This window comes from Micromonospora sp. NPDC048947, assembly GCF_040649495.1.
Taxonomy (GTDB): domain Bacteria; phylum Actinomycetota; class Actinomycetes; order Mycobacteriales; family Micromonosporaceae; genus Micromonospora; species Micromonospora alfalfae.
The window spans coordinates 41,774-95,426 of record NZ_JBEZFO010000010.1 but is presented as its reverse complement, the minus strand read 5'-3'; the positions used below and the strand labels follow the sequence as shown (position 1 = coordinate 95,426).

The 53,653-nt window shown below is 71.1% G+C and carries 64 protein-coding genes (1 of these 64 only partly in view); 31 read left to right on the top strand and 33 right to left on the bottom strand.

Annotated features, from left to right (window positions below):
- The 3 genes from AB0B98_RS16540 to AB0B98_RS16530 form a co-directional block, all read right to left on the bottom strand.
- A protein-coding gene (locus tag AB0B98_RS16540; protein WP_357363464.1) for an aminoglycoside phosphotransferase family protein crosses the window boundary here: on the bottom strand, positions 1-533 show its 5' portion. Its footprint begins 253 nt before the window's first position; only the first 533 of its 786 coding nucleotides appear in the window; it begins with the start codon at positions 531-533; its stop codon lies beyond the left edge, outside the window.
- 308 nt (positions 534-841) lie between these two features.
- Positions 842-1,366, bottom strand: coding sequence for a hypothetical protein (locus AB0B98_RS16535; protein ID WP_357363462.1), 525 nt, complete (start codon positions 1,364-1,366; stop codon positions 842-844).
- Between the two features lie 13 nt (positions 1,367-1,379).
- Entirely contained in the window at positions 1,380-1,841 is a 462-nt protein-coding gene (locus AB0B98_RS16530; RefSeq protein ID WP_357282556.1) for an HNH endonuclease, read from the bottom strand.
- 124 nt (positions 1,842-1,965) lie between these two features.
- On the opposite strand from AB0B98_RS16530, the gene AB0B98_RS16525 reads away from it, so the two are divergent.
- On the top strand, positions 1,966-2,358 hold the full coding sequence (locus AB0B98_RS16525) for a hypothetical protein (protein WP_357363460.1): 393 nt from the start codon (positions 1,966-1,968) through the stop codon (positions 2,356-2,358).
- Between the two features lie 75 nt (positions 2,359-2,433).
- Here AB0B98_RS16525 and AB0B98_RS16520 read toward each other — a convergent pair whose 3' ends face one another.
- From AB0B98_RS16520 to AB0B98_RS16505, 4 genes are all read right to left on the bottom strand, one after another.
- Positions 2,434-2,994 carry a dihydrofolate reductase family protein gene (locus AB0B98_RS16520; RefSeq protein ID WP_357363458.1) on the bottom strand — a complete coding sequence of 187 codons (561 nt, stop codon included), beginning with the start codon at positions 2,992-2,994 and terminating at the stop codon, positions 2,434-2,436.
- A gap of 4 nt (positions 2,995-2,998) precedes the next feature.
- Positions 2,999-3,487 carry an SRPBCC domain-containing protein gene (locus tag AB0B98_RS16515; RefSeq protein WP_357363456.1) on the bottom strand — a complete coding sequence of 163 codons (489 nt, stop codon included), beginning with the start codon at positions 3,485-3,487 and terminating at the stop codon, positions 2,999-3,001.
- Positions 3,487-3,897 (bottom strand): metalloregulator ArsR/SmtB family transcription factor, encoded by a 411-nt coding sequence (locus AB0B98_RS16510; protein ID WP_357363454.1) that lies wholly within the window; start codon positions 3,895-3,897, stop codon positions 3,487-3,489. The genes AB0B98_RS16515 and AB0B98_RS16510 overlap by 1 nt, the downstream gene beginning before the upstream one ends.
- A 225-nt stretch (positions 3,898-4,122) precedes the next feature.
- The gene (locus AB0B98_RS16505; protein ID WP_357363452.1) at positions 4,123-5,052 is read right to left on the bottom strand and encodes a LysR family transcriptional regulator; all 930 of its coding nucleotides are present in this window, start codon (positions 5,050-5,052) and stop codon (positions 4,123-4,125) included.
- Between the two features lie 128 nt (positions 5,053-5,180).
- Here AB0B98_RS16505 and AB0B98_RS16500 point away from each other — a divergent pair, with 128 nt between their 5' ends.
- Together AB0B98_RS16500 and AB0B98_RS16495 are read left to right on the top strand one after the other, a co-directional pair.
- Complete coding sequence (locus AB0B98_RS16500) at positions 5,181-6,434, top strand: MFS transporter (protein WP_357363450.1); 1,254 nt, start codon at positions 5,181-5,183, stop codon at positions 6,432-6,434.
- The gene (locus AB0B98_RS16495) at positions 6,434-7,018 is read left to right on the top strand and encodes a GNAT family N-acetyltransferase (RefSeq protein WP_357363448.1); all 585 of its coding nucleotides are present in this window, start codon (positions 6,434-6,436) and stop codon (positions 7,016-7,018) included. Before AB0B98_RS16500 ends, AB0B98_RS16495 begins: the two co-directional genes overlap by 1 nt.
- Positions 7,019-7,090: 72 nt before the next feature.
- On the opposite strand, the gene AB0B98_RS16490 is transcribed toward AB0B98_RS16495, so the two are convergent.
- On the bottom strand, positions 7,091-7,831 hold the full coding sequence (locus AB0B98_RS16490) for an SDR family oxidoreductase (protein WP_357363446.1): 741 nt from the start codon (positions 7,829-7,831) through the stop codon (positions 7,091-7,093).
- 126 nt (positions 7,832-7,957) lie between these two features.
- Here AB0B98_RS16490 and AB0B98_RS16485 point away from each other — a divergent pair, with 126 nt between their 5' ends.
- Positions 7,958-8,440, top strand: a complete 483-nt coding sequence (locus AB0B98_RS16485; protein ID WP_357363444.1) for an Rrf2 family transcriptional regulator — start codon at positions 7,958-7,960, stop codon at positions 8,438-8,440.
- Between the two features lie 33 nt (positions 8,441-8,473).
- Here AB0B98_RS16485 and AB0B98_RS16480 read toward each other — a convergent pair whose 3' ends face one another.
- Complete coding sequence (locus AB0B98_RS16480; RefSeq protein ID WP_357363443.1) at positions 8,474-10,027, bottom strand: glycosyltransferase family 39 protein; 1,554 nt, start codon at positions 10,025-10,027, stop codon at positions 8,474-8,476.
- A 123-nt stretch (positions 10,028-10,150) separates the two neighbouring features.
- Here AB0B98_RS16480 and AB0B98_RS16475 point away from each other — a divergent pair, with 123 nt between their 5' ends.
- From AB0B98_RS16475 to AB0B98_RS16460, 4 genes are all read left to right on the top strand, one after another.
- Entirely contained in the window at positions 10,151-11,182 is a 1,032-nt protein-coding gene (locus AB0B98_RS16475) for an aldo/keto reductase (protein WP_357363441.1), read from the top strand.
- A complete protein-coding gene (locus tag AB0B98_RS16470; protein ID WP_238669838.1) occupies positions 11,179-11,685 on the top strand; it encodes a DinB family protein in 507 nt (168 codons plus the stop codon). Before AB0B98_RS16475 ends, AB0B98_RS16470 begins: the two co-directional genes overlap by 4 nt.
- A 323-nt stretch (positions 11,686-12,008) precedes the next feature.
- Positions 12,009-12,695 carry a Type 1 glutamine amidotransferase-like domain-containing protein gene (locus AB0B98_RS16465; protein ID WP_357363439.1) on the top strand — a complete coding sequence of 229 codons (687 nt, stop codon included), beginning with the start codon at positions 12,009-12,011 and terminating at the stop codon, positions 12,693-12,695.
- Positions 12,696-12,764: 69 nt separating this feature from the next.
- Complete coding sequence (locus AB0B98_RS16460) at positions 12,765-13,361, top strand: GNAT family N-acetyltransferase (protein ID WP_357363437.1); 597 nt, start codon at positions 12,765-12,767, stop codon at positions 13,359-13,361.
- Here AB0B98_RS16460 and AB0B98_RS16455 read toward each other — a convergent pair.
- The 4 genes from AB0B98_RS16455 to AB0B98_RS16440 form a co-directional block, all read right to left on the bottom strand.
- On the bottom strand, positions 13,355-14,248 hold the full coding sequence (locus AB0B98_RS16455) for a hypothetical protein (protein WP_357363435.1): 894 nt from the start codon (positions 14,246-14,248) through the stop codon (positions 13,355-13,357). The two genes, AB0B98_RS16460 and AB0B98_RS16455, sit on opposite strands and share 7 nt — an antisense overlap.
- Positions 14,235-15,530 carry a hypothetical protein gene (locus AB0B98_RS16450; RefSeq protein WP_357363433.1) on the bottom strand — a complete coding sequence of 432 codons (1,296 nt, stop codon included), beginning with the start codon at positions 15,528-15,530 and terminating at the stop codon, positions 14,235-14,237. Before AB0B98_RS16450 ends, AB0B98_RS16455 begins: the two co-directional genes overlap by 14 nt.
- A 105-nt stretch (positions 15,531-15,635) precedes the next feature.
- Entirely contained in the window at positions 15,636-15,881 is a 246-nt protein-coding gene (locus AB0B98_RS16445) for a flavin reductase (protein ID WP_357282513.1), read from the bottom strand.
- On the bottom strand, positions 15,881-16,159 hold the full coding sequence (locus AB0B98_RS16440; protein WP_357282510.1) for a hypothetical protein: 279 nt from the start codon (positions 16,157-16,159) through the stop codon (positions 15,881-15,883). Before AB0B98_RS16440 ends, AB0B98_RS16445 begins: the two co-directional genes overlap by 1 nt.
- Positions 16,160-16,277: 118 nt before the next feature.
- Between AB0B98_RS16440 and AB0B98_RS16435 the strand changes: the two genes are divergently transcribed.
- Both AB0B98_RS16435 and AB0B98_RS16430 read left to right on the top strand, forming a co-directional pair.
- A complete protein-coding gene (locus AB0B98_RS16435; RefSeq protein ID WP_357363431.1) occupies positions 16,278-17,045 on the top strand; it encodes a DUF5753 domain-containing protein in 768 nt (255 codons plus the stop codon).
- Entirely contained in the window at positions 17,036-17,227 is a 192-nt protein-coding gene (locus AB0B98_RS16430) for a DUF397 domain-containing protein (RefSeq protein ID WP_357282505.1), read from the top strand. Before AB0B98_RS16435 ends, AB0B98_RS16430 begins: the two co-directional genes overlap by 10 nt.
- A 94-nt stretch (positions 17,228-17,321) precedes the next feature.
- Here the strand turns inward: AB0B98_RS16430 and AB0B98_RS16425 are convergent, their stop codons facing one another.
- Positions 17,322-18,554, bottom strand: coding sequence for an MFS transporter (locus tag AB0B98_RS16425; RefSeq protein WP_357363429.1), 1,233 nt, complete (start codon positions 18,552-18,554; stop codon positions 17,322-17,324).
- Between the two features lie 68 nt (positions 18,555-18,622).
- On the opposite strand from AB0B98_RS16425, the gene AB0B98_RS16420 reads away from it, so the two are divergent.
- The 7 genes from AB0B98_RS16420 (at position 18,623) to AB0B98_RS16390 (ending at position 22,928) form a co-directional block, all read left to right on the top strand.
- The gene (locus AB0B98_RS16420) at positions 18,623-19,138 is read left to right on the top strand and encodes a MarR family transcriptional regulator (protein WP_222431320.1); all 516 of its coding nucleotides are present in this window, start codon (positions 18,623-18,625) and stop codon (positions 19,136-19,138) included.
- A gap of 55 nt (positions 19,139-19,193) precedes the next feature.
- On the top strand, positions 19,194-19,709 hold the full coding sequence (locus AB0B98_RS16415) for a DUF2087 domain-containing protein (protein WP_357363427.1): 516 nt from the start codon (positions 19,194-19,196) through the stop codon (positions 19,707-19,709).
- Positions 19,710-19,760: 51 nt separating this feature from the next.
- Positions 19,761-20,237 carry a MarR family transcriptional regulator gene (locus tag AB0B98_RS16410; protein ID WP_238669826.1) on the top strand — a complete coding sequence of 159 codons (477 nt, stop codon included), beginning with the start codon at positions 19,761-19,763 and terminating at the stop codon, positions 20,235-20,237.
- 76 nt (positions 20,238-20,313) lie between these two features.
- Positions 20,314-20,727, top strand: a complete 414-nt coding sequence (locus tag AB0B98_RS16405) for a DUF6069 family protein (protein ID WP_357363425.1) — start codon at positions 20,314-20,316, stop codon at positions 20,725-20,727.
- Between the two features lie 108 nt (positions 20,728-20,835).
- On the top strand, positions 20,836-21,330 hold the full coding sequence (locus tag AB0B98_RS16400) for a GNAT family N-acetyltransferase (protein WP_357363423.1): 495 nt from the start codon (positions 20,836-20,838) through the stop codon (positions 21,328-21,330).
- 102 nt (positions 21,331-21,432) lie between these two features.
- Positions 21,433-21,858, top strand: coding sequence for an Hsp20/alpha crystallin family protein (locus AB0B98_RS16395; RefSeq protein WP_238669874.1), 426 nt, complete (start codon positions 21,433-21,435; stop codon positions 21,856-21,858).
- A 71-nt stretch (positions 21,859-21,929) separates the two neighbouring features.
- Positions 21,930-22,928: a tyrosine-type recombinase/integrase gene (locus AB0B98_RS16390; RefSeq protein ID WP_357363421.1), complete on the top strand. Its 999-nt coding sequence runs from the start codon at positions 21,930-21,932 to the stop codon at positions 22,926-22,928.
- Between the two features lie 71 nt (positions 22,929-22,999).
- Here the strand turns inward: AB0B98_RS16390 and AB0B98_RS16385 are convergent, their stop codons facing one another.
- On the bottom strand, positions 23,000-23,371 hold the full coding sequence (locus tag AB0B98_RS16385; RefSeq protein ID WP_145788419.1) for a VOC family protein: 372 nt from the start codon (positions 23,369-23,371) through the stop codon (positions 23,000-23,002).
- A gap of 87 nt (positions 23,372-23,458) precedes the next feature.
- Here AB0B98_RS16385 and AB0B98_RS16380 point away from each other — a divergent pair, with 87 nt between their 5' ends.
- A complete protein-coding gene (locus AB0B98_RS16380) occupies positions 23,459-24,304 on the top strand; it encodes an LLM class flavin-dependent oxidoreductase (protein ID WP_357363418.1) in 846 nt (281 codons plus the stop codon).
- Between the two features lie 27 nt (positions 24,305-24,331).
- On the opposite strand, the gene AB0B98_RS16375 is transcribed toward AB0B98_RS16380, so the two are convergent.
- On the bottom strand, positions 24,332-26,035 hold the full coding sequence (locus tag AB0B98_RS16375) for an acyl-CoA dehydrogenase family protein (protein WP_357363416.1): 1,704 nt from the start codon (positions 26,033-26,035) through the stop codon (positions 24,332-24,334).
- Between the two features lie 194 nt (positions 26,036-26,229).
- On the opposite strand from AB0B98_RS16375, the gene AB0B98_RS16370 reads away from it, so the two are divergent.
- The 3 genes from AB0B98_RS16370 to AB0B98_RS16360 are packed head-to-tail and all read left to right on the top strand — an operon-like array spanning position 26,230 to position 29,031.
- Positions 26,230-26,640 carry a hypothetical protein gene (locus AB0B98_RS16370; RefSeq protein WP_238669873.1) on the top strand — a complete coding sequence of 137 codons (411 nt, stop codon included), beginning with the start codon at positions 26,230-26,232 and terminating at the stop codon, positions 26,638-26,640.
- Entirely contained in the window at positions 26,627-27,820 is a 1,194-nt protein-coding gene (locus tag AB0B98_RS16365; protein WP_357363414.1) for a low temperature requirement protein A, read from the top strand. Before AB0B98_RS16370 ends, AB0B98_RS16365 begins: the two co-directional genes overlap by 14 nt.
- Before the next feature lie 59 nt (positions 27,821-27,879).
- Positions 27,880-29,031 (top strand): low temperature requirement protein A, encoded by a 1,152-nt coding sequence (locus AB0B98_RS16360; protein ID WP_357363412.1) that lies wholly within the window; start codon positions 27,880-27,882, stop codon positions 29,029-29,031.
- Here AB0B98_RS16360 and AB0B98_RS16355 read toward each other — a convergent pair.
- From AB0B98_RS16355 to AB0B98_RS16325, 7 genes are all read right to left on the bottom strand, one after another.
- Positions 28,998-29,606, bottom strand: coding sequence for a thymidine kinase (locus AB0B98_RS16355; RefSeq protein ID WP_238660175.1), 609 nt, complete (start codon positions 29,604-29,606; stop codon positions 28,998-29,000). The two genes, AB0B98_RS16360 and AB0B98_RS16355, sit on opposite strands and share 34 nt — an antisense overlap.
- A 164-nt stretch (positions 29,607-29,770) precedes the next feature.
- Positions 29,771-31,165: an MFS transporter gene (locus AB0B98_RS16350; protein WP_357363410.1), complete on the bottom strand. Its 1,395-nt coding sequence runs from the start codon at positions 31,163-31,165 to the stop codon at positions 29,771-29,773.
- A 17-nt stretch (positions 31,166-31,182) separates the two neighbouring features.
- Positions 31,183-31,950 (bottom strand): glycerophosphodiester phosphodiesterase, encoded by a 768-nt coding sequence (locus tag AB0B98_RS16345; RefSeq protein WP_357363409.1) that lies wholly within the window; start codon positions 31,948-31,950, stop codon positions 31,183-31,185.
- 169 nt (positions 31,951-32,119) lie between these two features.
- Positions 32,120-32,695, bottom strand: coding sequence for a hypothetical protein (locus AB0B98_RS16340; RefSeq protein WP_357363407.1), 576 nt, complete (start codon positions 32,693-32,695; stop codon positions 32,120-32,122).
- 60 nt (positions 32,696-32,755) lie between these two features.
- Positions 32,756-33,715 (bottom strand): SDR family NAD(P)-dependent oxidoreductase, encoded by a 960-nt coding sequence (locus AB0B98_RS16335; protein WP_357363405.1) that lies wholly within the window; start codon positions 33,713-33,715, stop codon positions 32,756-32,758.
- 48 nt (positions 33,716-33,763) lie between these two features.
- Positions 33,764-34,339 (bottom strand): TetR/AcrR family transcriptional regulator, encoded by a 576-nt coding sequence (locus AB0B98_RS16330; RefSeq protein ID WP_357363403.1) that lies wholly within the window; start codon positions 34,337-34,339, stop codon positions 33,764-33,766.
- Positions 34,340-34,393: 54 nt separating this feature from the next.
- Positions 34,394-35,167: a lysophospholipid acyltransferase family protein gene (locus tag AB0B98_RS16325; RefSeq protein WP_357363401.1), complete on the bottom strand. Its 774-nt coding sequence runs from the start codon at positions 35,165-35,167 to the stop codon at positions 34,394-34,396.
- A 162-nt stretch (positions 35,168-35,329) separates the two neighbouring features.
- On the opposite strand from AB0B98_RS16325, the gene AB0B98_RS16320 reads away from it, so the two are divergent.
- The 4 genes from AB0B98_RS16320 (at position 35,330) to AB0B98_RS16305 (ending at position 40,064) form a co-directional block, all read left to right on the top strand.
- On the top strand, positions 35,330-36,742 hold the full coding sequence (locus AB0B98_RS16320) for a cytochrome ubiquinol oxidase subunit I (protein WP_238669810.1): 1,413 nt from the start codon (positions 35,330-35,332) through the stop codon (positions 36,740-36,742).
- Between the two features lie 15 nt (positions 36,743-36,757).
- The gene (gene cydB, locus AB0B98_RS16315) at positions 36,758-37,756 is read left to right on the top strand and encodes a cytochrome d ubiquinol oxidase subunit II (RefSeq protein ID WP_357363399.1); all 999 of its coding nucleotides are present in this window, start codon (positions 36,758-36,760) and stop codon (positions 37,754-37,756) included.
- 42 nt (positions 37,757-37,798) lie between these two features.
- Positions 37,799-38,626 (top strand): arginase family protein, encoded by an 828-nt coding sequence (locus AB0B98_RS16310; RefSeq protein WP_357363397.1) that lies wholly within the window; start codon positions 37,799-37,801, stop codon positions 38,624-38,626.
- A gap of 244 nt (positions 38,627-38,870) precedes the next feature.
- Positions 38,871-40,064, top strand: a complete 1,194-nt coding sequence (locus AB0B98_RS16305) for a GNAT family N-acetyltransferase (RefSeq protein WP_357363395.1) — start codon at positions 38,871-38,873, stop codon at positions 40,062-40,064.
- Positions 40,065-40,200: 136 nt separating this feature from the next.
- Here AB0B98_RS16305 and AB0B98_RS16300 read toward each other — a convergent pair whose 3' ends face one another.
- Positions 40,201-40,647, bottom strand: a complete 447-nt coding sequence (locus tag AB0B98_RS16300; protein ID WP_357363394.1) for a hypothetical protein — start codon at positions 40,645-40,647, stop codon at positions 40,201-40,203.
- A gap of 97 nt (positions 40,648-40,744) precedes the next feature.
- On the opposite strand from AB0B98_RS16300, the gene AB0B98_RS16295 reads away from it, so the two are divergent.
- The gene (locus AB0B98_RS16295; RefSeq protein WP_357363392.1) at positions 40,745-41,197 is read left to right on the top strand and encodes a MarR family winged helix-turn-helix transcriptional regulator; all 453 of its coding nucleotides are present in this window, start codon (positions 40,745-40,747) and stop codon (positions 41,195-41,197) included.
- A gap of 6 nt (positions 41,198-41,203) precedes the next feature.
- On the opposite strand, the gene AB0B98_RS16290 is transcribed toward AB0B98_RS16295, so the two are convergent.
- The 3 genes from AB0B98_RS16290 to AB0B98_RS16280 all read right to left on the bottom strand — a co-directional run bounded on the left by AB0B98_RS16290 (position 41,204) and on the right by AB0B98_RS16280 (position 43,311).
- On the bottom strand, positions 41,204-41,887 hold the full coding sequence (locus AB0B98_RS16290) for a hypothetical protein (protein WP_238669805.1): 684 nt from the start codon (positions 41,885-41,887) through the stop codon (positions 41,204-41,206).
- A gap of 83 nt (positions 41,888-41,970) precedes the next feature.
- On the bottom strand, positions 41,971-42,432 hold the full coding sequence (locus AB0B98_RS16285) for a peroxiredoxin (RefSeq protein ID WP_357363389.1): 462 nt from the start codon (positions 42,430-42,432) through the stop codon (positions 41,971-41,973).
- A 45-nt stretch (positions 42,433-42,477) separates the two neighbouring features.
- Complete coding sequence (locus AB0B98_RS16280) at positions 42,478-43,311, bottom strand: patatin-like phospholipase family protein (RefSeq protein WP_357363387.1); 834 nt, start codon at positions 43,309-43,311, stop codon at positions 42,478-42,480.
- 90 nt (positions 43,312-43,401) lie between these two features.
- Between AB0B98_RS16280 and AB0B98_RS16275 the strand changes: the two genes are divergently transcribed.
- Entirely contained in the window at positions 43,402-44,130 is a 729-nt protein-coding gene (locus AB0B98_RS16275) for an SDR family oxidoreductase (protein ID WP_357363385.1), read from the top strand.
- A gap of 41 nt (positions 44,131-44,171) precedes the next feature.
- Here the strand turns inward: AB0B98_RS16275 and AB0B98_RS16270 are convergent, their stop codons facing one another.
- From AB0B98_RS16270 to zwf, 3 genes are all read right to left on the bottom strand, one after another.
- Entirely contained in the window at positions 44,172-44,297 is a 126-nt protein-coding gene (locus tag AB0B98_RS16270) for a hypothetical protein (protein ID WP_256442137.1), read from the bottom strand.
- Entirely contained in the window at positions 44,294-45,730 is a 1,437-nt protein-coding gene (locus AB0B98_RS16265; RefSeq protein ID WP_238669802.1) for an OFA family MFS transporter, read from the bottom strand. Before AB0B98_RS16265 ends, AB0B98_RS16270 begins: the two co-directional genes overlap by 4 nt.
- A gap of 238 nt (positions 45,731-45,968) precedes the next feature.
- Entirely contained in the window at positions 45,969-47,348 is a 1,380-nt protein-coding gene (gene zwf, locus AB0B98_RS16260) for a glucose-6-phosphate dehydrogenase (protein WP_357363383.1), read from the bottom strand.
- A gap of 213 nt (positions 47,349-47,561) precedes the next feature.
- Between zwf and AB0B98_RS16255 the strand changes: the two genes are divergently transcribed.
- From AB0B98_RS16255 to AB0B98_RS16245, 3 genes are all read left to right on the top strand, one after another.
- Complete coding sequence (locus AB0B98_RS16255; RefSeq protein ID WP_357363381.1) at positions 47,562-48,917, top strand: beta-N-acetylhexosaminidase; 1,356 nt, start codon at positions 47,562-47,564, stop codon at positions 48,915-48,917.
- A complete protein-coding gene (locus AB0B98_RS16250; RefSeq protein WP_357363379.1) occupies positions 48,914-49,630 on the top strand; it encodes an alpha/beta hydrolase in 717 nt (238 codons plus the stop codon). Before AB0B98_RS16255 ends, AB0B98_RS16250 begins: the two co-directional genes overlap by 4 nt.
- A 165-nt stretch (positions 49,631-49,795) precedes the next feature.
- Entirely contained in the window at positions 49,796-50,317 is a 522-nt protein-coding gene (locus AB0B98_RS16245) for a hypothetical protein (RefSeq protein WP_357363377.1), read from the top strand.
- Between the two features lie 121 nt (positions 50,318-50,438).
- Here the strand turns inward: AB0B98_RS16245 and AB0B98_RS16240 are convergent, their stop codons facing one another.
- Entirely contained in the window at positions 50,439-51,200 is a 762-nt protein-coding gene (locus AB0B98_RS16240) for a hypothetical protein (RefSeq protein ID WP_357363375.1), read from the bottom strand.
- Entirely contained in the window at positions 51,197-51,748 is a 552-nt protein-coding gene (locus AB0B98_RS16235; protein WP_357363373.1) for an AAA family ATPase, read from the bottom strand. Before AB0B98_RS16235 ends, AB0B98_RS16240 begins: the two co-directional genes overlap by 4 nt.
- A 58-nt stretch (positions 51,749-51,806) precedes the next feature.
- Here AB0B98_RS16235 and AB0B98_RS16230 point away from each other — a divergent pair, with 58 nt between their 5' ends.
- The gene (locus AB0B98_RS16230; RefSeq protein ID WP_357363371.1) at positions 51,807-52,802 is read left to right on the top strand and encodes a tyrosine-type recombinase/integrase; all 996 of its coding nucleotides are present in this window, start codon (positions 51,807-51,809) and stop codon (positions 52,800-52,802) included.
- 6 nt (positions 52,803-52,808) lie between these two features.
- On the opposite strand, the gene AB0B98_RS16225 is transcribed toward AB0B98_RS16230, so the two are convergent.
- Complete coding sequence (locus tag AB0B98_RS16225; protein ID WP_357363369.1) at positions 52,809-53,498, bottom strand: fasciclin domain-containing protein; 690 nt, start codon at positions 53,496-53,498, stop codon at positions 52,809-52,811.
- Positions 53,499-53,653: the final 155 nt, after the last annotated feature.

Below are 53,653 nucleotides of genomic sequence, written 5' to 3'. Positions count from 1 at the left end.
TTGTCGGGATGGGCCAGCGGCACCAGCCGGTAGGCAAGGTAGGCAAGATCCCACGACCGGGGACCGGGCGAGGCCGTGTCCCAGTCGATGACTCCGGTGAGCCGCCGGTCGGTGAAGACCATGTTGTACGGCGCGAAGTCGTTGTGACAGATGACCTCAGCCGGTTGCCGTACCGGGAACTGCCAAACTCCGCCGACGCTGTCGAAGCTGGCGCTGGCCTGGTGAAGTTGTGCGAGGTGGACACCCGCATCGGTGAGGACGCCATCGCTCCAGATCCACTCCGGCAACGGGTACTGCGGCACGATGCCCGGCAGGTACGAGACGCTGTCTCGTCCTTGTTCATCCGTCCCGAGCGGTTGCGGAGCCCAGGTGACGCCACGCTCACGCAGATGTCGTAGCAGGCGTTGAACCGTCGAGCTCCATGCTCCGGCACCGCGCCGAACAGTGGCACCGACACGTGTTGCGCCCCCCATGTTGCCGCCGGGCAGCGCTTCCTCCTGCTCGCCGACCGCGTTCGCGCTGTGGTCATTCATGCCGACATCCTCAGCGTGTGGGTCCGGCAAAGCCACCACGTTCCCGAGGCGGGCTGGCGCGGGGGACCGAGGCCAGCGGAAACCGAATACTGGATTGTTGTTAACGATAATCCGATAATTACCTGGGACAAAGGGGACGATACGTACACGCACCATAATGACAGTTATGCTGCGTAAAGAATGAGGATGGTGTAGGTGGCCAAACGTGCCGCCCGTCGTGTCCCTACGGGACTTGATGGGTCACTTCAGTTGGCCACCCACAGAGGGTTGGCTCAATCGGGTCTCCGCATCGCCCTGCTCCTGATGCTTCAGACCGGGTTGCCATACCCGCCGGGTAGGACGCCGCAGTGTCGGCAGGCCCTTCCCGGCTGGGGGTTCTCGTCGCCGCAGACCAGGCATCGTCCGGCCGGGTCGCCCCCTGCGGCGTACGCATCGAGCACCCGCTCCACCACGATGGAGAGCTCCTCGGTGGGATGCTTCTGCGGATCGGGGCAGTAGGCGATGTCGTGGTGACCCCACGAGTCCCACGGATGCGGCGTCGTGGGGACTCGTCGGCCCTCCTGCTTCTGCAGTCGCCGCTGGGCCGCGAAGGCGACTGCCCTTGCCAGCACCAGAACGCGGGCTGTCTCGAGTTCACCGAGGGCCCGGACCAGCGACGGGGGATCGACCTCGATGTCGCCGGGGATGCGGTGCCGGGTCGCCAGGTGGTGCCAGGTGGCGTGGAAGCCGTACGGCGCGAAGTGGTAGAGACAGTCACGGAGATGCGACCGGCGCCGTCGAGGGCTGAGGCTGTCGTCACGCACCCGGCTGGCGGTCGCGGGGAAACTGGTCATCTCAGCACGATCGCTACGAGCGGCCGTACGCGGCGCGGGCCTGGGCTACCTCGGCGGCTTCGCGTTCACGCCAGCGGCGCTGGGCCTCCCGGTTGCAACTGCGACAGACCCGGCGGTACCGGCCGGTGGCCGGGTCGAGTTCGCGGTCGTGGCCGTTGCGGCACTGTGCCAACTGGTTGCGGCTGCGGCAGGCCTCGGCCCGGCTGAGCTGGCGCAGATGTGTCGGCTCGATGCAGTCGGCGACGCCGCAGGTCTGGTCGACGTCGAGGGCGGGGTCGTACCCGCCGACGAGGACGACGTACGCGGCGATGTGTGCCCACGCGCGACCGGCGACCTTCTGGTGCACCCCGCGTCGCCGGCCGTAACCTTCGATGACCAGGCAGCCGTTCTCGGTGCGGTGTGAGCGCTCCAGCAGGTGGGCGCGCAGCGACTCCTCGGTGTGGTAGCGGGACAGACCCTTCACGGCCGAGAGCACGGTGTCACCGTACCCACGTCGCGCAGCCTCGTCGAACGACGGCGGACACGCCGACGCGCCTGCTCGGCGAATGGTCGCGCTCCGGCCGTGCTGTCCGCACCCGAAGCTGCCGTAGCCTCGCCTGGTGGGTCTGCTGTTGGTGCTACGCGCTCCGCTGCCACGTCCGAAGAGCCTCCGTCGCGCGACCCGCGCGCAGCGGCGGGAACGCAAGCGCGCCGACGCCGACGAGTGGGCAGCGGCGCAGGAGCGCGGTTTGCTGCTCGACGTGCCGGTGGAGGAGTTGCTGCCGCTGCTGAACGCGGCCGGCGGTAACCGACTTCCGGTGTTGGGTCAGCTCCACCCGTGGTCGGACGGCGTACTCGTTCATGAGGATCTGCCGCAGCTCGCCGCTGACGTCGACCGCCTCGGGGCGGCGGCGGCCGACGACGCGGAACGTGGGCTGGTGGCGGCGCTGAAGGCGTTGTTGGCGCGGTGGCGTGACGAGCCCGGCCTGATGCTGCACTGGTACGGAGACTGACGGAGATGCGAAAGGTCGCACAGAACGAGCTGGCGTCACCGACATCCGTCGGGGTCGGTGACGCCGACGACCGTCTCAGGTGCGGATGCGGTAGTGCAGGGACGCCACACCGTTACTGAGTCGGCGGTTGCTCAGTAGTTCCAGCCCAACCCGGGTGGCGCTGGGCAGACCGGGCTTGCCTCCGCCGACGAGGATGGGGTGGATCAGCAGGTGGCACTCGTCGATCAGTCCGGCCTGGAATGCCTGCGCCGCGAGGTGCGCGCCGCCGATGGTGAGGTCACTGGTGGCCGATGCTTTCATGGCGCGTACCGAAGCGGGGTTGAAGCTCGTTTCGAGCCGGGTCCTGGCGGTCGAGGTCGCGTCCAGCGTGGTGGAGTAGACGACCTTGTCCGCTGTCTGCCAGACGTCGGCGAAGTCGGCGGTGAGCTTCGACTGTTCGGCCAGGGCGGGGTTGGTTTCCCAGAGGGACATCGCCTCGTACAGGCGTCGGCCGTAGAGGTAGGTGCCGATGGGCCGGAGCAGGTCGGTCATGAACGCGAGGTATTCGTCGTCGGGTGGGGTCCAGTCGAATCTGCCGTCTTCGTCCTCGATGTAACCGTCGAGGGACACGTTGGTCACATAGATCAGCTTGGCCATGGCGCTACACCTCGACATCGACGGCGACGGGATGGGCATTCCGCAGTGTGGCGTCCAGTTTGGAGAAGGCCTCGTCCCAGCCCTGGTTGGCGGGGCCAGCCACCCGCCCCGGGAGCCACTGACGGATCTCGAGGCGCGTTCGTCCATCGGCCTCGTCGTGGAACTCGACCCGCATCCGTGTCTCGTGCGGCTCAATGCCCTCCGGCAGCTGCCCGGTGACGTGCGCGACGCCGTCGAGCAGTTCGCCGTCCACGACATCGGTGAGGTCGATGCGGACCTCGACTCGAAGGCCGGGTTGGGTTGGGAAGACCTCGGTCCAGCGCTGGTGGCCGCCGGGCCGGATGTCGAACTCCATCTCGTCGCGGGGCAGTGAGTTGCCGATCGGTCCCCACCATGCGGCCAGGTGGTCGGGGTCGGTGAAGGCGCGGTAGACCAGCTCGCGTGGCGCGTCCACCACGCGTGAGATGACGATTGGCGGTTTGTCGCTGTCCATCAATTCTCCTTGTCGTGAGCCTTGCTCGGGGATTCCCGCTCGGGAAACGCCGGGCCGTGGGCCGTTCGGTCCGTTGGGCGGCCGGCTGCCTGCACGGCCGCGAGGTGGGCGTCGAGGCGGGTGAGGGACGTGTCCCAGAACCGCCGGTAGCGCTCGATCCACTCGGCCGCTTCGCGCAGCGGGGCGGCCTCGATGCGACTCATCCGCAACTTCCCCGACCGGGTGCGTGAGATGAGCCCGGCGCGCTCAAGCGCCTTGAGGTGCCGCGACACCGCCGGCATCGAGATCGGGAGGGGCGCGGTGAGCTCGGTGACCGTGGCGTCGCGGTCGGCCAGCTCGGCGAGGATCGCCCGTCGAGTCGGGTCGGCGAGGGCGGAGAACACCGCGCTGAGTTGATCGCTGCCTGACACCAGAGCCTCCAGTCACTTAACCAACACGTTAAATGTAGTGCCGGATGGACGCGTGTCAACACGCCGAGACATCGGGCGCGGACCATCGCGAGTACGGCGCATCGACCTGGCGCCCGGCGTCCGGTGGCGGTCATGGGGTGGCGGCGAAGGTCACCGAGCTGGTCCGGGTCAAGCCGGCGGGCCCGGCGTAGACCACCGGGTAGTCGCCGCCTACGCGCTTGCGCGCTAACCCCAGGGCGGCAGCCAGACCTCGATCTCGGGCGCCTGCACTCGCCGGGAGGCGAGGTAGTCGCGTAGTGCCCGCAGCCCGGGATGCGGGTTGTCGTCGCGCCAGATGAGTGACATGGGGTAGACCGGCGCCGGGTCGCGCACCGGTACGCGGCGCAGGTCGTAGCTGTCCGGCCACAGGTACCTGGTGCGTTCCCCGGCGAGGGTCGCCAGCTCCGCGGAGTCGGCGATCTCGGCCAGCAGGGCCTCGTTGCCGAAGACCGGCCCGACCAGATCGATGGTGAGACCGAAGGCGGCGGCCAGTTCGTCGTAGTAGGCGGCCCATTCGGTGCCGGGGGCCATGCCGGGCATCCAGATGCGGTGCTCGGCGAGTTGTGTGGGCGTGACGGTGCGGGCGTTGGCGAGCGCGTGGCGGGGGCCGACGAGCAATTCGTGGTGTTCGTCGATCACCCGCGTGGTTCTGATCGCGGCAGGAAGGTGACGCGCGGCGACGGTGACGGCATGGAAGGTGGCGTCGACAGTCCCCGCCTCGACGGCGGCCATCGCGGCGTGGACGTCGGCGTCGAGGGTGACGACGTCCAGCTCGATGCGGGGATGGGCGCGGTGGAAGTCCTGCAACAGCACCGCTGGTGCGATCCGTCGGCTGTGCACGTCGACGCGCAGTGCCCGCCGGTTGGGGCGTACGGAGGCGTCGGCGCGCGCCTCGGCTCGCAGCAGTTCACGGGCGTGCGGCAGGAAGGTCTGGCCGTCGACTGTGAGGTGGGTGCCGCGCGCCGTGCGGGTGAACAGCCGTACCCCGAGGTCTTTCTCCAGAGCGGCGATGCGCTTGGAGACGGCCTGCTGGGTGATCGACAGTGTCACGGCGGCGTCCTGGAACTGGCCGGCGTCGACGGCGGCGACGAAGGTGCGGACGGCGTCGAGATTCACCTGACAAACCCTACTGACACAACCTTCGGTTGTGCGGCACCGCTCATCCGGTTGTTTGATCCATGGTCGCCCGCCTTGCTTTGATCCTGACGGTCAACGCTGAGTTGTCGGGAGCGGGAGGGGTGGGCTTGTCCACGAGACGATCCCTGGGGCGGCGGTTCGGCTGGTTGTGGGCGTCGTACGCGGTCAGCGCCTACGGTTCCGGGCTGGGCTTCGGGGCGTTGACGTTGATCGCCGTTCTGGTGTTGCAGGCCAGCCCCGCCCAGGTCTCGGTGTTGGCCGCGCTGGGGCCGGCGGTGGGCGCGCTGCTCGCGTTGCCACTCGGGCCGTGGGTGGAGTTCCACCGCAAGCGGCGGGTGATGATCGCGATGGACCTGGCCCGGTTCGCGGTCCTGCTGACGATCCCCGTCGCGTACGCGCTGGGCCGGCTCAGCTTCGGGCAGTTGCTTGTCGTCTCGGCCGTGGTCGCCACCGCCAAGATCGCCTTCAACGCGGCCAGCGGCGCCTTCCTCAAGGCCCTCGTGCGGCCGGACGACCTGCTGACGGCGAACGCGCGGTTCGAGTCGACGACCTGGAGCTCGATCGCGCTCGGGCCACCCCTGGGCGGCGCGGCGGTCGGCTTGTTCGGGCCGGTGGTCACCGTCGTGGCCGATGCGCTCAGTTATCTGCTCTCCGCGCTGGGCCTCACCGCCATTCGCGACCCCGAAGACCGCCCCCGGCGCACCGGCGCAGGCCGGGTACGGGCCGGTGAGCTGCTCGACGGCTGGCGGCATCTGCTGACCCACCCCGGTCTGCGGGCGCTCTACCTCAACCAGTTGCTGGTCGCTGGGCTGATCATGGCAACCGAGCCGCTGCTGGCCGTGCTCCTGCTCGGCGAGTTGGGCTTTCCGCCGTGGCAGTACGGCCTCGCCTTCGCCGTGCCCTGCGTCGGTGGCCTCATCGGGTCCCGCCTGGCCCGTCGGGTGGTGGCACGCTACGGCCACCATCGGATCATCCGCACCGTGGGCACGCTGCGCGCGCTCTGGCTGATCGGCCTCGCCTTCGTCCAGCCCGGCGTCGTCGGTCTCGCCACTGTTATCACCGTCGAGTTCGCGATCATCATCAGCATGAGTCTCTACAACCCGGTGCTCGCCACCTACCGCCTTCAACAGACTCCGAGGGATCGCATCGTCCGTACCCTGTCGGCCTGGTCGATCGGCAGCAGCGCGACCATCGCGTCCCTCAGCGCGCTCGGTGGGCTGCTCGCGCAGGCCACCAGCGCCCGCACGGCGATCGCGGTCGCCGGGCTGGTGATCCTCGCGAGCCCGCTGCTGCTGCCCCGCCGTCCGGACGCCGATCGGCCTGCACCGCAGCGCTCCGCGCGGGTCTCTACGATCGCGTGATGTTCCAGCCGACCTACCCGATCCGCACCGCACGGCTCGTCCTGCGCCCGGTCACGGTCGACGACCTCGACGACGTGTACGCGTTTCAGCACCGACCCGACGTGGTGCGCTGGATGCTCGGGGCGGGGCCGCGTACCCGTGAACAGTCCCTGGCGTCGGTGCTCGCCATGGCGGGCGAGGACGCGTGGCGCGCGGAGGGTGACTGCCTGACGGTGGCCGCGGTCACCGACGCCGGGGTGATCGGACTCGTGGAGCTGGTGTGGCGCAGCCAGCTCGACCGTACCGCCGAACTCGGGTTCGTCTTCCACCCCGACCACGGCGGTCGCGGGTTGGCCACGGAGTCCGCCACAGCGTTGCTGGCCTGGGGGTTTACCGAGTTCGGGCTGCACCGGGTCTACGGCCGGTGCCACGCCCGCAACGCCGCGTCGGCCCGGATGATGGCGCGACTCGGCATGCGGCAGGAGGCCCACCATGTCGAGAGTTACCTGTTCCGGGGGGAGTGGGCCGACCGGCTCGTCTTCGCGATCCTCGCGCACGAGTGGCGGGCCGCGACCGGCACGTCACAGGGTGGGATACGCCGGTAACCGGCCTTGCCCCGTACCCGCGCGTCGCGGCGGCGGTCGATCGCCGCCGCGAGACGCGGGGTGTGTGCCTGCTCAGGCCTGGCGGCCGAGCCACTCCCGGTAGGCGGTGGGCGCGATGACGGCGTCGTCGCCTGCGATGAGGACATCGCCGGACATGGCGGCGAACATGCCGGCGGTGTTGTCGGTGGTGACGGTGCGCTGGTCACCGCGGGCGGCGAGCGTGATCCGCCCCAGCTCGTCGAGGGCGAAGACGTCGGGCCCGGCGACGTTGCGGATGCCCTGCAGCGGCGCGCCCATGCTGACCTCGGCGACGGCCTGCGCCACGTCGGCGGCGGCCATCGGCTGCACCGGGGTGCTGGGCAGACGGACTGTGGTGTCGTCAGCCGTCCAGGACAGGATCGACTCCACGAACTCGAAGAACTGGGTGGCGCGGACGATCGAGTACGGAATCGGACCGGCCGTGAGGATCTCCTCCTGGAGGCTCTTGGCGCGGTAGTAGTCCAGGTCGGGCACCTGGTCGACGCCGACGATGGAGAGGATCACCGCGTGGCCGACGCCGGCGTGAGCGGCGGCGGCCAGCAGGTTGTCCATGGTCGTCTGGAAGAAGGCGGGCGAGGCCTCGTCGAAGGTCGGCGAGTTCGTCAGGTTGACGACGACCTGGGCGCCGGCGAGCCCGTCGGACAGGCCCTGCCCGGTGAGCAGGTCCACCCCGGTGGACGGCGAGAGCGGCACCGCCTCGTGCCCCGCGGCCTTCAGGATCTTGACGACCTGCGACCCGATGAGGCCGGTCCCGCCCAGTACGGCGATCTTCATGCCTGTGCACCTTCCCGTGGGTGTGTGGTCCGACCGCTGAGGTTCAGCCGATACTCGGACCTCTCTTGTCCGAGAACTATACTCGGACACAACGAGTCCGAGTAACGGGGTGACTAGGGTGACGTCATGAGGATGTCCGGCGGGGTCGAGTGGGCGCTGCACTGCTGCGTGGTGCTCACCGCCAGCCACACGCCCGTTCCGGCGGCCAAGCTCGCGGAACTGCACGACGTCTCCAGCAGCTACCTCGCCAAGCAGCTCCAGGCGCTCGCCCGCGCCGGCCTGATCCACTCGGTGCAGGGCAAGTCGGGCGGCTACGTACTGACCCGCGCGCCGGAGAGCATCACACTGCTCGACGTGGTCCGGGCCGTCGACGGACCCGGCCCGACCTTCGTCTGCACCGAGATCCGCCAGCGCGGCCCGTTCGCGACGCCGGCCGACGCCTGCGCCACGCCGTGTCCGGTGGCCCGCGCCATGTGGGCGGCCGAGGACGCGTGGCGCCAGGCGCTCGCCGCGGTCACGATCGCCGATCTCGCCCGCGACGTCGACGCCACCTCCGGCCCCGAGGCCCTGGTCGGCATCCAGGCCTGGCTTACCGGCGGGGCCAGCTGACACTGGCTGACCAGCCAAGCCGGTGGTGCGCTGTCAGCCGGTGTGGCGTACCTCGGTGTCCCAGATCTGGGCCCACGGACGCCGCAGCCCCCGGCACACGTGGATCGGGCCGCCGTTCTCGTCGTTCTCCACCTCGACCCGCTGGTCCACCCGCCCAGCGAGGGCGCACTGCTCGAACCAGGTGTCGAGCTGGTCGGGGCGCTCCCAGCCGACGGCGATGACCACGTCCGCGTCGGCGGGCGGCCGACCGAAGTCGACCATGCTGTTGTGCCCGGAGTACGCCCGCGGCAGACCACGGGCCGGCCCGTAGCGGGCCACAGCGCCGGCCTCGCCGTAGTTGCCGGTGAGAACGACCGCCCGCGAACGTTCCTGCGGCGGCAGTCCCCGATGGACGGCGGCGAGGGAATCGGCGAACTCCGGCCAACCGATCGTCTCGCCGGCGTCGTAGTTGACGTCGACCACGAACCCGGGCAACCGGTCGGCCGGCAGCACCGGCAGCAGCAGCACGACGTTGGGCAGCAGGAACGGCACCACGCCCAGCGTGAGCAACCCCCGACGCCACCAGAACGACCCGCGCGAGGCCCACGCCACCGCGACCAGCGCCCCGGCGGCGGTGAGGACCAGCAACAGAGGCGCGTCGTAGTAACCCTTGCCGCCGGCGATCAGCACGATGCCGACCACCACCAGCCAGGCCCAGCCCACCGCCCGGTAGGCCCGCCACGCCGGTCGGCGTAGCAGCGCGACGAGGCCGGCGATCCAGATCGGTACGGCGTACGGGCTGATGATGACGAACTGGAGGGTCAGCGCGTCGAGCCGACCACTGTAGGAGCTGTCACCGTCGGAGATGGACGCGGCCACACCGAGCTGCGGAAAGCCGTGCGACGCCTGCCAGATCAGGTTCGGTGCGGCCAGCAGCACGGTGATCCCGGCGGCGGCGAGCACCCACCTGTCGCGCAGCAGCCGGCGTGGCCCGGCGATGAGCACCCCGGCGACCAGACCGACGGCCAGCAGCGCCGGCAGCAGCTTGCTGAGCATGCCCACACCGAGCGCCAGCCCGATGCCCAGAGCCCAGCGGCTGTCACCGGTGCGCAGCAACCGCACCGCACACCACGCCGCCACCAACCAGACCAGCAGGTCGACGGTGGTGGTGCTGAGCAGGTGACCACTGGCGAGCACGATCCCGGAGAGCGCGGCGAGCACCGCCGCGAAGAGCTGCCCGCCCCGGCCGGCGCCCAGCTCGCAGGCGATAGCGGCGACCAGCAGCACCGCGCCGCCGGCCAGCACCGCCGACGGGGTACGCAGCACCACCAGGTTGCCCGGGGCGATCATGTCGAGCAGCCGGGCCAGCACCGGGACCAGGGGCCCCTGATCGACGTAGCCCCAGTCGAGGTGCCGACCGGCGAGCAGGAAGTACAGCTCGTCGCGGTGATAGCCGTAACGGCCCGCGAGCAGCAGCAGCGTCACGGTGGTGGCGGCGGCCACCAGCCATGGGCCACGGGTACGAACGCCGGGCTGCGGCGGTCGTCCCGACGGCGGCGACTGGGTCGGCCGCTCAGGTCGGTCGATATCGATCGCGGGCTCGCTCACCCGCTCATGATGACCCTCGCGGCGGCCGCGTGGGTGCCCCTACCAGCGTTCGGCACGGTCCCGAATGCAGGTGGTCGAGGCGGGTGCGAAGATCAGCTTTGTCACTCGGACCGAAAGGACGATATGCGCTATCGCACTCTGGGCAACACCGGCACCCTGGTGTCCACCCTGTGTCTGGGCACGATGACCTTCGGCGCGGAGACCGACGAGGCCGGCAGCTTCGCCCAACTGGACCGGTTCGTCGAGGCTGGCGGCACCTTCATCGACACCGCCGACGTCTACTCCACAGGTGTCTCCGAGGACATCATCGGGCGCTGGCTGCGCAGCCGACCCGACCTGCGTGACCGCCTGGTGATCGCCACCAAGGGGCGGTTCCCGATGGGCCCGGGGACCAACGACGCCGGCCTGTCCCGGGTGCACCTCACCCGCGCCCTGGACGCCAGCCTGCGCCGGCTCGGCGTAGACGCCATCGACCTGTACCAGGCGCACGCCTGGGATCCGCTGACCCCGCTGCCCGAGACGCTGCGGTTCTTCGACGACGCGGTCAGCGCCGGCAAGATCCGCTACGCGGGGGTCAGCAACTTCACCGGCTGGCAGTTGCAGAAGGCCGCCCTGCTCACCCAGCACCTCAACCTCACCCCGATCGTGACCCTGCAACCCCAGTACAACCTGCTGGCCCGGGAGATCGAGTTCGAGTTGGTGCCGGTCTGCGAGAACGAGGGCATCGGCATCCTGCCCTGGTCACCGCTGGGGGGCGGGTGGCTGACCGGCAAGTACCAGCGCGACAGCACGCCCACCGGCGCGACCCGGCTCGGCGAGAACCCGCAGCGTGGCGTCGAGGCGTACGCGGGTCGCAACGCCGAGGAACGCACCTGGCGGGTGCTCGACGCGGTCCGCCAGATCGCCGGGGACCGCGAGGTGTCCATGTCGGCGGTGTCGCTGGCCTGGCTGGCGGCCCGACCGGCGGTCACCTCGGTGATCCTCGGCGCGCGGACCACCGAGCAGCTCGACGACAACCTGACCGCCGCCGACCTGGTCCTCGACGCCGATCAGATGCGGCTGCTGGACGAGGCGAGCGCCCCGCTGGTGGGCGACTACCCGTACGGCGCGGCCGGGGTGCGCCAGCGCGCCCGTGACCTGCCGGCCGGGTCATGACCTCGTTCCCCAAGCCCACCGACCCGGCCGGCAGCCGCACCGAGGTCTTCCTGCGTTACCTGGACTACTTCCGCGAGTCCACTGTGGCCAAGGTGTCGGCGCTGGCCGAGCCGGAGCTGCGGCGCAGCCGGCTGCCGTCCGGGTGGACGCCACTGGAACTGCTCACCCACCTGCGCCACGTCGAGCTGCGCTGGATCGAGTGGGGTTTCCAGGGCCGGGACGTCGCCGAGCCGTGGGGCGACCGCCGCGACGACCGCTGGTACGTCGCCCCCGACGAGACCCGCGCGGAACTGGTGGCGGCGCTGCGGGCGCAGGGCGCGCACACCACGGCAGTGGTGACGGCACACGACCTGGCCGAGGTCGGCGCGCCGGGCCCGCGGTGGAACGGCGCGGACCCGGCTTCGCTGGAGCGGGTGCTGTTCCACCTGGTGCAGGAGTACGCCCGCCACCTGGGCCACCTCGACGTGGTCGCCGAAATCGCGGGCGGCCCGACCGGCGAGTGAGACCGTCGGCCCGATGATGGCCTGATGTCGCTGCTCGGCGCTTCGTTCGTGAACGGGTGGGCGTGACTTCTGAGCCCGGGCCGAACGGTTTGTCGGGCAGCGGCACCAGATCTTGGACAGTTTCCGTTACGTCCTAACGGAAACTGTCCAAGATCTGCACCGAGCAGCGGGACCGGTGTCGTCGTGCGGGCGGAGACAGTTGACGGTTGGACGGCCGCCAGCGGATGATCCAGCGATGTGTCGCTCGGGTCAGCGAGCCGGGACGCTGGATCTGACGGGCAACACGATCGCCGTCATGCGGTGGCTTCAGGAGAGCGGATTCCATGAAGTTTCTTCTCACGTCGTCGGGCATCTGCAACCCGAGCATCGCCGACGCGCTCGTCGACCTGCTGGGCAAGCCGATCGCCGAGGCCACGGCCCTGTTCATCCCCACCGCTGTCTACCCCTTCCCCGGCGGCGCCGGGAGAGCCTGGAAGGCGATCCACGGCCATGACTCGATCCCGCTGACGCAGCTCGGTTGGAAATCCCTGGGGATCTTGGAGCTCACCGCGCTGCCGACCATTCGAGAAGAGAACTGGGTCCCCGCGGTCCGGGAGGCCGATGCCCTCCTCGTCTGGGGCGGCGATGTGCTGTACCTGACCCACTGGCTGCGCCAGTCGGGCCTGGCTGACCTCCTGCCGTCGCTCAGTGACACCGTCTATGTGGGGGTCAGCGCCGGCAGCATCGCCGTCACCCCGTACAACTGCGACGCCGAATTCGACAGTCAGTTCGTCCCCGACGGCAGCGACATGGCGCAGGGCGCCGACCGGGCGCTGGGGCTGGTGGATTTCACGCTCTACCCCCACCTCAACCATCCGGACATGGAGGACACCGAGCTGTCCACCATCCAGAAGTGGGCGTCCGGAATCCCGGTCCCGACCTACGCCATCGACGACAACACCGCCATCACGGTGGTCGATGGCACAGTTGACGTCATCTCCGAAGGCGACTGGAAACTGATCAACCCCTGACCGGGCGTGGTCTCCGAACTCGCCGGCAGCCCGCCCGGAGAGTGAGGCCGCCGGCTCGATAATGGGCGAATGCCGCTGCTCGTCGCACCCGCCCTGCCCGCCGGTAGCCTCGCCGCCCAGGAGCAACCCCACCTTCCGGTACGCCCCGGCCTGGCGCTGCGGCCGTGGCATGACCACGACGCCCCGGCCGTCCGGGCTGCCTTCGACTGTCCGGTGATCCAGCGATGGCACGTGCGCCGCCTCGACAGCGACGACGAGGCGCGATCGTGGACAGCGCAGTGGGCCGGCCGTTGGCGCGACGAGAGCGCCGCCAGTTGGGCGGTCGTCGACGCCGACGACCGGCCCGTCGGTCAGGTGGGGTTGCGCGACGTGCTGCTGACCGAGGCGTCCGCGCAGGTGTCGTACTGGGTGGTGCCCGCCGCGCGCGGTCGGGGCATCGCCACCGGGGCGCTGCTCGCCATGACCCGGTGGGCCTTCACCCGCGGCGGGTTTCACCGGCTGGCGCTGGAGCACTCGACCGGCAACGCGGCGTCCTGCCGGGTGGCCGCGCGCACCGGGTTCACCGAGGAGGGCGTGGCGCGCGGGTCGGTGCGTCACGCCGACGGCTGGCACGACATGCACCGGCACGCACGGTTGGTGACCTCGATGACGGCCGGCCGTCAGTAGGGGCAGGTGCGCTTGTCGCGCACCATCTGCGCGTACTCGGCGCCGGTGATGCGCAGCCGGTCGGTGGTGCTGCCGTCCTTGGCCCGACAGCCGTTGAGCGGGTTGAGGTAGATCGAGGCGTAGGCCGCGTCGTCCGCGCGCCCGGTCACCTCGAACGGCTTGTCGCCGGGCGCTGACACCACCATCGTCTGACGTCGTCCGTCGGCGAGGTAGTCCAGCTCCAGTCGCCATCGGCAGTGCTGCTTGGCGCTGAGCGCTCGTACCTGGATGACGTTCTTCTCCCCCCTGGGCAAGGTGATCTTGTTCGTGGCGAAGAACGGGGCACCGGCATCCTCGCCACCCGGATCCTCGATGAGCATCCGGGGATTCGCTTGATCCACGTGTGTCACCAGGACGAGCTTCTCGGAGGCGCCCTGGGATTCGTTGGGATCCCGGACCCCGGTGAGCGGGGGGCGGCAGGGTTCGACGAGGACGGGCCGGAGGTCGACGGCCTCCACTGCCTCGTCCCGGGTGCCGACGAGGGTGATCTCCCAGGTGCTCCGTCCGATGTCGACCGCGCCGGCCTCGACGGTCGGATCGGCCGGCCGCTCGGCGTCCAGACGGGCCAGGTCGGCGTCGGCGGGGTAGACGTAGTCGAGCGCACCCTCGTCCGGGTAGGGGACGTGCTTGACGTCCAGGACGACGAGTGGCCCCCGGCCGGCCAGCTCCTCGGCCAGCTCGTTCGCGGGCTTCCACTGGTTGAACATGCCGAGGAGAACGGCACCGAGCCAGGCGCCGACGGCACCGATCACGATCGTCAGCAGCCAGGTGACGGGGCGTTTCCACCAGGCGACGGGTGCCGGCGCGGGGGCCCTACGGCGACGCGGACGCTTGTTACGTGGACTCATGGACCGGAGTCTCCTGCGTTTCGGTGGACGTACCAGTAAATGGGTCGGCGGACGTGTCGGTGTCGAGGAGCCGGCGGGCCAGCAGCACGGGCAGCGCCACGAGCCAACCCCACGCCGCGCCGAAACGCAGCGCGGCGGTCAGTTGCAGGCCCAGGGACTCCCAGGGCGCGCAGCCGGTCGGGGAGTCCGACACCGCGCAGTCGACCAGGACGTCGGACGTCGCGGTCAGCGCGGACGCCGCGATCATGGCACCCCAGCAAACGACGACGAGCCCGAGGCGATGCCCGGAGTTCGGCAGGCCGGCGAGCAGCACCCAGAGCAGGAGCCAGAGCACCAACAGCAGGGCGACGGCGAGCACCGACCTGTGTACCCACTCGTCCATCGACAGGGGATTCGGCTCGATCTCGTGAGTCAGTCGGTACTCCACGTCATCGTGTGCGCGTGGCGGCGGGGACAGGGCGGGGCGGTACAGGAACACCCTGAGCAGCGCCACGAATCCTCTCCCGGTGTAGCTGTCCCAGACCGCCTGGGTGCCGTTGACCAGCATGAGCACCAGCACCGGAAGGACACCGGACAGGGCAAGGTTCGCGCTGCGTCCCCGCACGTCGCCGATCAGCGGAACCCAGGCCGCCGGATCGGCGTCGTCAAGCGATTCCTGAGCCGCGTCGTCGAGCGCGTCCTGAGCCTCGTCGTCGCCTTCGTCGGTGGCCTCGTGCAGCTTGTCCAGCAGCAGTCTCGCCAGGCTGGTGCAACCCACCAGGGATGCGTTCATGCCCGCGAACAGGCAGCCGAAGAAGAGGGCGTCGGACGTCCAGCCCGTCAGCGTCAGGTGCGCGCTGGCGAGAAGCGTGGAGTGGTCCAGTGCCTCGTTGGCGTACCAGCCGGTGGGGGCGGAGTGGACACGGAACACCAAGGTGGCCCACCACAGCAGGTCCCCGACCGCCGTGGCGGTGAGGGCGGCGGCCGCGCCGGTCATCGCCGCGACGAAGGGGTGCGTCCGTCGGGTGACCAGGGCGCAGGCCAGGTACGTCGACACCCCGATCAGCAGGATCACGACCCAACGGATCAGCGGCGTCACCGCGTCCATCATGGGAGCGGTCGTGGGGTCGAGGGGGGCGAAGAAGACGTACCCCTTCGCGACGAGGGTCGGGAAGTCAACGGCGGTCCGCGTGACGGTGATCGGCCCCGCCATCGAGCGGACCTTGAGGGTGACGCTCAGGTAGATCAGGGTGGCGGCCACCGCGGCGAGCACGGCCACGGCGATCCTGAACGGGCGGCTCATCTGGCCGGCCTCATCCCGGGGCGGGTCGTCACGCCGTCAGTCTCCCGCATCGCGCTGCCTCGCACAGACCCGTGCGTGCCCCGCTCGGCGGTGGCTGAGGCCGGGTCAGCGGGTTTCCGCCCAGCCGACGAAACGCGGCGTCAGGTCGGGCAGCGTGACGTCCGGGTTGAGCTTGGTGAGATCGGCGGTGGCTTCCTCCTGGACCTTCGCCAGGTGGATCAACAGGCCCGGTCGGTCCTCGCGATACTCGCCGAGCAGGCGTAGCTTCGCGGCCGAGCACGGCCAGAGGATGCCGCAGACCGGGCAGCGCCAGGACGGCCGCAGCGGCGTGTGCTTCGGTCGCTCGTGCATCAGCCGACCCCCACTGTCACGCGGCGCCGGGCCGGTGTGGACGGATCGGCGTGGACCTGCACACCGTGGCGCATCACGAACAGCTCGCGCCGTGCGACCGCTTCGCCTTTCCTGCTCAGCTCGTACGCGTCGAGCCAGAGCCAACCGTCGTAGGTGTACCGGTCGGGCAGTTCGCGGATGACCCGCACGACGATCGGTTTGCTGAATTGGACGCTCGCGGCGGTGGTCAACAGGACCACGTCGCCGGCTCTGAGAGCACCCCGTACCTCGTTTCGCACAGCTTCTCCTTCTCGTGGCAGCACCGTCTACACCGCACTTTGCCGGGGGTTGCTGGACAAACACACAGCGTTACGTAACCTCTTCATCGCAGCGGATTTGTTCCAGGGGAGGGACGGCATGAACCACGCCTTTGTCGCAGCGCTGGCCGCGGCGGGTCACACCGCCGAGAGCCTGGCCGGTCAGCTCGGCGTGCACCCGAAGACCGTCGCCAGGTGGGCAAACCCGGGGCACATTCCCCAGAGCCGACACCGTGCGACAGTGGCGGGGCTGCTGGCAAAGGACGCCGACGCGCTGTGGCCGGACGTGGTCCGTCGCCGCGAGCCGGTGTGGTTCCGGCCGTGGGTCGACCTGGAACGCGAGGCAGTGACGCTGCGATCGTTCGAGCTGACGTGGGTGCCCGGGCTGCTGCAGACCGAGGCGTACGCCCGGGCGACCCTGGCCGGTGGGGTGCTGACACCGGAGGCGGTCGCCGAGTTCGCCGAGGCGCGCATCCACCGGCAGGCGATCCTCGGCCGCAGCGGCGGACCGTTGCTGATCGCCGTGCTCGACGAGGGGGTGCTGCGGCGGCGCGTCGGCGACGACCGCGCGTTGATGGCGACGCAACTGGCGCGCCTGCTCGCGCACGCCGAGACGGGCACCATCCAGCTCCACATCATTCCGGCGGACGCGCCCAGCTATCCGGGGCTCGACGGACCGTTCACCATCGCCGACATGCCGGACGGGTCGCGGGTCGCGCACGTCGACAGCGCGGCACGGGCGCAGATCCTCGACCAAACGTCGGATCTTGTTAGCCTGGAGCGGCGGTGGGAACGTATTCGCGGCGAGGCCCTGCCCCGAGGGCGTTCGTTGGAACTTCTCAGAGAAGCGGCAGCATCATGGACATGACCGGTGCGCAGTGGCGGAAGAGCACGAAGAGCGGCGGCAACGGTGGCAACTGTGTCGAGGTTGCCGACAACCTTCCGGGCGTGGTCCTGGTTCGTGACACGAAGGACCGCGACGGCGGCACGCTGACCTTCAGCCCGCAGTCGTGGCGTGGCTTCGTCGCGATGACCCGCGACGCCGGCTGACCGACCACATCGCACGGAGGCTCCCGGCCCGTGCCGGGAGCCTCCGTCGTGGGTGGGCCGGACGTCGGCCGTCGCGCACCGACGATCAATGGGATCACCGAACAACGGTGGGTTCGGCCGGTTGCGGTTGCGGAGTCGTCGGCCAGGTGAGTCGGCGTACGCCGGGAACGAGCGCGGTGCCGGCGCAGGAGGCGAGGACCAGCAAGCCCGCGACGGCCAGCGGGACGGGTGCGCCGAACGCGTCGGCGGCCAACGGCGCCAGCGCGTAGCCCAGCGGCATGGCGCCCAGCGAGACCAGCCAGTCGTACGAGGTCACCCGCGCCAGCACCTCTGGCGGGAAGTGGTGCTGCACGACGGTCTCCCACACCGGGTTGAGGTAGCCGAGGGCGGTCAGCGCCACCGCGTAGGCGACGATCACCGCGGGGGCGGGCGCGGCGACGGCGAGCAGGAACAGTGGCGCGGCGTAGCAGGCCAGCCCGAGGTTGGCCAGCAGCACCGGCCGGTGCAGCCGGACCCGCCCGGCCAGCAGCGAGCCGGTGAGCATCCCGATCGCGCCGGCCTGCAACAGCAGCACCCAGGTCGTCTCGCCACCCAGGCGGTCGATGGCGACGGCCGGCCCGAGGGTCATCAGCACGGCGGCGGCGCCGTTCCACACACCGTGCCCGAGCAGGCTGGTCCAGAACCAGTCGCGGGCGCGTACCTCGCCGAAGCCGTGCCGCAGGTCGGCGAGGACGGAACGGCGGGGCACCGGCACGTGGCGGACCCGCACCAACGCGAGGAGCGCGGCGCTGAGCGCGAACGACACGCCGTCCAGGATGAACGCCCAGCCGGGTCCGGCGGCCCAGATCAGCGCGCCGGCCAGGGCCGGGCCGGCGAGGCGGCTGGTGTTGGCGGTGATTCCCATCAGGGCGTTGGCCCGCTGCCTGTTCGCCGGTTCGACGGTGCCGGCGACCAGCGGAGACGCGGTCGGGATGGCGAACGCCGAGGCGGTGCCGCCGAGCGCGGACGCCACCACCACTGTGGTCAGTGACGGGTCGCCGCCGAGCAGCTCCACGCCGACCGCGAGCTGCGTGGCGCAGCGGACCAGGTCGGCCAGGAGGGCGACCCGGCGGGCGTCGAACCGGTCGGCCACCACCCCGCCGAACGGCAACAGGACCAGCCGGGGAATGACCGCCGCGGCGAGGACGACGGCGAGCGCGCCGGTGGAGCCGGTGGCTCGCAGCACTGCCAGTGCCAACGCGGCGGGCACCACCGCGTCGCCGAGCGCGGAGATGGTGCGACCCAGGAACAGCAGCCGGAAGGAGTGGTCGCGCAGTGGGTGAGCCATTGCCACAACATACTTCGACATCGAATATTTCGGCAATGAATATTTTGACGCTGAGGTAAGCTGGCACGGTGACCACCACTCCGGACGCCGTCGACCGGCACATCGAGCGCTGGCTGCCCGTGGTGCCCGACCTCGACGCGGACGTCGAGGGGGCGGTGACCAGAATGATCCGACTGACCCGGCACCTGCGGGCCGTCAAGGAGCGCGTCCTGGTCGACCTCGACCTGCCGGCCCACGAGTACGACACCCTGCACGCCCTGGCCGGCCGCGGTGGCCGAGCCGCGCCCTCGGACCTTGCCGCGGACCTCACGATGGCCCCCGCCTCGATCACCGCGCGGGTGGACGCGCTGCTGCGGCGGGGCTTCGTCCACCGGATTCCGTCGACAGTCGACCGTCGACGCGTCGACGTGGAGCTCACCGAGGCGGGTCAGGCCGCGTGGCGCGGGGCGATGGAGGTCCAGGGCGCCGAGGAGCACCGCCTGCTCGGCGCGCTCACCGCTACCGAACGGCGACACCTCTCCGACCTGCTGCGCCGGGTGCTGCTCGTCGCCGAACAGCCACAGAGCACGCCGCAGACCGACTGAGCGAGGCCGAAAATCGCCTGGCGGCCCGGGTACCGCTGATGCAAGGGTGACCGGCGTGACTGCGCATGTGCTGGCCGGGGCCCTGGCCGACGACGGACGGCGACGGATCTTCGCGACGATCGTGCTGGGTGCGACAAGCGCGACCGAGGTCGCCGAGCGGACCGGCCTGCCGGCGCGGGTGGTGCTCACCGGGGTCCGCCGGCTCACCGACGCGGGCCTCGTCACGGGTGCGGACGGCACGCTCGCGGCCGACGAGGCGTCGCTGCGGGCCACCGCGCGCGACAGCGGCCCGGCCGACGACGCCGAACCCGGCGTCGACCCGGTGCTGCGGACCTTCCTGCGCGCGGGCGTCCTGGTGAGTCTGCCGGCGCAGCGCGCTCGGCGGCGGGTCCTGCTGGCGCACATCGCCGAGCAGTCGTTCGAGCCGGGCACCCGCTATCCGGAGCGGGCCGTCGACGACGCGCTCAAGCCGTGGTGCGCCGCAGGCGGGTCGGATCACGCGACGCTGCGCCGGTATCTGATCGACGAGCAGTTGCTCACCCGCGAACATGGCATCTACCAGCGGCTATGAATGCCGCCGCGCGAACGGTCTGGCTGCGGAGGATCTTGCTAGCCTCGGCGCATGACCTCCTGCACGCCCTCCGATGGCCCGCCAGACCTGTTGTTCCTGCTCTCCTGGGCGAGTCACGCGTTGCAGACCGAACACGCCGCCGGGCTGGCCGAGCTGGGCATCTCGCCGCGGGCGCACTACGTGCTGGCGCAGGCCCACACCGGTGAGCTGACCCAGCGGGAGATCGGCGAGCGGTGCGGTGTGGACAAGACCACGATGGTGGTGACGCTCGACCAGCTGGAGCGGGCCGGGTTGGCCGAGCGGCGTCCGGTGCCGACGGACCGACGGGCCCGGATGGTCGCTGTGACGCCGGCGGGGGAGCAGGTGCTGCGGCAGGCGCAGCAGGTGGTCCGGCGCATCCAGGACGACCTGCTGGCAACCCTGCCCGAGCAGGACCGGGAGGTGTTCCTGCGGGCTCTCCTCGGGCTGGTCAGCGGACCACTGGCCAACACCTCCCCGTACGCGCCGGGAGCCCGCTCCGGCTGTTAGTTCCGACAAAGATAGTTCCGAACAAGACTATCTGTTACGGTCGTACTCGTTCGTTTCCCCTGAACGAGGAGCCGTCATGAGCGCTGCCACCGTCACGACCCCCACCCCCTCGCCACTGCGCCGCCGCGCCCTCGGCGTCGCCGCCGCCGTCGTGGCCCCCCTGACCGTCTGGGCGATCGGCGCGCTGGCCGGAGTCGACTACACGGTCGAGAGCCCGGGCCAGCCCGCCACTGTGATCGGGGCTGGCGCGATCGTCATGATCGCCCTGGGAGCCGCCCTGCTCGGCTGGGCGGCGCTGGCGCTGCTGGAACGGTTCGCCAGCCGGGTCGCGCGACCGGTCTGGATCTCGCTGGCGATCGTCGTGACGGTGCTGTCCTTCGTCCCCGTGCTCAGCGTCGAGGCCACCGGCGGCGCCAAGCTGGCCCTCGGCGCGACGCACGTGGCGGTGGCGGTCGCGTTGATCGCCCTGCTGCCCCGCCCCCGCCGGTAGGCGTCGCGACATCGCCGACGCCCGTCCGGCGGCCCCCGGGATCGGCGAGCCGTCGACACCGGACGCGTGACCGGATAAAGCCGTTGACCGGGCGGTGATGATCAACAGGTGACCATCACCGCCCGGCCCACCTGGACGACCAACACCAGCCGGCCCGACCACCCCGACGCGGTGCTGCTGCTGCGCGAGTACATGACCGAGATGGTGGTTCGCTACCACCGTCGCCCGGCCCTGCCCGGTGAGGTCGACGCGGCGCTGGTCGAGTTACCCAGCGACGACCTGACCGCGCCGAGCGGGCTGCTCCTGCTCGCCCACCACGGCACCGAACTGGCCGGCTGCGCCGGGCTGCGCTGGCAACCCGGCTGGGCCGAGCTGACCCGGGTGTTCATCCGCTCCGAGCACCGTGGCACCGGTGGGGGAGCCGCGCTGCTGGCCGCCGTCGAGGAGCAGGCCCGCGCGGCCGGGGCGGGCCGGATCCGGCTCGACACCCGCCACGACCTGGTCGAGGCTCGCGCCCTGTACGCCCGGCACGGCTACGCCGAGATCCCGGCGTACTCGCGAGGTCCCTACGCCGACCACTGGTTCGAGAAGCAGTTGTCCTGAGCAGTTGACGTCGGCGCGCGGACGCGCTAAATAAGAAGTAGAAGTTGAGTCACCAAGGCTCAACTCATCACCTTCGGCCAGGAGAACCGAGGAGGCATGACGATGTTGATGCGTACCGACCCGTTCCGCGAGATCGACCGGCTCACCGAGCAGTTCTTCGGAACGGTGGCCCGTCCCGCGACGATGCACCTGGACGCCTACCGCGACGGCGACCACTTCTACGCGGCGTTCGACCTGCCCGGCGTCGATCCGGACACCATCGACTGCACCGTCGAGCGCAACGTGCTCACCGTCCGCGCCGAGCGTCGCCGGCCCGCCGGCGACGGCGTCGAACTGGTCGCCGCCGAGCGCCCGATGGGCACCTTCACCCGGCGGCTGTTCCTCGGCGACACGCTCGACACCGACAAGCTGGAGGCCGGCTACGAGAACGGGGTGCTGACGCTGCGCATCCCGGTCGCCGAGCGCGCCAAGCCCCGCCGGGTGACCGTCCAGGCCAACGGCGGCTCCCGCCGAGAGATCAACGCCTGATCCGACACGGTGACGGGTGGGACCGGCGCGCCTGCACGCCGATCCCACCCGAGGCTGAGAGCCTTTTTCACATGGTGTTCTCCGACGCTCCGGTGCTCGCCCGCCCGTCCGCGCCACCGGCGCTGCCGAGCGGGCCGGTCGAGGTCACCGAGGCGTGGCTGCGCAACCGGCGGCTGTCCGAGCACACCCGCGACGCCTACCGACGTGACGTCACCGGCTGGCTGCGCTGGTGCGCCAGTCACGACCTCGACCCGCTGCGGGCGACGTTCCTGCACGTCAACGAGTACGCCCGAGCGTTGGAGAACAGCGTCGGCGCGCGCAGTGGCCGCCCGCTGACCCCGGCGACAGTCGCGCGCCGACTCTCGGCGCTGTCCAGTTGGTACGACTTCCTGGTCAAGCTGGGCGCAGTGCCGGCCAACCCGGTCTCCGGCGCGGACCGCCCCCGCGTCGACCGAGACCACTCCGCCACCGTCGGGCTCACCCCCGAGGAGGTGGACGCCCTACTCGGCGCGGCCGACGCGGACACCGGCGCGACCGCCGTACGTAACCGGGCGGCGCTCGCACTCCTCGCCGACCTGGGTCTGCGGGTCGGCGAGCTGATCTCGCTGGACCTGACCGACCTCGGCACCGAACGCGGTCACCGCAGCGTGCGCTTCATCGGCAAGGGCGGCAAACAACGCCGCCGCGCCCTCACCCCCGGCACCGGGCACGCCCTGGACGCCTACCTGGCCCAGCGGGCCGCCGCCACCGGCGTGCCGGTGCCGCAGCTCACCGGCCCGCTGCTGGTCACCGCCAGCGGTGCCCGGCTGGACCGGCACTCGGTGTTCCGGATGGTCCGTCGGCTCGCCCGCGCCGCCGGCATCCCGGCCTGGGCGAAGCTGTCCCCGCACTCGCTGCGGCACGCGTTCGCCACCACGGCCCGCTCCGAGGGCGTGCCGTTGGAGGACGTGCAGGACGCCATGGGGCACGCCGACCCGCGCACCACCCGCCGCTACGACCGCGACCGGCACAACCTGGACCGAGACCCGGCCTACGCGGTGTGGGCGGCCCGGTCGCGCCGTCGCGGCTGAGCAGCCCGGGCGGCACTGCCGAGGCCGAGCGGCCCGGCGGCACCGTCGCGGCCGAGCGGCCCGGGGCGGCGTCAGCTCTGTGGGCGGGGGCAGATGCAGAACGGCTGCCCGATCGGGTCGAGAAGCACCACCCACCGCTCGCCGCCGGGCTGGAAGGCCGGCTTCGACGCCCCAGCGGCGACGAACTTCTCCTCCGCTGCCGCCAGGTCGTCGACGTAAAGGTCCAGGTGGTAGCGCTTGTCGCCGGTCTGGTCCGGCCAGGAGGGTGGTCGGTAACCCTCGACCAGCCCGAAGCCGATGGAGACGCCACCGGAGCTGATCATCGCGTACTCCGGTTGGCTGTGGGTGACCTCCCAGCCGAGCGCCTCGTGATAGAACGCGGCGTGGCCGGCGGGATCGGAACTGTCGAGGTTGACCATCGCGAGGTCGGCAGAAGCTGTCACGCCGGCAGTATGCCGCCGGGGCCCGACAACTCCGGCCCGTGACACTCGTCGCGGCCTGGTGTCGGGCCCCCGCCCTACGGTCGACGGATGAGACACGGTCTGGAGATTTCCTGCGGCGGAGCCTCGGTCGCGGTGTCCACCCTGGTCGAGCTCGGCGAGCTGGCCGAGCGCACCGGATGGGACGGCGTGTTCCTGGAGGACTATCTGATCCACTATTCCGGCGACGAGCCGTTCACCTACGACCCGTGGCTGGTCCTCGCCGCGATCGCCGGGCGCACCGACCGGGTGCGACTGGGCACCACTGTCACCGCGCTGCCCCGGCGTCGCCCGGCGAAGTTGGCGCGGGAGGTCCTCACTCTCGACCACCTCAGCGCGGGCCGGGCCACAGTGGCGGTCAGTGTCGGCGACCCCGGCGACCGGGGTCTGGCCGCCTTCGGCGAGCAGACCGAGGTGTCCGTGCGGGCCGCGATGCTCGACGAGGGTCTCGACCTGCTGACCGGGCTGCTCAGCGGTGGGCGGGTCAGCCACCAGGGCACCCACTACCGCGCCGACGGGGTGTCGCTGCGGCCCGCGCCGATGCAGTCGCCGCGGGTGCCCGTCTGGGTCGGCGGGAGCACCCAGGCCGGGGCGGTGCGCCGGAGGGCCGCCCGCGCCGACGGCATCGTGCCGTACAAGCTCACCGACACCGACGGGTGGTCCGACTTCACCCCCGACGAGGTACACGACCTGGCGGACGCCCTGCCATCGACGCGCGCCGACGGTCAGCCGTTCGACGTGGCGGTTGGCGGCCGGCGGCGCCGTTCCGACGAGCGCACCGAACGGGCCTACCTCGCTGAGCTGGCCGCCGCCGGCGCCACCTGGTGGCTGGAGTTCGTCCCGGCCGGCGACCCGGCGACGATGCGCGCAGCCGTTGCCCGAGGCCCCCTGCGCTGACCACGGGGGTCAGCTCGCGCCGGCCGGTCAGCAGAGCAGGTCGAGGTGGTGGTGGGCGTCCTCGGCGATCTCCTCGTGCCGCAGCCAGCGGCGTGCCCACAGCCGGGCGGCCAACTCTGCCTGCTCGTCGCCCCACGCGGCGTGCTCGACGAGCAACGCGGTGGTCAACGCGTACGCCAGGCGCAACGCCAGACCGCGGGCGCCCGCGAGCACCGCCGAGGAACCCGGGTCCACTGTCACCGCGGTGATGGTCTCCTGCAACTGCGCGACGGCGGTGGCCAGGGTGTCGGCCAGCACCGGCGACAGCGGCCGAGCCAGGTCGACGGCGGCGGTCAGCCGGCTCAGCAGCGGCGCACCGGCGTCCTCCCGGGTCAGCGCGCGCAGCACGTCCAGGGCCAGCACGTTGGTGGTGCCCTCCCAGATGGGCAGCACCTGGGCGTCGCGCAGCAGCCGGGGCACGCCGGTGTCCTCCACGTAGCCGGCACCGCCGAAGCTCTCCACGTACTCGCTGGCGGAGCTGACGGCGAGCCGGCCGGTGGCCAGCTTCGCCAACGGCGCCACGATGCGCAGCTCGGCCGCGGCCTGCGGGTCGGCGCCGACCTCGACCCGGCCGAGCAGGGCGAAGGCGTGCCCAGCGAGAGCGAACGCGCCCGCCGCGTCGACAGCGAGGGTGCCCAGTGTGGCCCGGTGCAGGGGCGAGGACACCAGCGGGCCGCCGGCGACGTGCCGCACCTCGGCGTACGCGCGGGCGTAGGCGAGACCCCGTCGCATCCCACCGGCCGCCGCCGCGGCGTTGTGCACCCGGGTCACCACCACCAGGGTCATCGCCCGGACCAGACCGGGCACCGCCGGGTCACCCAGGGGAAGGGCGTACGCGTCGCGCAAACCGATCTCGGCGGTGGGCAGCGCCCGGGTGCCGAGCTTGTCCTTGAGCCGGCGCACTGTGACACCCGGTGCGGGTGCGCCCGGTGCCGCGCCGTCGCCCAGCGGCGAGTCGACCGCGTACCGGGGAACGAGAAACGGGGCGAGCACCCGGCTGCCCCGCCCGGCGCCCTCCGGCCGGGCCAGCGCCACCGCCATCGCCGCGTCGGCGGCGGAGCAGAACCACTTCTCCCCGGTCAGCCGCCACGAACCGTCCGCCGCGGGTCGGCCGAGCGTGCTGGAGCGGCCCAGATCGGAACCGCCCTGCGCCTCGGTCATCCACTGCCCACTGGTGATCGCCGTGGCCGGGTCCGTGGAGATCAGCCGGGGCAGCCACGCGTCGCGGACCGTGGCGTCGACGTCGGGCATGCTGAGCAGCGCCGCAGCCCCGTCGGCCATCGCCACCGGGCAGGAGAACGTCGCTGACTCCGGCCCGTACAGGTGCAGCAGGGCGTGCTGCACGACCCGCGCGGCGGCACCCCAGGTGCCCCGGGCGTCCGGCAGGTAGGGCAACGCCACCACGGCGTGGCGGGCGGCGGCGGCGCGTTGCGTCTGCCAACCGGCGGAGGTGTCGATGCGGTCGATGCGGGCACCCCACGCGTCGTAGCGGACCAGCGTCGGCGGGTGCGCCTCCGCGTCGGCGTGTGCCGCGCGCAGCGGCCCGGTGACGTCGGCGGCCAGGTCCGCGAGACGGCCCTTCGCGGCGGCGTGCCCGCCCGGGCCGAGGTGACGCTCCAGCCAGGACCGCAGCAGGCCATCGCTGGCGTACGGGTCGACGGGGGGTGGTACCGGCTGCACGAAGCGGCTCATCGATCGGCTCCTGGCACTGCTCGGGGGTGTGCGCCGACGGTAGACGATGCGGAGCCGCCGCGAACAGGGCACACCCGCCCATCGGGCACACCCAGTTTCCGGCTTGTCGCCCGTCGGCGTGAGCGTCTTCTCTACGGTCGGTAGTCGTGGGTGCGGGCCAGTCGTGGAGCCGACCGGCCCGGCGTCACCGCCCGATGCGCACCGGGTTGGCGTTCGCCGGGTTCGGCGTGGCGCTGTGCTGCGTGGGGGTGGCCGGATTGGGGGCCTGGAACCTGCAGACCGTTCGGCAGGCCGCCGGCCCGATCCGGGAGACCGCCGACGGTTTCCTCAGCGAGGTGGCCCTCGGTGACAGCGACCGGGCGTACGAGCGGCTCTGCGAGGACGCGCGCAGCCGCTGGAGCGCGATCGGCTTCACCAGTTGGGTGCGGACACCACCGATGGTCACCGACTACGAGATCACCGACGTGTCGGTCGCCACCCGCAGCGGACGACCGCACGGCACGGTGACGGTGAAGCTGACCCGCGACGGCGGGCTCAGCGAGGAACGTCGCCTGCCGGTGGTCCGTGAGGACGGGAACTGGCGGGTCTGCGGTGACCCCTTCTAGACCCCCGGTCGCCGCCCCGCTACGCCCGCAACTGCTGCGACCACGGGAGGGGGTGCAGCCGACCACCTCGACCGAACTCTTCTTCGACCTGGTCTTCATCTTCACCATCACCCAGTTGTCGCACTACCTGATCGCGCACCCGGACTGGCGGGGCGCGGGTCGTACCGGGCTGTTGCTGGCGCTGGTCTGGCTCGTCTGGGTCTACACCACCTGGCTGACCAACTGGCTGCAACCGGACCAGGGACCGGTGCGGACGATGCTGATCGGGGTGGGGCTGGCCAGCCTGCTGTTGTCGGCGGCGATCCCGCAGGCGTTCGGCTCGACCGGTCTGCTCTTCGCGCTGGTCTACGTGATCGTGCAGGTGGGTCGCACCCTGTTCTCGTTGTGGGCGGTGCAGGGCAGCCCGTGGTTGGTGGCCGGATTTCAGCAGTCGCTGCCGTGGATCACGGGGACGTCGGTGCTCGTGGTCCTCGGGGGCCTGATCGGCGGGGCCGCCCGGGACGCGGTGTGGGCGGCGGTGATCGTGATCGAGGTGGTCGGCCTCTCGATCGGCTATCCGCTGCCGCGACGGGGACGCAGCCGACCCGAGCGGTGGATGGTGGAGGGCGGGCACCTGGCTGAACGGTGCGCGGCGTTCGTCCTGATCGCGCTGGGGGAGTCGATCCTGGTCACCGGCAGCACCCTCACGTCGCACCTGGACCTGGTGACGTCCGGGGCGTTCCTGCTGGCGTTCGGCGGTTCGGTGGCGCTGTGGTGGGTGTATTTCGCCCGCTCGGCCCCGGCTGCCACGGAGGTCATCGCCGGGGCCGGGGAGCGCACCGGCGGGTTGAGCCGAGTCGCGTTCAACTTCCTGCACCCGGTGATCGTCGCCGGTGTCGTCGTCACGTCAGCGGCCGACGAGCGGTTGCTGCGGGAGCCCGGCGCGTCGGCGACCACTGTCGACGTACTGCTGACCCTGGGTGGTCCCGCGCTGTTCCTGGCCGGGCACGCCGCCTACAAGGCGCTGCTGTGGCGGACCCTGCCGATCAGCCGGGTCACGGCGGTGGTGGTCCTGCTGGCGCTGATGCCGGTCGGTGTGGTGCTGGAGGCACCCGTCGCGGTGTGCGCCGCAGCGGCGTTGGCGGTGACGGTCGCCGTGATCCTGACCGACCGGTTCCGGTCACTGGCGGCAGCGCGGTGAGCGGCGCGGCGCCAGGACGCGGACCGCTTCATCCGCAGTTACTGCGCCCGCGCCGTGGAGTGGAGCCGACCACCTCCACCGAACTCTTCTTCGACCTGGTCTACGTCTTCACGATCATCCAACTGTCGCACTACCTGGCCGAGAACCTCAGCTGGCAGGGTGTCGGACGGACAGCGGTGCTGCTGAGCCTGGTCTGGCTGGTCTGGATCTACACCGTGTGGGCAGGTAACTGGCTGCAACCGGACCGGACACCCGTGCGGGCCGCGCTGCTGGTGGTGACGCTGGGCAGCCTGCTGCTCGCCGCCGCGCTGCCCACCGCCTTCGGCGACAACGGTCTGCTCTTCGCCCTGGCGTACGCGGCGGTGCAGGTGGGTCGCACGGCCTTCTCCCTGTGGGCGATCCGGGGCGAGCCCTGGCTCGGCGACAGTTTCCGGCAGTGTTTCGTTTGGATCGCCGGTACCGGGGCGCTGGCGGTCGTCGGCGGGCTGGTGCACGCCCCGGCCCGGGAGCTGATCTGGATCGCGGTGATCGCCGTCGACTCGATCGGGCTGGCGACCGGGTTTCCGGTGCCCGGGCTGGGCCGCAGCAGACCGGAGCACTGGCGGGTGGAGGGCGGGCACCTGGCCGAACGCTGTCAGGCGTTCATCCTCATCGCGCTGGGGGAGTCGCTGCTGATCACCGGTGGAACGCTGACGCGGCGGTTGGACCGGGTGACCATCGCCGCGTTCCTCCTCGCGTTCGCGGGCTCGGTGGCCCTGTGGTGGGTGTACTTCGACCGGGCGCAGGCCAGCACGGCGGCGTTGGCGGCCGCGGGTGAACGGGCCGCGCGGCTCTCCCGGCTGGTCTTCAACTATCTGCACCCCGTGATGGTGGGCGGCATCGTCGTCACGGCCGTCGGCGACGAGCGGCTGCTGCACGACCCCGGGGAACCGGTCGGCTGGGCGAGCGCGCTGGTCGTCCTGGGCGGTCCCGCGCTGTTTCTGGCCGGGCACGCCGCGTACGTGATGGCGCTCGGCGAGGCCGGGCTGGCCGTCCGGGTCGCGGGGACGCTGCTGCTGTCCGCGCTGTCCCCGGTGGCGGTGGCGTTGCGGTCGCCGATCGCGGTGGCCGCCGGGGCGGCGCTGCTGATCACAGTCGGGGTGATCGTGGCCGATCGGGTGTCGGCGCGGCGGACCGCTCAGTCGCGGGGGCCGAGGTCGCCGCTGCGGTAGTGCCGGCGGCAGAGCACCTGGTAGCGCACCTCGGCGGTGTCGACGGTGTCGCCGATGACGACCTGGGCGCCCTCACGGACGACCCGCCCGTCGACGACGCGGGCGTTGAGCAGCCCTTCACGGCCACACCAGCAGAGCACCTCGACCTGGATGCGGGCCACCTCGTCGGCCAGCTCGAACAGGCGTTGCGCGGCGGGGAACAGCCGCGACCGGAAGTCGGTGGCCAGGCCGAACGCGAACACGTCGACGTCGTAGCTGTCGACCAGCTCGGCCATCTGTTCGACGTGCTCGACGGTGTAGAAGCACGCCTCGTCGCAGATCAGGTAGTCGACGCGTACGCCGTCGGCCCACCGGCCACGCACCAGGGCACGCAGGTCCAGGTCGTCGGTGACCTCGATGGCCTCGTGGGCCAGGCCGATGCGGGTGGTGACCTGCGGTCCCAGCGACCTGTCGATGCGGGTGGTGACCAGCCCGCGCCGGCCCTGCCGGGCGTGGTTGTAGTTCATCTGCAACGCCATCGTGGACTTGCCGCAGTCCATCGGCCCCCAGAAGAACTTCAACGCCGCCGCGTGCACCGGACGCCCGTCGAGCCCGCGCGCGGCCGCGCACCCGGCCGGGGCGTGTGGCTGGCCGGGGAACGGGTGGGCCAGGCAGGTCGGGGCGGTGGCGGCGTCGTCGGTCACGGTCGGGCAGCCTAGCCCATTGACCGGCCCGGATCGGTCGGGCGCGGGACCCGTGCTCAGAGCACCCGGGGTGGGGTGTTGCCAGCGGCCACGATGGCACGGCGGATCGGCACGGCGGCGAGCAGCAGGAACCCGACCACGAAGAAGATCAGCAGTGAGACCAGGCCCACCCGGTACGAGGCGGTGAGTTGGAACACCAGGCCGAAGGCGAGCGGGCCGAGCCAGCTGGTGCCCTTGTCGCTGATCTCGTAGAAGCCGTAGTACTCGCCCTCCTTCCCGGCCGGGATGAGCTGGCTGAACAGCGACCGGCTCAGCGCCTGGCTGCCGCCGAGGACCAGGCCGATGGCCGCGCCGAGGACCATGAACGGCACCGGCGCCTCGGCCGGCAGCCGGAACGCGCCGATGATCACACCGGTCCAGAGGACCAGGCTGAGCAGCACGGTCTTCCAGGCGCCGATGTGTCGGGCCAACGCGCCGAGGCCCAACGCGCCGCCGAAGGCGAGGAACTGCACCAGCAGGATGGTGATGATCAGGGTGCTCTGGCCCAGCCGCAGCTCCTCGGTGCCGTACTGGCTGGCCAGGGTGATGACGGTCTGGATGCCGTCGTTGTAGACCAGGAACGCCAGCAGGAAGAACAGCGTCAACGGGTACGCCTTGACCTCCCGCAGGGTGTGGCCCAACTGCCGGAACCCGTCGGTGAGCACGTTGCCCCGCCGGGCCAGCGCCGCCGCCGCGCTGGGGCGTTCCCGCAACCAGCGCAGCGGCACCAGGGTGAACACCGCCCACCACACCCCGGCGGAGACGATCGACCAGCGGGCCAGGTCCAGGGTGCGCTGCGGGTTGTCGTCCTCGCTGAACAGGGTGACCGCCACCAGGTTGAACGCCAGCAGCAGGCCACCGCCCAGGTAGCCCAGCGCCCAGCCGCGGCTGGAGATGCCGTCGCGTTCGTCGGGGCCGCCGAGCTGTGGCAGGAACGAGTTGTAGACCACGACGGCCGCGCCGAAGGAGATGTTGGCGACCAGGAAGAGCGCCCCGCCGAGCAGGTAGCGGTCACCGGTGACGAAGATCATCGCGATGGTCGCGCCGGCGCCGGTGAACGCGGCGCCGCCGAGCAGTCGCTTCTTGTGCGCCGACCGGTCGGCGATAGCCCCGATCACCGGCAGCACGAACACGGTGAGGAACACCGACAGCGAGATCAGGTACGGGTAGTAGGACCCGGCCGCCACCCGGATGCCCAGCGGGTGCACGTACCCGTCGCAGGTGTCCGCGCCCAACTCGCACCCGGCGGCCAACTCGGCGACGGTGGTGATGAACGGTCCCAGGAACACGGTGATGACAGTGGTCTGGAACGCGGAGTTGGCCCAGTCGTAGATGTACCAGCCGCGCCGCTCCCGGCGGGTGCTCGCCGGAGGCGGGGTGTCGTCCACCGTGGGGGTCACGGTCTCGGCCATCGGGGGTCCTTCGATCCTCAGGCGGCCCAGTGGCCGCGGCTGCGGTAGACGTCGCGCAGCACGCCGACGTGATCGGTCATGATGCCATCCACGCCACGATCCAGTAACTCGTGCATCTGGGCGGGTTCGTCGATCGTCCAGACGTGCACCTGAAGGCCGATGCGGTGGCAGTAGTCGAGGAACCTGCGGTCCACCACAGGCACCCGCCCGTAGCGCGGCGGCACCTGCGCGGCGACCACCGACGGCGGCAGCCGCAGCGGACGTCCGTGCAGGGAGGCAAGCCGCAGCCGGGCGACGCCGCGCATGCCCAGGCTGGTGGCGACGCGTCCCTCGGTGAGCGCGCGCAGGCGGGTCAGCCGGGCGTCGCTGAACGAGGCGAGCAGCACCCGGTCGCCGGCGCCGGCCCGGGTCACTGTCGCGACGGTCGGCGCGACGCCGCCGTCGGCCTTCACGTCGATGTTGAAGCGGACCTGCGGCCACGCCCCCAACACCTCGTCGAGCCGGGGTACGACGGCGGCGCCGCCGACGCGTACCGAGGCGAGGTCGGCCCAGCTCATGTCGGCGATGCGTCCCGCCTCACCGGTGACCCGTTGCAGCGTCGGGTCGTGGAAGATCACCGCCACGCCGTCCGCTGTGGCGTGCACGTCGGTCTCCACGTACCGGTAGCCCAGCCCGATGGCCCGGGCGAACGCCTCGGTGGTGTTCTCGTCGCCATCGGCGGCCCCGCCACGGTGGGCGAACGCCAGCGGCGCCGGTGCGTCGAGGTAGCCAAATCGGGTCAACACGCGACGCAGTATGCCCCCGGTTGGTGACCGGCGAGTGGCCGGCCGGCGTCTGTCGCCCGCCCGCGCCGCCGCGCCGCCTGGTGATCGACTCGGATTCCGGAAAGTCGCGGTGTCCGCGGCGCCGGCATGCAGCGGTTTGCAGGAAACCGAGTCGATCTTCCTGCCTGTCTCAGCTCCAGTCGGTGTGGTAGCCGTCGTGGCGCAACAGGTCCAGCAGTTCGGCGTCGCCGGGCCGGTGGACGTGGGTGAGAGCGGCGGTCAGCTCGTCGACCCCGACCGGGTCCGGTCCCTGCACCTCGATCGCCCGCACCCTGGCCCCATCGGCGCGATAGAGCGCGACGGACGGATCGCTGTTGTCGGTCTCGTGGGTCACGATCAGCGTGCTCCCGCCGCCCAGATCGGTGCAGGTGCGCAGCCGTGGCGAGCCGCAGTCGACGCCGTCGGGCAGCCCGCTCGTGGGTTGCGGCACGCGGAGCCGCCAGAGCACCGGCACGGCCCGACCGTCGGCGGTACGCAGCGGGTAGGCGACGTCGAGGCCGCCACGCTCCAGCCAGCCGACTACGCCGGGCCCCGTCGCGCCGTCGGGGAGCAGCAGTTGGTCGCGGGGCCACGGTGCGGATCGGGTCAGGTCGGCGAGGTCCCGCCGGTCCTTGGCCTGGTGGTACGCGGTGCGCAGCCCGGCGTAGCCGATCCCGGCGATGACGAGCAGCAGCACTGCGACGAGGACGAGTTTGCGGCGCGACACTTGATCATTATCCCCCGTCGCCGGTGCGGCTCAGGTGCCCGGGCACCTGAGCCGTACCGGTCAGCGCTCCAGGAGCCGGAGCGTCTCGTCCCAGAGGAGGTCGGCGTTCTTGTCATCGAGGGCGTACGGGAGCACGCCGCTCCTGCCGTCGATCGGCTCGGCGATGACCTGGGCCTCGTTGCAATCCTCGAAATAGCGGCCGGTCACACCCTCGACCTCGGGGCTGGCGGCCAGTAGCACCGAGGTGGCAGCGCCCTGCTGGGTGGTCTTCCAGCCCGGCGGCACCTCCAGGCGGTTGCCCTGCTCGTCGAGCGCGCCGACCCAGCGCAACTGCGTGTCGTCGAGGTGCCGTTGCAGGTTGGTCATGATGCCGCCGGGGTGCAGGGCATTGGCGGTGATGCCGTCGGCGGCCCATCTCTTGGCCACTGCGACGGTGAACAGGATGGTGGCGGTCTTCGACTGGCCGTACGCCGACCACGCCTCGTAGGGCCGGGCGGCGAAGTGGATGTCGTCGAAGACGACCGGCGACTGCTGGTGGGCCGACGAGCTGACCACGACGATGCGGGCTCCCCGCGCGGCGGCCAGCGCGTCGCGCAGACCCAGGGTCAGTGCGGCGTGGCCGAGGTGGTTGGTGGCGAACTGCGCCTCCCAGCCGTCGGCCGTCCTGGTCAGCTCGGGCACGGCCATGATGCCGGCGTTGTTCACCAGGATGTGCAGCGGGCCTGTCCAGCCGGCCACGAAGGCGTCGATGGAGGCGCGGTCGGCCAGGTCGAGGTGGTCGACCCGGATCTTGCCGGGCGCCCCGCCGGCTGTGATGTCGGTGGCGGCGCGCTCACCGGCGGCGGTGTCGCGTACGGCCAACGTCACCTCGGCACCGGCGTCGGCCAGCGCCCGGGCGGTCTCAAGGCCAATCCCGGACGCGCCGCCGGTGACGACGGCCCGCCGGCCGGTGAGGTCGACGCCCTCGATCACCTCAGCAGCTGTCGACTGGGCCGAGTAGGGCGTGATGATTCGTGACATTTCGGGCCTCCAGGGGTGCGCGATCATGGCGTATCGGGGTGGGGTGTGTCAGCGGTGCAGCAGCCGCAGAGCCCGGCGCAGCCGGTCGCGGAACTCGTCCCTGGAGGTCGAGGTCGACTTCCAGGTGAGCGCCGCGGAGAAGAGCAGGTCCATGACGTCGTCCGCGGTCCGCCCCTCGTCGAGCAGACCGGCCGGGGCGGCGGCCTCGATGTGGGCTCGCAGTGCCGCCTGAGCCCGCACCTGGTAGTCGTGGAACATCGAACCCAGTTGCGGCTCGCTGTTCTCCAGCAGGTCGTTGAGGTCGCGGGCCATCTGGGTGTCGATGTACGAGCCCATCAGGGCGTCCAGCCCGGCCACGACCCGCTCGTCGAAGCTCGGCGATCGGTCGGCGAGGCAGGCTTCCATGGCGTGCTGGGCGCGCTCCATGACGCCCTGCATGGTGGCGCGGTACAACTGCTCCTTGTTGGGGAACATCAGGTACAGACCCGGTCGGGAGATGCCCGCCGCCTTGGCGACCGCCTCCATCGACGTCTTCTGGAAGCCGTAGCGCCCGAAGACCGCGACCGCCGCCGCCAGGACGGCGGCGCGCTTGGGGTCTTCGACACTCGTCTCCACGGCGCTCATGCTAGACAGATTAGACGGCTTTTCAAAAGTTGTCTAACGCGTCCATTGGAGCGGTCAGGTCGAGCGGCGGCGGTGCACCCGGGTGAGGTCGCTCGGGCGGCCGGGGTCGACGTGGCGGGGCAGGTCCGGCTCGTCGGGGCGCAGCGGGGCGAGGGTGTCGGTGAGCGCGTCGATGATCCGGTCGGTGGCGCGGCGGGCCGCACCGGGGTTGGCGGCCGCCGTCTCGCCCAGGTCGACGGGGGCGCCGAAGTGCACCCGGATCACCGGGCGGCGCCACAGCGAGCGGGCGATGCCGCGCAGCATTCCACGGGGCGCCCGGTAGGGCAGCACCTCGTGCGCGCCCCACTGCGCGACCGGGACGACCGGAGCGCCGCAGGCCAGGGCGAGGCGGGCGGCGCCGGTCTTGCCACGTTCGGGCCACAGGCCGGGGTCCAGGCCGATGCGCCCCTCGGGGTAGATGAGGATCACCGAGCCGCGCGCGACGGCCGTGGCGGCGTCGTCGAGGGCTCGGTGCACGGCGCTGGTGCCCCGGTCGACCCGGATGTGCCCGGCGTCGCGCATGGCGGCCCCGAACACCGGGACGCGGAACAGGCCGGCGGTCGCCATGATCCGCGGGGCGATGCCGCGGGTCTGGCAGGCGGCGGCCATGACCACCGGGTCGAACGGGCTGATGTGGTTGGCGGTCAGCACCAGCGGGCCGCGACGCAGGTGCGCCGGGACGTCGCCGGTGACCTCGAGGCGGGCGAGCAGGCCGACCAGGCCCCGGGTCAGCAGCAGGGCTGCGCGCCAGATCAGCGGCGGCTGCCAGGTGGTGTGTGCGGTGTCCATCAGCGCGCCATCGTCGCACGCGTCGGCGGGGCCGCGAGGGCGGGTCGGGTGATCAGGGTCATTGGTCCCGGGTGTGTTCGGGCCGCCCGGCCCTGCCCAATCGTCTACGACGAGCAGTAGTATTTACTACGTCTTGTAGTACGGATGGTTGGGGGATTTCAGGTGGACGCGTTGGACGTTGCCCGCTGGCAGTTCGGTGTCACCACCGTCTACCACTTCCTTTTCGTGCCGCTGACCATCGGCCTCTCCGTGCTGGTGGCCATCCTGCAGACGATGTGGCACCGCACCGGCAACGAGCGCTATCTCAAGCTCACCAAGTTCTACGGCAAGCTGTTCCTGATCAACTTTGCCATGGGTGTGGTCACCGGCATCGTGCAGGAGTTCCAGTTCGGCATGAACTGGAGCGACTACTCCCGCTTCGTCGGCGACATCTTCGGCGCACCCCTGGCCATCGAGGCGCTCGTCGCGTTCTTCCTCGAATCCACCTTCATCGGCCTGTGGATCTTCGGCTGGGACCGGCTGCCCAAGCGGGCACACCTGGCCAGCATCTGGGCCGCCGCGATCGGCACCAACCTCAGCGCGTACTTCATCCTCGCCGCGAACTCGTTCATGCAGAACCCGGTCGGCTACCGGATCAACCCCGACAGCGGGCGCGCCGAGCTGACCGACTTCCCGGCCGTGCTGACCAACAAGGTCGCCCTGATCACCTTCCCGCACACACTGGCCGGCTCATTCCTGGTCGCCGGGTCACTGGTCGTGGCGGTCGGCCTGTACCACGTGATCCGCAACCGCGACTCCGCCGACACCGGCGCGTACCGCTTCGCCACCAAGTTCGGCTCCTGGGTGGTCCTGGTCGCCTCCGCGGCCGTGCTGTTCACCGGCGACATCCAAGGCAAGATCATGACGGACGTGCAGCCGATGAAGATGGCCGCCGCCGAGGGCCTCTACACCACCGAGAGCCCCGCCTCGTTCTCCGTGCTCACCATCGGCAGCCTGGACGGCAGCCGCGAGGTGTTCGCCCTCAAGATCCCGTACCTGCTGTCGTACCTGGGCACCGGCGACCCGAACGGCACAGTGCACGGCATCAACGACCTCCAGGCCCAGTACGCCACCCAGTACGGCGCGGGCAGCTACACCCCGATCATCCCGGTCACCTACTGGAGCTTCCGCTTCATGATCGCCTTCGGGATGGCGGCCGGCGCGATCGCCCTGCTGGTGCTCTGGAGCCAGCGCAAGGGCCGCACCCCGAGCAGCAAGTGGCTGCTGCGCGCCGGGCTGGCCATGCCGGTGCTGCCGTTGCTGGCCAACTCCTTCGGCTGGATCTTCACCGAGATGGGCCGCCAGCCGTGGATCGTCTTCGGCGAGATGCTCACCCGCAACGGAGTGTCCCGCAGCGTCTCGCTGGCCGAGGTGCTCACCTCGTTCACCGCCTTCACGCTGATCTACGCCACCCTCGCCGTGATCGAGGTCAAGCTGCTGCTGCGCTACGCCAAGGCCGGCGTGCCGGACGTCAACGAGCAACCCCCCACCGACGACACCGACGACGCCGAGCGCCCGCTCGCCTTCGCCTACTGATCACCGGAGCCTGCCGTGGACCTCACCACCATCTGGTTTCTCCTCATCGCCGTGCTCTTCACCGGGTACTTCATCCTGGAGGGCTTCGACTTCGGCGTCGGCATGCTGCTGCCCGTGCTCGGCCGCGACGACCGGGAACGCCGCGTTCTGATCAACACCATCGGCCCCGTCTGGGACGGCAACGAGGTGTGGCTGATCACCGCCGGTGGCGCCATGTTCGCCGCGTTTCCCGAGTGGTACGCCACCCTCTTCTCCGGCTTCTACCTGCCGCTGCTGCTGATCCTGCTGGCCCTGATCGTCCGGGGGGTCGCCTTCGAGTACCGACACAAGCGCCCCGAGGCGTCCTGGAAGCGCCGGTGGGACGCGGCGATCGTGGTCGGCTCGCTGCTGCCGGCGATCCTGTGGGGCGTCGCCTTCGCCAACATCCTGCGCGGCGTGCCACTGGACGCCGACCACGAGTACGTCGGCGGCCTGCTGGACCTGCTCAACCCGTACGCCCTGCTGGGTGGCGCGACCACCCTCGCGCTGTTCCTCACCCACGGCGCGGTTTTCCTCGCCCTCAAGACCACCGGCGACATCCGGGAGCGTGCGGGCGCGCTCGCCGTGCGCCTGGGTGTGGGCGCCGCAGTGCTCGCGGTCGGGTTCCTGACCTGGACGTTGAGCATCCGCTCCAGCGCGGCCGCCGTCGTGCTCGCCGTCGGCGCGGCCCTCGCCCTGCTCGGTGCTCTGGCCGCCGCCCGGGTACGCCGAGAGGGCTGGGCGTTCACCGGCACCGCCGTGGCGATCGGGCTCGCCGTCGCGACCCTGTTCGCGGCGTTGTTCCCGAACGTGCTGCCCTCCACCCTGGACGCTGCCGGCACGCTCACGGCCACCAACGCCGCGTCCACCCCGTACACCCTGAAGATCATGACCTGGGTAGCGGTGGTCTTCACCCCGATCGTGCTGGCCTACCAGGGCTGGACGTACTGGGTGTTCCGCAAGCGCATCGGCGTGGCCAACATTCCGCAGCACTGACCAACAGGGTGCGTGGCCGCCCCGGCTGGGAGGATCGCCGCCATGTGGAACCGGGATCTCGACGTACTGGTACCGATGTGGCAGGGCGCGGACGACATCCGGGTGCGCGACGGAGCGGCCGCGCTGGGCGCCCTGGTCGCGCCGGGGACGCAGCGGGTCACCGTGCCGGTCCCGACCGAAGGTTCGGAGCGGGAGAAAGGTGTCCGCCACCGGGACGCGGTCGTCGACGCCCACAGCGCCCATGCTGAGGTGCTCGCGCGGTACCGTCCGCGGCGGCTGCTGACCTTGGGCGGGGACTGTGCGGTCGAGGTCGCGTCGGTGGCCCATCTCGCGGACCATTACGCGCAACGGCTGTTCGTACTCTGGATCGACGCACACGGCGACCTCAACACACCAGCGAGTTCGCCGAGCGGGACGGCGCACGGCATGCCTCTGCGCCTGCTGCTCGACGCGGACGGTGCGCTGCCGGCGCCTCGTTGCCTCACGCCCGGCCAGGTCGCGCTGGTCGGGGTCCGAGATCTCGACCCCGCCGAGGTCGAGTACGTGCGCCGGCACGAGCTGACGGTGCTGGACTGCGCGACGCTGGGCGCGCAGCCGACCCGACTGGCCGAGCTTCCCCCACCCGGCGCCGCGGTGTACGTGCACCTCGACCTGGACGTGCTGGACCCGTCCGCGTTGCCTGCCGTGGCGGTGCCCACCCCGGGCGGCCTGACCTCCGCCACGCTGGCCCGGTCGCTGACCGCCCTGCGCGCCCACCATCGGGTGGTCGGAGTGGGGATCACCGAGTACGTTCCGCAGCTCGCGCATGACCAGCGGGTGTTGATCGAGGTGCTGGACGCACTCGGCCTGAGGAAAGACCCTCCCACCTGACGCCCGCACCCCGCCGATCTTCCAGTTTCGGTTGCTGAAATACGAGCAATGCCCCTTATGCCGTGACAGCAACTGCAAGATCGCGGGTGCGGCGCGGTCGATCATGGAGTTGTGGTGCCTGGTTTGGCGCGATAACGGATGCTTTGGTGTCCACCACAACTCCATGATCGGCGGGAGCGGGGGCCGGCGGCATGCTGGGCGAAAATCGGCGGTCGGCGCGCGGCCGCCCCGCTACGGTGTGCCGATGCCCGCCACTGTGCACGTACGCGAACTCACCGCCGACGACCTCGACGCCGCCTGGGAGTTGGGCCGGTTCGCGTTCGGCTCCGAGCCGCAGCGGCCCGCGCACCACACCGCCACAGTGCCCGGCCTGACCCGTTACGGCGCGTTCGACGACAGCGGTCGGCTCGTCGGGAAGGCCGTCGACCTGCGCCACGACCAGTGGTGGTCGGGCCGGGCGGTGTCGGCCGCCGACGTGGCCGGGGTGGCGGTCGCTCCCGAGGCCCGCGGCCGGGGCGTGGCCCGTGCCATGCTCACCGCCCTGCTGCGCGGCGCACGGGAGCGCGGGGCGGCGGTCAGTGCCCTCTACCCGACCGTCGCCGCCCCGTACCGGGCCTGCGGGTGGGAGGCCGCCGGTGTGCTGCGTACCGTGAATGTGACCACCGCCGCGCTGCCTCGGCACCGGCCCTCCCCGGATCTGTCGGTGCGGGCCGGTACGCCTGCCGACCTGCCCGCCGTCGCCGACCTGTACGAGCGGGTCACCCGCCACCGCAACGGCATGCTGACCCGCCGGGGCGAGTTGTTCGACTTCTTCGCCGCCGACGGGGGCCTGCCCGGTGACGGCCTCACCCTCGTCGAGGCCGACGGCGAGCTGGTCGGTTACGCCACCTGGCAGCGGGGCCGCGGCTACGGGGCGGACTCGGTGCTCACCGTCGACGAGGCGCTGGCCGTCACCGCCGACGCCGCCCGGGAACTCGTCGGGGTGCTGGGCAGTTGGGCCAGCGTCGCGCCGACCCTGCGGCTGTGCCCGCTCGACGGGGACGCGGTCAGCCGCCACCTGCCGTTGGAGTCGGCCCGCGAGCATGAGCGGGACCTGTGGATGCACCGACCGGTCGACGTGGCGCGGGCGGTGAGCGCACGGGGGTGGCCCGCCCACGCCCGGGGCGCCGTCGACTTCCATCTCACCGACACGCTCGCCGACTGGAACTCCGGTACCTGGCGGTTGGCTGTCGCCGACGGCGCCGCCGAGTTGACCCGGGTCGGCGGCGAGGCCGACCTGCGGTTGGACGTGCGCGGTTTCGCGCTGCTGTACGCCGGGGCGGCGCAGGCCCGCTCGGTCGCGCAGGCCGGGCTGCTGCACCACAGCCCGGGTGTCGACCCGGCCGCCCTGGACCTGCTGGGCGTTGGAGGCCCGGCGCAGTTGCTCGACTACTTCTGACCGACCGGCCCGGCACGTGGGCCGCTGACAGGTTGGTGCTGACCGACCGGGGCCCGGCACGTGGGCCGCTGACCGGTTGGCCGGATCCGGCCCGGCGTGCGGCAGGACCGGGCCCGTGCCGTCGGGTTCTTGCCGGTCAGGTCGGGGTGGCGGCCAGTTCGGCGTTGGCGCGCTGAGTGACCAGGGCGAGCGCCCGGGCGGCGGCGCTCGCCTCGTCGGCGGGGATGTCCGCGTAGAGGCGCGCGTTGATGTTCCCGACGGCGTCGGCGATGCGGGCCTGCACCGCATGACCTGCGTCGGTGAGCCGCAGCCGTGGTACGTCGGCGTCGTGGTCTGCCTGGGCGAGGTTCGCGTCGACGAGAGTGGTGAGCACCCGTTGCACCTCCTGCTCGTCGACCTTGAGGGTGCTGGTGATCCGGTGCGTGAGGTGGGCGCGTTCGGCCGGGCCGTTGGCGAGGACGTTGAGGGCGAGCAACTGGTTGAACTCGATGCCGAGGGGAGCGGTGGCCCGTTCAAGCAGGGCCCGGGTGGCGTAGTGGGCCTGGCCGATGACCTGGCCGTTGAGGGTGGGGACGGTGGACATGACGCCTCCTTCAATACGTTGGCCGAACCAACGTTGGTTGGACCAACGTAGCATCAGATCGTGGGTCGCGCCAACGATTACTGGTAGGCTGCGCCGCATGGACAACACGGCCCCGCAGTCACCCGCCGGGCTCAGCACCACCCCGACCTGGCTGCTCAACCAGACCGCCACTCACGCCGCCCGCCTGCTCAGCGAGGGGTTCGCCGCGCACGACCTGCGCGGCTACCACTACCGACTGCTCGCCACCCTGGCCGAGGACGGGCCCGCGAGCCAGGCCGACCTCGGCCGGCGCTGCGGCATCGACCGCAGCGACGTGGTGGCCGCCATCAACGACCTGGCCGGCCGAGGGCTCGTGGTGCGTGCCCCCGACCCGGCCGATCGCCGCCGCAACGTCATCAGCGCCACCGACGCCGGCGCCGACGAGGCCCGCCGGATGGGCGCGACCGTCGAGCGCGTCCAAGCCGACCTGCTCGCCCCGCTGTCCGCCACCGAGCGCAAGCAGCTGACGCGACTACTCACCCGACTGCTGCACCACCACAGCCGACACTGACCCGGCTCAGCGGGCCTCGCGCAGCTCCGCCAGCCGGGCCTCGATCTCGGCCAGCTCCGCACGCAGCTTCTCTGCCTGCTGCTCCGCCTCGGCCCGCTCGGTGCCGAGGATCTGCTCCACCGCCTCCTGCACCCCCGGCACGTCGACAAGGGCCACCATCTTCAACGCCTCCGCCGGCTTCACCACGTACGGCTTCGCCAGCGCCTTGCTGCCCTGCTGCGCGGCGACGGTCCACTCCCCGTCGGCGTACGCCAAGGTCACAGTGAGGCCCGCGGGGCCCTTCGGCTTGACGGCCTTGACCGCCCGCCGCGCCGGCGGCTTCTCCGTCTGCTCCACCTTCGGCTCCTCCTGTCGCTGCGCGGGCACCCGCGGCGTGTCCAACACGAACTCCGGCGCGGCCACCGCTGGCGGCTCGGGCTCGGGCTCCGGCTTCGGCTCCACCACCCGACGAGTGACGCCCTTGGGCGCCACGGCCAGGTCGGCGGGGGAGAACGGCAACTCGTCGCGGCCGAAGCGCACCACCACGAACTCGTCGGACACCTCCGGGTCGGTCAACTCGATCACCTGACCGACCTGACCGGCGATCTGCCCCGCCGCAGCGGTGAACACCACCCGCGGTTTACGTCCGGCCGCCAACGACTCCCGGATGCTCTGCACCTCGCTAGTGGACAAACCCTGGCCGGCATCCATCACAACCCTCTTCCGTACACCTGTTTGATTGCTGTCTTGATACCAGCCGACTGCGACACCCGCCGCACGGGGCTCGCGCCCGCTCAGCCGCCCAGCGCCCGCAGCGCCCGGTCCGCGTGCTCGTTCATGCTGACCTCGCTGTGGATCACCTCGATGATCCGCTGGTCGGCGCCGATGACGAACGTCATGCGCTTCATGCTCAACGGCCCCAACGGCACCCGCCGCTTGACCCCGAACTGCTGCGCCACCGCGCCGTCGACGTCCGACAGCAACGGATAGTCGAAGCCGTGCAGCTTCGAGAACTCGGCCTGCTTCGCCACCGGGTCGCGGCTGATGCCCACCCGCGTCGCGCCCAGCGCCGTGAACTCCGCCGCGAGGTCGCGGAAGTGGCAGCTCTCCGCCGTGCACCCCCGGGTCATCGCCGCCGGGTAGAAGAACAGCACCACCGGCCCGGCCGCCAGGAACTCCGACAGCCGCCGCGGCGTGCCCGTCTCATCAGGCAGCTCGAAATCCCGCACCTCGTCGCCGACACCCACACCCGCCACCGCGCACCTCCGTCGTCTGATCGACCGCGCGGTGAGCGTAAGCGATCACGCCCAGAGCGCCGCCACCTCGTCGGCCACCACGTCGGCCTGGGCCCGTCCGGCCCGCGCCGCGCCCGCGCGCCGGGCCGGGTCCAGCACGTTGCGGCCGATCGCCGTGCGCGCCGCCGCGTCCGGCGTCAGCACCACCACCCGCGACCCGGCCGCCCGCAGCGCGTCCACCTGCGCCGACAGCCGTGGCATCGGCCCGAACGCCGACGACGTCGGCGCGAGCACCAGCACCCTGCGCGCGTCCGCCGCCAGGTCCGCGTTCACCGTCGAGCGCATCCCACCGTCGACGAAGCGGCGCGCGCCGATCGTCACCGGCGGCCACACCCCGGGCACCGCGCAACTCGCGCCCACCGCGTCCACCAGGGACACCCCGCTGTCGCTGTCGAACACCACGAACTCACCGGACGACGCGTCCACCGCCGTGATCAGCAGCCGCTGCCGCGGCCACTCCCGGACCGGCAGAAGGGCCTCGATCACCGGCCGTCGCGACGCCTCAGACTCGGTACGCGCCGCCACCGCCATCGCCCCGATCCGGGCCCGCGCGCGCACCGCGTCGCGGGTCCGCCCACCGGCCCAGATCAACCGCGCCAGCGTCGCGAAACCCAACCGTGCCGCCAGCGCACCCGACGGCGGCGCCAACTGCTTGCTGTAGAAACGCTCGACGGGCAACCCGGAGCACACCTGCGCGCCGACCACCGAGCCCGCCGACGTGCCAACCACCAGATCCGCCCCGGTGACCGGTACGCCCCGTTCGACCAACCCGGCCAGCAGCCCCAACTCCCAGGCCACCCCGGTCACCCCGCCACCGCCGAGCACCAACGCCCGCTGCATGTGACTCTCCTCTCGACGACCGACCCGCGCCGGTCACGGTAGCGTCGGCACGACCATCGCGCAGGCGTCAGACTTCCCCGGGGAGGCATCGTGGCACCCGTCACCGTCATCACCGGCGGCGGCCGGGGCATCGGCGCGGCCACCGCCCGCCGGCTCGCCGCCGCCGGTCACCACGTCGCCCTGTGCTACCGCCGCGACGAGGCCGCCGCCACCGCCGTCCTGGCCGACCTGCGGGCCGCCGGCGCACAGGCCGTCGCGGTACGCGCCGACACCACCGACCCCGAGCAGGTGCACGCCCTGTTCGACGCGGCCGCCCAGCTCGGCCCGCTCACCGGCCTGGTCAACAACGCCGGCGTCACCAGCCTGATCGGGCCCTTCACCGAGCTGCGCGTCGAGGACCTGCGTCGGGTCGTCGACGTCAACCTCGTCGGCTACGTCCTCTGCGCCCAGCAGGCCGCCCGCCGGTTGACCGACGGCGGGGCGATCGTCAACGTCTCGTCGGCGGCCGCGACCCTCGGCAGCCCGGGGGAGTACGTGCACTACGCCGCCGTGAAGGCCGCCACCGACACCCTCACCGTCGGTCTGGCCAAGGAACTGGCCCCGAAGGGCATCCGGGTCAACGCCGTGGCCCCCGGCATCGTGCGTACCGACATCCACGCCGACTCCGGGGTGCCCGACCGCGCCGAATCCGCCGTCGGTCGCATCCCGCTGGGCCGCGCCGGCGAACCCGACGAGATCGCCGCCGCCATCGCCTGGCTGCTCGGCCCGGACGCCTCGTACGCCACCGGGACCGTGCTGCGCGTCTCCGGCGGTCTCTGACCGTGCTGCGGGGTGCCGCTCGACGGCACCCCGCGCGCACCTTAGTGGGTGAACAGCTTCGCCGCGGTGACGACGGTCTGGGCGACCCCGTAGCCGAGCAGCGCCGCCACCACCAACCAGGAGATCCACAACCGGGCCTGCTGCCCGGGTCGGCTGTCCTCACTCATCGCGTACCACTCCTCTGCGCCGTCGTGTCTTCGTCCAGGTCCCGATCCGCGTTCTCATCCGTGCTCTGCTCCGTCGACGGTTCGTGGTAGCGCTGCGGCACCGGCCGCACCAGCAGGTTCGCCACGAAGCCCACGGCCAGCACAGCCACCATCGTGAACAGCGCCGGACGGTAGGCCGCGGCGGTCAGTGAGCCCGGCTCGCCCTGCGCGTCGAGGAACCCGTTGACGATCAGCGGACCGGCGATCCCCGCCGCCGACCACGCGGTCAGCAGCCGACCGTGGATCGCACCGACCTGGAAGGTGCCGAACAGGTCCCGCAGGTACGCCGGCACCGTCGCGAAGCCACCGCCGTAGAACGACAGGATCACGCAGGCCAACAGCACGAACAGGGCCGTCGAGGTCTGTCCGACGAGCGCCAGCAGCGCGTAGAGCACCATGCCGACACCCAGGTACACCAGGTAGATCGGTTTGCGGCCGATGAGGTCCGAGGTGGACGACCACACGAACCGCCCGGCCATGTTGAACAGCGACAGCAGACCGACGAACCCGCCGGCCGCGGCGACGGTCACCGCCGAGGTGCCGTTGTCGCGGAAGAAGTCCTGGATCATCGGGCTGGCCTGCTCCAGGATGCCGATGCCGGCGGTCACGTTGCAGAACAGCACTACCCACAGCAGCCAGAACGAGCGGGTCTTCACCGCGTTCGCGGCCGACACGTTCGCCGTGGTGACCAGCGGCTTCGCCGCCACGCTCGCGGGGTCGAAGCCGGCCGGCCGCCAGTCCTGCGCCGGCACCCGCACGTTCGCCACCCCGAACATCATGATCACGAAGTAGCCCAGGCCGAGCGTCACGAACAGCCACACCAGGGCGCTGCCCGACGCCGTCGACCCCGCGTTGGCCGGGTCGTAGCCGGCGTCGTAGAACGACAACAGTTGACGCGACAGGGGAGAGGCGACCATCGCCCCACCACCGAACCCCATGATCGCCAACCCGGTGGCCAGCCCTGGCCGGTCCGGGAACCACTTGATCAGGGTGGAGACGGGGGAGATGTAGCCGATTCCCAGCCCGATGCCGCCGAGCAGCCCGTAACCCAGGTACAGCAGCCACAGCTGCTTCGTGGCGATGCCCAGTGAGCCCACCAGGAAACCGGCCGCCCAGAAGCAGGCGGAGACGAACATCGCCTTACGCGGTCCGTTCGCCTCCACCCAGGTTCCGGCGACCGCGGCGGACAACCCGAGCATCACGATCGCGATGCTGAAGATCACCCCGATCGCCGTCTGGCTGGTGTCGAAGTGGGCGATCAGGGAGTTCTTGTAGACGCTTGTGGCGTAGACCTGACCGATGCAGAGGTGGATGGCCAACGCGGCCGGGGGGATGAGCCACCGGCTGTAGCCGGGTGGCGCGACGGTGTGCCGACGATCGAGTGCGGAAAGCATGCGTTGCTTCCTCTCCGATGAGGACGAGAAACGTCGCCCCCAACGTGCCCGCACCACTCGTCAGCGGCAAACCTAGCCGTCGCCGGACGGTCGTTCCGCTGAGCTGAGCGGTCACTCAGCGCCCGCGGCGGCCCCGTGATCGACTCGGCTTCCGGAAAGTCGGGGCATCGCGGCGACCCCGACACCGCGACATGCCGGGAGACCGAGTCGGTCAGGCCGCCGTCGGCTCGGGCCGCGACTACCGCAGGGCCGGCAGGTGCCAGCCGCCGGCCAGCGCGTCGGCGTCCGCCGGACCCCAACTGCCCTTCTCGTACGACTGCACCGCCGTCGGCAGATCGAGGATCGGCTCGACGATGCGCCACTCCTGCTCGATCGTCTCGGCCCGCGCGAAGCGCAGGTGCTGCCCGTCCATCGCGTCGTCGAGCAACCGCTCGTACGCCTCCTGCCGGCGACCGAAAGCCGAACCGAAGTCGACCGACAGATCCACCGGACGGCTCGCCACCTCAGCGCCCGGGCTCTTCGCCTGGATCGACATCGTGATGCCGTCACCACGCCCGAGGCGGAAACGCAGCAGGTTCGCGGCTCTTGCCGTGCCCCGCTCGGCGGGGATCAGCGAACGCTGCGGCTGCTTGAACTCGACCACGACCTCCGTCGCCGTCCCCGGCAGGGACTTACCGGTGCGCAGGTAGAAGGGCACGCCCGCCCAGCGGGGCGAGTCGACAGTCAACCGGGTCGCCACGAACGTCTCCGTGTTCGAGTCCGCCGCCACGCCCGGCTCGTCGCGGTAGCCGGCGTACTGCCCCCGGACGGTGGACTCCGGCGACAACGGCGCGATCTGCCGCAGCACCGTGGCCTCCGCCTCCCGGAACGCCTCGGTGTCCTCGCTGGCCGGCGCCTCCATCGCGATGAGCGCCACGACCTGCAGGATGTGGTTCTGCAGCACGTCCCGGGTGGCGCCCACGGTGTCGTAGAAGCCGGCCCGACCCTGGGTGCCGAACGCCTCGGCGAGGGTCACCTGGATGTTGTCGATGTGCTCGTTGTTCCACAGCGGCTCGAACAGCCGGTTGGCGAACCGGAAGGCGTAGAGACTCTCGACGGCTTCCTTGCCGAGGTAGTGGTCGATGCGGAACACCCGCTCCGGCGCGAAGGCCGCGCCCAGGGTGCGATCCAGCTCGCGGGAGGACTCCAGGTCACGCCCGAACGGCTTCTCCACGATCACCCGACCCCGGTCGGCCAGACCCACTGACGCCAGGCCCTCGACGACGGAGCCGAACACCGCCGGAGGGATCGCCAGGTAGAAGACCGGCTGCTCGGCGTCGCGCAGCCGCTCAGCCAGCCGCTGGTACGTCGTCGGGTCCGCGTAGTTGCCGGAGACCATCGAGAGGTTGTCAGCCAGCCGATCGAAGGCCTCGTCGTCGATCTCGTCATTGGCCTCGGTGACCGACTTGCGTGCCATGGTGACCAACTGCTGATCGTCCCAGGGGGAGCGGGCCACGCCGATCACCGGAACGTCGAGGCGGTCGCGCCGGGTCAACTCGTACAGCGCCGGAAACAGCTTCTTCGAGACGAGGTCACCCGTGACGCCGAACAGCACTACCGCGTCTGAGCGCATGTGCATGGCACTTCCCATTCGATCATCCGAACCTGATCTTCCGAACGGACAACGGCACGACCCACTCCAGGAATTCCCCAGCGTGGGGCGTACGTGAGGTCGGCGACAACACTGTCTCGACGAGCCCTTATGTTAAGGAAGGTTTACAGTACAGGCGAAACGCCGGTAGCCTGCGACTCTAATCGACGAAGGTCGATCATGACGAGGCCTGGAGGTACCGTGCGTCGCCGACACACCACCACACGGCTGCTGGCCATAGCCGCACTCGCGCTACCAGTGATCCTGCCCGCCACGCCCGCCGCCGCAGCACCCACCGCACCAGCCCGACACCTCAGCGACGTCATCCCCGCACCGGTCGAAACCCACCCCGACCCGCACGACACATTCCGGATCACCCCCCTGACCGTCATCCGCACCACCCCCGGCTCCGCCGCCGCCCGGCACGTCGGCCAGCAGCTCGCCACCACACTGCGCCCCGCCACCGGCCACCCCCTGCCCGTCCTGCCCGTACGCTCCACCCCGCTACCCGAGATCGCCCTGCTCATCGGCGGCGCCGACACCCGCATCGGCCAACAGGGCTACCAACTCGACGTCACCCGCCGCAGCATCACGATCCGCGCCAACACCCCCGCCGGACTGTTCGCCGGCACCCAGACCCTGCGCCAACTGCTCCCCGCCGACATCGAGGCACCCAACCGGCAGCGAACCACCTGGACAGTCCCCGGCGGACGAATCATCGACTACCCACGCTTCGCCTACCGGGGCGCGATGCTCGACCTCGCACGCCACTTCCACACCGTCGACGACATCACCGCCTACGTGGACCTGCTCAGCCAGTACAAAATCAACTACCTGCACCTGCACCTCACCGACGACCAGGGCTGGCGCATCCAGATCGACTCCTGGCCCCGCCTCACCACAGTCGGCGGCGGACCCGGCACCGGAGTCGACGGTGTCGGCCCCGGATACCTCACCAAGGCCGACTACAAGACCGTCGTCGCCTACGCCGCGGCACGACACATCACGATCATCCCCGAGATCGACATGCCCGGGCACACCAACGCCGCCCAGTCGACGTACCCCGAACTCAACTGCGACGGCGTCGCACCGCCCCCGCGCACCGACATGGCAGTCGGCTACAGCTCCCTCTGCATCAACGACGAACTCACCTACCGCTTCGTCGAGGACGTCATCCGCGAACTCGCCGCCATCACCCCCGGACCATTCCTGCACATCGGCGGCGACGAAGCCCACGCCACCACCGACGAGGACTACCGCACCTTCATGAACCGGGTCCTGCCCCTGGTCGCGAAGTACGGCAAGCGCGCCTCCGGATGGAACGAGATCACCCAGGCCGACCCGCCCACCGACGTCGTCGCCCAGTTCTGGGGCACCGGCACCACAAACGCCAGCCTCGCCGCAGCCGCCGCCCGCGGAAACAAGGTCATCATGTCGCCGGCGAACAAGACCTACCTCGACATGAAGTACGACGCCAACACCCGCCTCGGCCTGCGCTGGGCCGGCCTGATCGAGGTGTCCGACGCGTACGGCTGGGACCCGGCCACCCGGGCATGAGCCGCGCCGCCACAGCCGCTGCCCTCAGCCCCGCCCTCGCGGGCGCCGGCCTACGAGAGATCTACCTGGACCTGCCCGGCCACGGAGACACCCCCGCGAACTGCCCACCCACCTCCCAGGCGTTACTGGAAACCGTCTGCGCCTGGCTGGACCACCACGTCGACGCGCCGGTCCTGCTCGCCGGCGGCTCCTACGGCGCGTACCTGGCCGCCGGCATCGCCCGCCAACGACCCGACCTCGTCCGCGGCCTGCTCCTCGTCTGTCCCGGCGTCACCATCGCCCGCGACAGCCGGGACCTGCCCGACGACCCACCACTCGAAGCACCCACGGGCTGGCTCGACGCCGCTCCCGCCGCCCTGCACGCACACCTCGACGCCGCCCTGGGCCACCGCACCCCAGCCGTCGTCGCGACGGTGCTCGCCGCACTGAACTCCGGTGGCCCCGGTTACCCGACATTCCAACAGGAGTTGCAGAGCGGCTCCAACTACGCGCTACCCGACGAGACGGCAGAGGTCGTCTTCGACGGCCCGGTCAGCGTGATCACCGGCCGACAGGACCGAATCGTCGGCTACGCCGACCAGTTCCGCGCCATGCGCCACTACCCGCGCGGCACCTACACCGTGATCGACGCGGCCGGACACTACCTGCCGTACGAACAACCCGCCCTGCTGCGCGCGCTCACCCAGGACTGGCTGCGCCGTACGCGCATCTGACAACCCGAACTGGGGGAGCGGACCTTGCCCGCACGAACTCACACTGGCCGATCTGGGCTGCAGGGACGGCCAACGCTTCTGCTTACACTCTGTCTCGCGAGGAGCCGGATCACCCTGTCCACGCGTCTGCTGTGGAATCGGTGTCAGTTGGATCGGAATAGCTGCGTGGAGCACGAGGACGACGGCGGCGTCGAGGCGACCGGCCGCAAATCCGGACATGACGTGTACCAGGGCAACGAACTGCTGCACATCGCGTCTACGAACCCGACCGCCGACGTTGAAGCGGTACGGCGGCGGGTGGCGGAGATGGGCAACTTCAGAGAGCTCGCCACTGATGCGCTCAACGTGCTCGAAAGGCAGCACCAGTCCACGCTCGCGGCCAACAGCCAAAGTCAGGAATGGTTCCATCGGGCCTGCCAGGACACCCGAGAGATCTTCCGGGATGTCATGGCCGGAGACCTGGAGTGGGAGCAACAGCGCTACGTCATTGACCAGCTGATGAAGCTCTTGCAGATGGAAGGCGAGAAGGACACGGAGAACAAGAGCCTGCTCAGTACGCTCTCCGACAAGCTGTCCACCAAAATGGTGTTGGTAGGAGGCGTCGCCGCCGCTGCCACCGCCGTGGCGGTAGCTGTCGTCGCTCCCAAGGCGGCGCGGCAGATCGGGGAAGCCCTCCGCAAAGTTTGACCTCGAACACGGCCGTGGAGGAACAGCCGCCCCGCCTCCGACTCACGGGGGCGAGATTCGATAATGCACATTATGTAAAGTAGCGGGTTCTGGGGGTCCCCTCGCCGTCGTCGGACGGCGGTCAGTCGCGCGTCAGGCCGGGCGGACACGCGTCCTCGTCCGGCCCGACGAGGCGCGCGTTGACCAGCGGGTTGCGTCGCAGGGCAGCGAGTACCGCACCGCTGGCGCCGATGTCGGTCCAGGTGTCGTCCCAGAGGGCGGAGACGAGCCAGGAGCGATCCTCGGGAAAGAACAGGTCGGGCAGCGCCCCGTCGCCGCGCATGTGGCCGGCCCGCCAGCTGAGGGCCTGTTTCGGCCCGGCCTGGACCAACACGTAGGGCCAGGCCCAGTAGAGGGACACCCTCGGGGCGTGCGGGAAGACGACGTCGTGGGCGCCGGTGTCGAGAAAGCCCAGCCACCAGGGCTGATCCGGCGTGCGCGCCACCAGTTCGTCGATCACCGCGCGTTCGTGGGTGTCGAAGCCGACCCCGGCGGGCGGGTGGAAGGTGCCGTACGCCTCGAACACCGGCGGGATCGCGGTGGTGACCGAGAGGCCCTGCGTGGTGCGCCCGGTGAGCCAGGCGACGTCGCTGGCCGTGCCGATCCGCCAGGTCCGCCCGTCCTTGTCGACAGTGACGGGGCCGGTCCGGGTCGGGGTGTCACTGGAGTCGTGGGGTGCGGTGACGGCGGTGGGCGTCGCCCATGGCTCCCACCCGGGCCGGTCGGTCGCCCGCCACCGGTGCCCCTCGGGGCAGACCCAGCTCAGGGGATCGTCGGGGTCTCGGTACCCGGTGGGTGTGCCGGGTTGACCACACTCGGGGCAGGTGGCACCGGGTGACGTCATGTCGCGAACGATACGTGTTCCTCGATCAGGGCCAGCCGTGTCCGCACCGGTCCGGCTGGCACCTCGACCAGTTGGTGCCCGTGCTCCTCGTACACCTCCCGGTGCAGGCGGGCGAAGGCCAGCGCGTCGGCGTAGCTGATCTGACGTGCTGCGGTGTGGCGGATGAAGCCCAGCGGGCTGATCAGGAACACCAGGCGTTGGTAGGTGCGCTCGCGCATGATGCGATCCACTTCGGCGGTCAGCGCCGGGCTGATCGGTCTGCCCAGGTGGCGGGCCAGCGCCACTGTGCACAGGGGCGACCGGTCGTAGAACTGGACCGGCTGACGCGCGTCGGCGCCGACCTGCCGGTGGTGTTGCAGCGCGGCGACGGCGTCGACGAAGTCGGTGTCGTGCCACGGCGTGGCGTACCCCTGGGCCTGTCTCTCGGCAATGAGGTCGGTGGCGGCCTCTCGGACGGTGACGTGTCCCCTGCGCCGCAACGCCTCGATCATGGTTGTCTTGCCGGCGCCGGGCGCTCCCGTGAGGACGTACCGCCGGGGTTCTGGCATCTCCTCCCCCTCTCTCGGCCCCTACCCGGAAACCCGAAAATGCTGCATAATATCCCTTATGCATGACAAACAGGACGAATCGCTCGCCGTGCTGATCGAGGAGTTCCTGACCGCGCGGGCCACCCGCAAGCCCTCCCCGCACACCCTTGCCGCGTACCGCAGGGATCTGCACACGGTCGCGGCGCTGGTCGCGGAAGATGCCACCCCTCCCCTGCCCCTGGACGCGCTGTCGATCACCGACCTCTCCCCCCGGGTGATGCGGGCGGCCTTCGCCCGGTTCGCCGCTCCCCGGGCGGCCGCGTCGGTGCACCGGGCCTGGTCCACCTGGAACACCTTCTTCACCTTCCTGGTCGCTGACGGGTTCGTGGCGGGCAACCCGATGCCGGCGGTCGGGCGACCTCGGGCGCTACTCCCCCAGCCGAAGCCGTTGCGCGGCGCGGACACCCCCGAGGTGTTGCTCGCGTCCGCCGCGCGCGACGACGGTCGGCAACGCGACCCGTGGCCGGAGCGGGACGTGGCGGTGTTGGCGGTGGCGCTCTGCGCCGGGCTGCGGCTGTCGGAGCTGCTGGCGTTGCGGGTCGACTCGCTCGGCGGTCGGCCCGGTGAGCGGCGGGTCGAGGTGGCCGGCAAGGGTGGACGGCCTCGGGTGGTGCCGATCGAGGCGGATCTGGACCGGGTGCTGCGGGACTACCTGGACAGTCGGGTGCGGCGCTTCGGTTCGCGGTCGGTACGCCCCGACTCGCCGTTTCTGGTGGATCGGCGTGGTGAGCCGTTGCGCCGTGGTGGCCTGCAGTATCTCGTCGAATCGTGTTACCGGCGGGCCGGCATCGGTGACCGGGTGCCGCGGGGTGCGCGGCTGCACGCGCTGCGGCACACCTTCGCGACCCGGTTGGCGGAGGACGGTGCGAGCGCGGCGGAGATCATGCGGTTGTTGGGGCATGCGTCGTTGGCGTCGTCGCAGACGTACATCGAGGTGACGGCCGGGCAGCAGCGTGACGCGGTCCGGGCCAACCGGACCAACCGTGCGTTGGCGGGTCTGGTGCCGCCCGGGTGAACGTGGTCAGTGTGCGCGGTGGCCGGTGCCGTCGGCGGTGACGGGCAGTGGGCCGAGGACGGCGTTGATGATGTGGATGCGGGCGTTGGTGGCCTGGTAGTCGGCGCAGACCGTGTCGGCGCGGTCGCCGAGGCGGGCGGTGGGCCCGACGCTGGTGACGGTGACGGTGACGCCGTCGAGGGTGGTGGCGGTGCCGGCGGTGGTGAGGTCGGTGATCGGGTGGCTTCCGGTGATGAGGTGGGCTTTCAGCAGGGTGCGGAGCTGGTCGGTGTGGTGGGTCATGAGGTCGTCCCAGTTGTCCTCGGAGAACGTGGCGGCGAAGGCGTCGTCGGAGGGTGCCAGGACGGTGACGCCGTCGCCGGCGGGCAGGTCGGTGAGGACGCCGCTGGTACGCACCGCCGCTTCGAACGTGGTGAGGGTGGGGATCCAGCGCAGCGCCTGGTCGACGGGTTGCCCGGCGAGGAAGCTCGGGTTGCCGGGGTCGGTGCCGGTGGGCAGGGCGGCGCAGAGTGGCCCGGTGGGCTGCGGTCCGGTGCTCGCTGGCGCGGCGTTCGTGCGGGGAGTTGCGGGGCTGCCGGTGCAGGCGACCAGCAGCAGGGTCGGCAGGAGCAGGCTGAGCGTCAGTCGATTCCGCCGAGCGCGGTGCGGTCCGCGGAGTCGTCGGGGGTGTCGCGGTGGGGTGGCGGGGTGCGACACGGCGGCCTCCACGGGTGCGGGGGTAGGTGGTGAGGTGCCGGGGGGGGGGGGGGGGGGGCGCCCCCCCCCCCGGGGTTTTTGCGTAGTTTGTTATAAAATAACAGCCACACGGTGGTGGGGGGGCGCGGGGGGGTGGTTTTGAGTGCGAGGGTGTT

Excerpts from the sequence above, each read along its gene's own strand:
- AB0B98_RS16535 (WP_357363462.1), bottom strand. The coding sequence starts at position 1,366 with ATGACCAGTTTCCCCGCGACCGCCAGCCGGGTGCGTGACGACAGCCTC.
- AB0B98_RS16520 (WP_357363458.1), bottom strand. The coding sequence starts at position 2,994 with ATGGCCAAGCTGATCTATGTGACCAACGTGTCCCTCGACGGTTACATC.
- AB0B98_RS16515 (WP_357363456.1), bottom strand. The coding sequence starts at position 3,487 with ATGGACAGCGACAAACCGCCAATCGTCATCTCACGCGTGGTGGACGCG.
- AB0B98_RS16495 (WP_357363448.1), top strand. The coding sequence starts at position 6,434 with ATGTTCCAGCCGACCTACCCGATCCGCACCGCACGGCTCGTCCTGCGC.
- AB0B98_RS16490 (WP_357363446.1), bottom strand. The coding sequence starts at position 7,831 with ATGAAGATCGCCGTACTGGGCGGGACCGGCCTCATCGGGTCGCAGGTC.
- AB0B98_RS16485 (WP_357363444.1), top strand. The coding sequence starts at position 7,958 with ATGAGGATGTCCGGCGGGGTCGAGTGGGCGCTGCACTGCTGCGTGGTG.
- AB0B98_RS16475 (WP_357363441.1), top strand. The coding sequence starts at position 10,151 with ATGCGCTATCGCACTCTGGGCAACACCGGCACCCTGGTGTCCACCCTG.
- AB0B98_RS16470 (WP_238669838.1), top strand. The coding sequence starts at position 11,179 with ATGACCTCGTTCCCCAAGCCCACCGACCCGGCCGGCAGCCGCACCGAG.
- AB0B98_RS16465 (WP_357363439.1), top strand. The coding sequence starts at position 12,009 with ATGAAGTTTCTTCTCACGTCGTCGGGCATCTGCAACCCGAGCATCGCC.
- AB0B98_RS16460 (WP_357363437.1), top strand. The coding sequence starts at position 12,765 with ATGCCGCTGCTCGTCGCACCCGCCCTGCCCGCCGGTAGCCTCGCCGCC.
- AB0B98_RS16455 (WP_357363435.1), bottom strand. The coding sequence starts at position 14,248 with ATGAGTCCACGTAACAAGCGTCCGCGTCGCCGTAGGGCCCCCGCGCCG.
- AB0B98_RS16450 (WP_357363433.1), bottom strand. The coding sequence starts at position 15,530 with ATGAGCCGCCCGTTCAGGATCGCCGTGGCCGTGCTCGCCGCGGTGGCC.
- AB0B98_RS16445 (WP_357282513.1), bottom strand. The coding sequence starts at position 15,881 with ATGCACGAGCGACCGAAGCACACGCCGCTGCGGCCGTCCTGGCGCTGC.
- AB0B98_RS16435 (WP_357363431.1), top strand. The coding sequence starts at position 16,278 with ATGAACCACGCCTTTGTCGCAGCGCTGGCCGCGGCGGGTCACACCGCC.
- AB0B98_RS16430 (WP_357282505.1), top strand. The coding sequence starts at position 17,036 with ATGGACATGACCGGTGCGCAGTGGCGGAAGAGCACGAAGAGCGGCGGC.
- AB0B98_RS16425 (WP_357363429.1), bottom strand. The coding sequence starts at position 18,554 with ATGGCTCACCCACTGCGCGACCACTCCTTCCGGCTGCTGTTCCTGGGT.
- AB0B98_RS16410 (WP_238669826.1), top strand. The coding sequence starts at position 19,761 with ATGACCTCCTGCACGCCCTCCGATGGCCCGCCAGACCTGTTGTTCCTG.
- AB0B98_RS16405 (WP_357363425.1), top strand. The coding sequence starts at position 20,314 with ATGAGCGCTGCCACCGTCACGACCCCCACCCCCTCGCCACTGCGCCGC.
- AB0B98_RS16395 (WP_238669874.1), top strand. The coding sequence starts at position 21,433 with ATGTTGATGCGTACCGACCCGTTCCGCGAGATCGACCGGCTCACCGAG.
- AB0B98_RS16390 (WP_357363421.1), top strand. The coding sequence starts at position 21,930 with ATGGTGTTCTCCGACGCTCCGGTGCTCGCCCGCCCGTCCGCGCCACCG.
- AB0B98_RS16380 (WP_357363418.1), top strand. The coding sequence starts at position 23,459 with ATGAGACACGGTCTGGAGATTTCCTGCGGCGGAGCCTCGGTCGCGGTG.
- AB0B98_RS16375 (WP_357363416.1), bottom strand. The coding sequence starts at position 26,035 with ATGAGCCGCTTCGTGCAGCCGGTACCACCCCCCGTCGACCCGTACGCC.
- AB0B98_RS16370 (WP_238669873.1), top strand. The coding sequence starts at position 26,230 with ATGCGCACCGGGTTGGCGTTCGCCGGGTTCGGCGTGGCGCTGTGCTGC.
- AB0B98_RS16350 (WP_357363410.1), bottom strand. The coding sequence starts at position 31,165 with ATGGCCGAGACCGTGACCCCCACGGTGGACGACACCCCGCCTCCGGCG.
- AB0B98_RS16335 (WP_357363405.1), bottom strand. The coding sequence starts at position 33,715 with ATGTCACGAATCATCACGCCCTACTCGGCCCAGTCGACAGCTGCTGAG.
- AB0B98_RS16330 (WP_357363403.1), bottom strand. The coding sequence starts at position 34,339 with ATGAGCGCCGTGGAGACGAGTGTCGAAGACCCCAAGCGCGCCGCCGTC.
- AB0B98_RS16325 (WP_357363401.1), bottom strand. The coding sequence starts at position 35,167 with ATGGACACCGCACACACCACCTGGCAGCCGCCGCTGATCTGGCGCGCA.
- AB0B98_RS16310 (WP_357363397.1), top strand. The coding sequence starts at position 37,799 with ATGTGGAACCGGGATCTCGACGTACTGGTACCGATGTGGCAGGGCGCG.
- AB0B98_RS16305 (WP_357363395.1), top strand. The coding sequence starts at position 38,871 with ATGCCCGCCACTGTGCACGTACGCGAACTCACCGCCGACGACCTCGAC.
- AB0B98_RS16300 (WP_357363394.1), bottom strand. The coding sequence starts at position 40,647 with ATGTCCACCGTCCCCACCCTCAACGGCCAGGTCATCGGCCAGGCCCAC.
- AB0B98_RS16295 (WP_357363392.1), top strand. The coding sequence starts at position 40,745 with ATGGACAACACGGCCCCGCAGTCACCCGCCGGGCTCAGCACCACCCCG.
- AB0B98_RS16290 (WP_238669805.1), bottom strand. The coding sequence starts at position 41,887 with ATGGATGCCGGCCAGGGTTTGTCCACTAGCGAGGTGCAGAGCATCCGG.
- AB0B98_RS16280 (WP_357363387.1), bottom strand. The coding sequence starts at position 43,311 with ATGCAGCGGGCGTTGGTGCTCGGCGGTGGCGGGGTGACCGGGGTGGCC.
- AB0B98_RS16270 (WP_256442137.1), bottom strand. The coding sequence starts at position 44,297 with ATGAGTGAGGACAGCCGACCCGGGCAGCAGGCCCGGTTGTGGATCTCC.
- AB0B98_RS16265 (WP_238669802.1), bottom strand. The coding sequence starts at position 45,730 with ATGCTTTCCGCACTCGATCGTCGGCACACCGTCGCGCCACCCGGCTAC.
- zwf (WP_357363383.1), bottom strand. The coding sequence starts at position 47,348 with ATGCACATGCGCTCAGACGCGGTAGTGCTGTTCGGCGTCACGGGTGAC.
- AB0B98_RS16250 (WP_357363379.1), top strand. The coding sequence starts at position 48,914 with ATGAGCCGCGCCGCCACAGCCGCTGCCCTCAGCCCCGCCCTCGCGGGC.
- AB0B98_RS16240 (WP_357363375.1), bottom strand. The coding sequence starts at position 51,200 with ATGACGTCACCCGGTGCCACCTGCCCCGAGTGTGGTCAACCCGGCACA.
- AB0B98_RS16235 (WP_357363373.1), bottom strand. The coding sequence starts at position 51,748 with ATGCCAGAACCCCGGCGGTACGTCCTCACGGGAGCGCCCGGCGCCGGC.
- AB0B98_RS16230 (WP_357363371.1), top strand. The coding sequence starts at position 51,807 with ATGCATGACAAACAGGACGAATCGCTCGCCGTGCTGATCGAGGAGTTC.